Genomic DNA, 57,671 nt, shown 5'->3' on the forward strand with positions numbered 1-57,671 from the left:
GCACCGTGAATTTCAATCGTATCAAAACCTAATCTTTTTGCATCAACAGCAGCTTTTCCAAAAGCAATAATAGTATCTTCAATATCTTTTTCAGACATGGTATTTCCATTATTAAAGTCTGGTCGGTTTAATCCTGACGGACCTTCAAACGGAACCGGCGGAACCCATCCTGAATGGTGATTGTCCATAATTCCCATATGCCAGATTTGTGGTCCCATAGAACCTCCGGCAGCGTGAACTTCTTCAATCACTTTTTTCCATCCTTTTAAAGATTGATCTCCGTAAAAATGCGGCACATTTCCATCGTTTGATGATGATGGTCTGTCAATAACAGTTCCTTCAGATAATATTAAACCAACTTCACCTTCAGCTCTTTTTTGATAATAAGCGGCTACTTCATCAGTTGGAACTCCGTTTGGAGAAAATGAGCGCGTCATTGGCGCCATTACAATTCGGTTTTTAAGATTTAACGATTTCAAGTTAAATGGCGAAAACAGGTTGTTTGTACTCATAGTAATTTACAAATTAGTTTGAATTAATTTACTGAGTGCTTCAAAGGCACCTTCGTTACGTTTATAGTATGTCCATTGCCCAACGCGTGTGGCTTCGATAAAACCGGCTCGTTGTAAAATCGACAAATATTCAGAAACTGTCGATTGTGTAAGTCCCGCTTTGGCTTGTATTTGCCCAACACAAACTCCGTGTTCAAATCCAGCATGCTGAAGTTGTTCAGGAAAGTTTATTTCAGGTTCTTTTAACCATTCCAGCATTTGTAATCTGGATTTGTTCGAGAGTGCCTTAAAGATTTCTATATGTTCCATGACGCAAATATATCGACTTTTCCCGATATACCAATTTAAAGAAAATTTTTTAGGATAATTTTAAGAAGGAGGAGGGGATTTATGAAGAAGTATTTATATTTGTCTAATCTCGCAAAGTCGTGAAGACGCAAAGTTTATGCGCAATATTGTCATTTCGACGTGAGGAGAAGTCACACTATCCCGAAGCTTCGGGACGCAAAGAAAATCGTCAATCTTTGTCGATCAACTGGTGTGATTTCTCCTCACGTCGAAATGACAAAAAACTTTGTTAAACAAGCCCCAACTAATTAAACTTAATCAAACTATGAAAAAAACATTACTTATTTTAGGATTCTTATGTTGTTTAATAACAAGTTCAAAAGCTCAGGTTGTTGGAACTGACGTTGGAGATATTGCTCCCGAAATTGATCTTCCGGATACAAAAGGAAACAATGTGGTACTTTCGTCTTTAAGAGGAGATTTGGTTTTAGTTGACTTTTGGGCATCGTGGTGCGGACCTTGTATTAAAGAACAGCCGGAATTATTAAAATTGTACAATACTTATCCGGGTAAATTTTTGATTTACAGTGTTTCTATGGATACTAAAAAACCGCTTTGGCTGGCAGCAATTGCCAAACAAAAATTACCGTGGATACAAGTAAGCGACTTAAAATACTGGACTTCGCCGGTTGTAGGCGATTATTTGCTGCAATCTGTGCCGTTAAACTTTTTAGTTGACAAAAACGGAATTATCGTTGCCAAAAACATTCACGGAAATGCGTTGAATGAAATGGTAAAGAATATGCTTGGGGAATAAATTTTGTTTCAGGTTTATTTTTTTTGTTTCAGGTTTCACGTTTATTTTTGTTTCAAGTTTTATACTTTGTGATTTCTCGTTCCTCAAAATGACAAAACGGATGAAACCCGACAGGTTTTTAAAACCTGTCGGGTTTTGCGTTAAGTTTGTATAAACTTTAGTTTATAGACAAAGTTGAGAAACATGAAACATGAAACCTGAAACCTGAAACAAACCTAAAACAAATTAAAAAAGATATTTCAATGCAATCAAAACTTAGTTTGTCTGAATTCCGTGCAAGGTTACAAAGCAACACCCAAATTGGTTCACCAAAACTAAAGTTACGCACATTTGCTATTTTGACTGTATTTGATGGATCTTCAAAAACATTTTACGGTCTTTTTGATGATAAAAGTTTTCATTTAACAATAAATTCAGTAAGATCGCAAACACCTTTTATCATAAAAGGAAAATACAAGAATGTTAATAATACACTCAAAGTAGAATACGTTATTGAACCCAACAGTAAATTTCAGCAGATTTGGGCAAAATATTCTCCAATAATTCTTATTGTGGCCATTAATATATTTTTTCTCTTTTTTGCGCGAGGACTTAGGCGAGCGTCTACAATTGTTAATTTGTTTTTACTTTTTATGGCTTTCTATTCAAGATGGAATGAAGAGAGAAAGAGAAAAAAATTAGAACAAAAGTTCATCAGGATTTTTGAAATAAAATAAATTATGCCAAGAATAATAATAAAATTTCTTTTGAAAACGAGTGCCCTAGCCCTGATGGAAACGGCATCCTTTTGTGTCCGCCGCGGCGAACACAAAAGATATAGTGTACAGCAGGAAACAGCTCCTTAAAATTTTGATATTGTAATGCGCGTTTCGCTCAACGTGACAAACCTGAAACCTGAAACCTCAAACTTGAAACAAAACAAAACAAAACCTGAAACAAAAAATTTAATTTAAATCATCAATAATAGTTCTAACGCCGCCAAAGTTGGTTTTTAGTAATTCTCTTACCTGAAATTGGGTTTTGTTGCGGGTAACGCTGTCCCATTCTTTAAAATCATAAACATGAATATTTTTCGCATACGGATTGGTTACGAAAGAAAGTCTTGCGATTGAATATTTAAAATATTTTAATTCATGTGAAATATGTCGGTTTGGCACAACAATAAGAATGGTCTCAAAATCCAGAAAATTCTTGGGCACATCGTCTCTTTCGGTCAGGCCGAGATGCTCAAAAAAAGCAATTATTTTTTGATCATTAAGTTTGTCAATTTCATGGTCTATACGCTTAATAGTGCTAAGAAGCGTATCTTCATCTTTAATAACACTCATGGTACTACTATTTTTGTTGAATTTGTATATAAAATTACACCAAAAGAATAATATCTGCCAAAGAACGGTTAGTAGAATGATTCTAAATTTTTAAAGCCTAATTTTCAGGCTTCATTTTAAACGAAACAAATCATATTTTGATAAAATACTATTATTTTAATCAAATTAAAAACAATATTTTTATCGCTATTTTACAAACTATTTCCGTTAACGACGTTTTTATGAGAACTATTTTTCCAAAAGGAATGCTGCTTTATTTTATTTTTTTGATTTCCAATTGTATTTCGGCACAAAATAAATCAGAAAGAGATTTGATTTTAATCGATAAAGACTGGCGTTTTTCATTTGGACATTTATTTGATACTGATAAAGATTTTGGTCATGCAACGGGATATTTTTCTTATTTAACCAAAACGGGATTTGGTGACGGTCCGGCTGCAGTAAATTTTGATGACAGAGCGTGGAGAAAATTAGATCTTCCGCACGATTGGGCAGTGGAACAGGCGTTTAGCGAAAAAGCCAGTTTTAGCCACGGATTTAAAACTGCCGGAAAAGGTTTTCCTGAAAAAAGTATTGGCTGGTACCGAAAAAAAATCAATATTCCGGAAAGTGATAAAGGCAAAATTATTTCGCTAAAATTTGACGGTGTTTTCAGGAATTCGAAAGTATTTTTTAACGGTTATTTCCTTGGAACTGAAGAAAGCGGTTACAATGGTTTTGAATATGATGTAACAGCATATGCAAATTATGGCGGTGAAAATACAATTGTTGTGCGCGTTGATGCTTCGATGGAAGAAGGCTGGTTTTATGAAGGCGCGGGAATTTACAGACATGTGTATCTGCAAAAAACAAACCCGATTCATGTTGCTGAAAACGGAACTTATATTACATCAGAAATAAAAGATAATAGTGCCGAAGTTACAGCAGAAGTTTCTATTGAAAATAAAGGAAATTATAAAGGTGCAATCGAAATTATTCAGACGATTTTAGATGCTCAGGGAAAACAAATTGCAACTGTTTCTGAAAACGGAACTGCGCCGGGATTTTATAAAACAACAAATTTTACTTCGAAATTAACGGTAAATAATCCGTTATTATGGGATATTGAAAATCCGAATTTATATCGTTTGGTAACTGAAATTAAGAAAGACGGAAAAGTTATTGATCGTTATGAATCTTCTTTCGGAATAAGAACCATAAAGTTTGATGCTGAAAAAGGTTTTTTCCTTAACGGAAAATCGGTAAAACTAAAAGGCACAAACAATCATCAGGATCATGCGGGAATTGGAACGGCTTTGCCGGATGATTTACAATATTTCAGAATTAAAAAACTGAAAGAAATGGGCTCGAATGCCTATCGCTGTTCGCATCATCCGCCAACGCCTGAATTGCTTGATGCCTGCGATAAACTGGGAATGCTGGTTATTGATGAAACGCGTTTAATGGGAATTAACGAGTATCATTTGAATGATTTGGAACGAATGATAAAACGCGATCGCAATCATCCGAGTATTTTTTGCTGGTCTGTTGGAAATGAAGAATGGAATATTGAGGGTAATATTGTTGGGGAACGTATTACAAATGTGATGCAGGATTTTAGTAAAAGCATTGATCCTACAAGACCTGTAACGGTTGGAATTAGCAGTGGTTTTAAAAGCGGAATTTCGTCTGTGGTAGAAATTGTGGGTTATAATTATCTTGGAAACGGGGATATCGATGCACATAGAAATGAGTTTAAACAACAACCGGGAATGGGAACGGAGGAAGGTTCAACTTTTGCAACGCGCGGTGTTTATTTTACAGATGATGCCAAACATTACCAAAGTGCTTACGACAGAAAACCGCGCCCAAGTTTTTATAGTATTGAAGAAGGCTGGAAATTTTATGCAGAACGTCCGTATTTAGCAGGAATGTTTATCTGGACGGGTTTTGATTATCGCGGAGAACCAACGCCTTATGGCTGGCCATCGGTTACGTCTTATTTTGGAATGATGGATGTTTGCGGTTTCCCGAAAGACAATGTTTTCTATTTGAAATCGTGGTGGGGAAATGAACCTGTTTTGCATATTATACCGCATTGGAACTGGAGTACGGGCAAAGAAATCGATGTTTGGGTACATTCGAATTGTGATGAAGTAGAACTTTTTCTGAACAAGGAAAGTCTGGGTAAAAAGAAAATGGAGCAATACGGACATTTAGAATGGAAGGTAAAATATGTGCCGGGAACTTTGGAAGCGGTTGGTTATAAAAACGGAAAAAAAGTACTTTCAGAAATTCAGAAAACAACAGAAAATGCTCAAAACATCAAATTATCTGTTGATAAAGAGAATCTTTCTAATGCAAATGTTGTGGTTATTACGGCTGAAACTACAGATGAAAAAGGCGCACATGTACCCACTGCAAATCATGAATTGACGTTTTCTATTAAGGGCGGAAAAATTCTTGGCGTAGGAAATGGCAACCCAACATCTTTAGAGAGAGATAAATTTATTGATAACATCGAGCTTGTTGCTATAACTAATTTTGAGGAGAAGAAATTAGCTTCGACAAATCTTCCCAATCAAATAACGGCTGAAACTGATAACAACTGGAAAGAAGCTTTTAAAGACAGAGATTATAAAAATCAGGCTCCGGCGTATGTATATCGCGGTAAATTTGATTTAAAGGATAATCTGAAAACAAATACGGTTACTTTTTTCTATAAAAAAATTGGTGTAAATGCAGTCGTTTTTGTCAACGGAAATAAAATTCCCGCAAGTGCAGAAGATGATCAAAAATATATTCTAAATGCTACTATTTTAAAACAGGGTTTAAACACGATTCAGATTATTGCGCCGCCTTTGCAAAAAAATAAAGATTGGGATGTTATGAATACTGATCCCGGAATTATTCAGGTTATTACTCCGGCAGAATCCTGGAAAAGAAAACTTTTTAACGGATATGCTCAAGTCATTATCGAAAAAGACCAAAATGCAGGCGAGGTAAATATATCGGCTACAGCCAAAGGATTAAAAGCGGGATCAATTATTGTAAAATAGGTCTTTAAGCATAATTTTTTAACACATAGAAACATAGTTTGTATGCTCAAAAAAGGCGTTTCATTTATTTAAATGCACAAAGTTACTATATGAAAGAAACGAGTTTCTTTTGAATAATCTTTTTCTAAGTAAATAAAACTTATGTTTCTATGTGTTTAGATAAATCTCAAAAAATTAAAAAGTTTGAGATTTATTTTTCTGTGAAATATTTCTTATCTTGATATTCAAAAGATTATATGTTATATTTTTTGCCACTCTTAAATAATACACTCCAATGTTAAATGATCTCGCGTTTTATTTAGGTATTGTTATTGTCATCCTTTTGCTGATTATGGTAAGTAACAAGATAAAAGTTGCTTATCCGGTTTTGCTGGTTTTGGCGGGATTGTTAATTAGTTTTATTCCCGGAATTCCATTATTACGTATCGATCCGGAATTGATCTTTTTTATTTTTCTTCCACCTTTATTGTATGAGGCTTCGTGGAAAATATCTTGGAAAGAACTCTGGAAATGGCGACGTATTATAACGAGTTTTGCTTTTTTAGTGGTTTTTTTTACGGCACTTTCGGTTGCACTTGTTTCTAATTATTTTATTCCCGGATTTTCATTGGCACTCGGTTTTTTACTTGGCGGAATTGTTTCACCGCCAGATGCCGTAAGTGTTGGCGCGATTATGAAATTTGTAAAAGTGCCTCGTCGAATGTCATCAATTTTAGAAGGCGAAAGTCTTTTAAATGATGCGTCTTCGCTAATCATATTTCGATTTGCTTTAATAACAGCCGGAACAGGGCAATTTGTGTGGTATAATGCCGTAACAAGTTTTGGATGGATGGTACTTGCAGGAGTTGGAATAGGTTTGGCAATTGGTTTTATCTTTATGAAACTGCACAAATATTTACCTACAGATGCTAATATAGATATTGTATTGTCTTTGGTAACGCCTTATATTATTTATCTGGTTGCCGAAGAAGCGCATAGTTCAGGAGTTCTTGCCGTTGTAAGCGGCGGTTTGCTATTATCAAACAACAGGCTTTCTTTTTTAAGCAGTACATCACGATTGCGGGGCGTGAATGTTTGGGAAAGTTTCTGTTTTATACTCAACGGATTAATTTTTATGTTTATTGGTCTCGATTTACCTGAAATTACGCAGGGACTTGGTTCTGTTAGTATTCCGTCGGCGATAGGGTATGGTATTCTTGTTACGTTTGTTTTGATTGTTGCAAGAATAATTTCAGCATATGCAGCAGTAATTGTAACCTTGATTGCCAGAAATTTTATAACGGTTGCAGATACAAGACATCCCGGATATAAAGGAATTTTAATTATTAGCTGGTCTGGTATGCGGGGCGTTGTATCGTTGGCAGCCGCATTATCAATACCCGTTTATGCACAAGGCGGAACTCCGTTTCCGCAAAGGAACCTGATACTTTTTATCACATTTGTTGTTATACTTACCACTTTATTATTGCAGGGACTTACGCTGCCTTGGCTTATTAAAAAAATAAATATGCCTGATCCTGATTATATTATGCCTGATGATGAAATGTATAATAAATTAAGACGATTACTTTCTCAACAAGCTTTAGAGCATTTGAAAACCAATTACAGCCAACATCTTGAAAATGAAAAAGTGTTGCAGCAACTCGCCAGTAAATGGGAAGATGCAAGCGTTTCTAATAATGAAGATATTCTCATGACCGACGAAGCCAAAAAAGTCTACAGAGAAATACTCGATCTGCAAAGAAAATGGCTTACTGACAAAAACAAAGACGAAAGAATTGATGAAGAAATTGTTCGTAAACACATTTTACATCTTGATCTTGAAGAAGAAAAATTGCATTTTTTGTAGAAGGGAAAAAATAAAGTTTCAGGTTTAATGTTTCAAGTTTCAGGTTTTTTTTGTTTCAGGTTTAAAGGCTTGTTTAGCGATGTGTAATAAACCCGACAGGTTTTAAAAACCTGTCGGGTTTTGTTTTGCATTCAGTTTGTCATTTCGAGGAAACGAGAAATCACACAAGAAACTCCGTAAAGCATATCTCCAATCTTTGTCGAGTTACGTGTGTGATTTCTCGTTTCCTCGAAATGACAAAGCTTTGCGTAAACTTTAGTTTATAGACAAAGTTTAAACCTGAAACCTGAAACCTGAAACCTGAAACAAAGAAAACTTAAAACAAAAAACCTATAAAACCTCTTTCTTATAAACAATCTTCCAAATTCCTTTTTCTTTAGAATAAGTTTCGGTTACGGAGACATTTTTAGACTCTTTTCCTTCCAGCTTTATTGCTTCTATATAGGTTAATACGGCTGCATTTTCATCTGAAGAAACAATTCTGAAATCTTCGGCAGTTAAAGATTCTATTTTAGTTTTAGAATAAACCTCAGGAAATTGAAATTTTGAATATTCTTTATTGTCAGGAGTTTTTAAAACAAAACGATCTGACAAATAATTTTGAAAATCAAATTTACCTTTTAAAATGTCGTTTAAAATAGCATCATTTTGTTTTGATAAAAGTCGCAATAAAGGTTCTTCTTTAATGTATTTTGTTAATTCATAAGTAGCAACAGGACCATTGTGTGTAGGATAAATGGTTTTGACTTTATTGTTAAGCGCAATTTTCTCAATATTTTTTAAATTTTGATCAGCCAGTTGTTTATTCTCATGATAAAAATGTTCTCTTACATGATGACCATCGGGAACTAATCCTCCGCCCTGAGCTTTAAAAGTACCCACAAAAGTGTCTCCAACAAAAAGATTTTCGCCAATAAGTATCAATAAATCTCCGGGAGTATGTCCGCCTTTAATTGGAATTATTTTTCCATCAAAACCATATTTTTGAAGATCAATATTGGTACTTTCAACCATAATATCGGGTGTAAAAGCGGGATAATCCAAATCACAATAAGCGCGAAGTCGGTTTCCCCAAATACTTACATCTTCAGATTTTGATAATTCGGTTTTCCCCGAAGTAAATTTGCCTAAATCAGCTTTGCTTCCTGCAATTTTAGTTTTGTATGTTTGCTGAAGAAATCTCGCATTTCCTGCATGATCGCCGTGCCCGTGCGTAACAATTGCCAAAGTGATATTTTCAGGTTTAAAGCCTAATTTTTTAATAGCACTTACCAAACTATCCTGATAACCGGCAACAGGAACTCCGGTATCAATTAATAGTAATTTTTCAGAATTGCCTTTTACAAGATAAGCCTCTGTAAAATAATTTTGAATATGAAAAATTTGTACTTTTTTGCCATCACTTTTATTTTGTGCTGTAACGCTGAAATTGAAAATGGTGCATAAAAAGAACAGTAATAAAGAAAATATTCCTGTATTTGAATAAATTGACTTTTTCATTTTTATTGAATTAAATTATTTTGTCGATATTGACTATGCAAATTTGAGACAGAATAAAAGAAATAAAAATGAACTGGTTTAGGAAATAAGGTTGAACTGGTTTAACTTTTTGAAGTTTTTCGGTTTCTGATTTTACTTAGATATTCTGTACTAAAACCAAGATAAGAAGCCAAAGCATATTGAGGAACGCGCTTTGCAATTGCCGAATATTTGCTCATGAATTCGTCATATCGTTCTTCGGCGGTTTTAGTAAAATTAGATAAAAGTCTTTTTTGATGAAAAGCCAGTGAACGCTGGGTAATAATACGTTCGAATTTTTCGAGTTTGGGAATTTCCTCCAGAAACTTCTGCTCGTCTTCATATTCAATCTGAATGAGAATAGAATCTTCCAAAGCTTCAACAAACAAGGTCGCAGGTTCCTGATAAATTAAACTGCTGTAATCAGATATCCACCAATCTTCTATGGCAAATGATAAGGTATGTTCTTTGCCTTCATTATCGACCAGATAACCTCTAAAAGCGCCTTTTACAACATAACTTTTGCGTTTGCATACAAAACCCGGCTGCACGATAAATTGTCTTTTTTTGACTTTGGTAATCTTCAAAAAAGTAGCCAGATGTTTTTTTTCATCATCCGTCAAATCAACATATCTTGATACATAGTCTATAACCGGTAGTAGATCTTTCATAAAACAAAGATAAAGATTTTAAGTTTCAGGTTTGAGGTTTCATGTTTCAGTTTTTTTTTTGTTTCAGGTTTCAGGTTTCTTTTGTTTCAGGTTTCAAACTTTGTCTGAGTTTTGCGTATTAAACCCGACAGGTTTTTAAAACCTGTCGGGTTTTGTTTTGCGTTTAGTTTGTCATTTCGAGAAAACGAGAAATCACATCAGAAGCTTCGTGTAGCATGTCGCCAATCTTTGTAGAGTTACGCGTGTGATTTCTCGTTTTCTCAAAATGACAATACTTTGTGTAAACTTTAGTTTATAGACAAAGTTTAAACCTGAAACCTGAAACAAAACAAACCCTAAAACAAAATTCCCCAACTTTTATTTGATTTTCATAACTTTGCAAAATGAAAGAGCAAATAGAATGTCAGGCAACAGAACTTGGTATAAACGATTTAAAGCTAAAAGGTTTTAAAGTATACGAAGTAAATGGTGATGTAAGCAAAATTCCAACCTATAACCGCAGGGATTATTACAAGATTTGTATAAATACCAGCAAAAGCCTTATTCATTATGCAGATCGCGGTATAGAAACTGACGGAACTATTTTGTTTTTTGGAAATCCGCATATTCCATATTCATGGGATATTATTTCTCCCGTTTATCATGGATATGCCTGTGTTTTTACCGAAGATTTCTTAAAGGTAAACGATCGTTCTGAAAGTCTTCATGAATCGCCTTTGTTTAAAATAGGCGGAACTCCAATTTTCTCATTATCAGATCAACAGAAAGTTTTTGTAGATTCGTTATTTCAAAAAATGATCGAAGAACAAGAAACAGATTATGTTTTTAAAGATGATTTAATGCGCAATTATATTAATTTGATTTTGCATGAATCGATGAAAATGCAGCCATCAGAAAATTTCTTTAAACATAAAAATGCATCTTCCCGAATAACTTCATTATTTTTGGAATTATTAGAAAGACAGTTTCCGGTTGAAACTAAAGATCAGCCGCTTATTTTAAAAACACCGCAAGATTATGCTCAAAGCCTTGCCGTACATGTAAATCACCTAAATCGATCGGTTAAGGAAGTGACCGGAAAGCCTACTACAGCGCATATTACAGAAAGAATTATTGGCGAAGCAAAAGCACTGTTGCAACATACAGATTGGAGTATTGCTGATATTGGTTACTCACTTGGATTTGAATATCCAAGCTACTTTAATAATTACTTTAAAAGACTTACCGGAACAATTCCGAAATCGTTAAGAATGTAAAATTGTTTCATATTCTTAATTTTTTGTTTGATTATCGTTATCTGAGATCGTATTTACTAAAGTAATTTTGCGTCGAAATAATTAGTATTAATCCTTTATCGGTTTCTACGAACTAAATATAACTTCTAAAAGCGCATTCTTGCTTTGCTTATTTAGTTTTCCGATAGTAAAAACAAATAATTATGAAAACTTCAGAAAATCAATTAAACGAAATTTTCCCTAAAGGCGATTTGGCTTCGGCAGATTACTTTACAGGAAAAGCCTGGGTTAAAATGCTGGTGCCAAACGACCCAATTCTAAATACTGCAGTTGGTAATGTCGTTTTCGAACCTGGCGCAAGAAACAATTGGCACACACATCCCGGCGGACAAATTTTGATTGTTACGCACGGAACAGGATATTATCAGGAAGTTGGAAAACCAATTCAGCTGCTTCAGGTTGGTGATGTAATTAATATTCCGCCACTACTTAAACACTGGCACGGAGCTTCTCACAACAGCGAATTTACCCACATTGCCATCAGTACCAATACACAAACCGGAATTGTAGATTGGCTCGAACCTGTTACCGATGAGCAATACAATAGCTTTCAATAAACTAACTTAAAAAAACTATTTATGTCAACAACCTACACTACCGTTATCGAAGAAGGGAAAGTTCCTAACACTTATATGACTGGCGAAGTTTCGTATAAAAAACAAACCAGCAATATTCACCCAGAAAATACTGTTATAAAAGAAGTAGCTTTTGAACCTGGTGCAAGATGCAACTGGCATATTAATCCGAGTTTGCAATTGCTTATTGCGACAAATGGTATTGGTTATTTTCAGGAAAAAGGACAAGCGATAAGATTGCTTCATAAAGATGAAGTGGTTACCATTTTACCGGGCGTTGAACATTGGTATGGCGCAACACCTTTTAGCAAATTTTCATACATCGCCATAATTACAGAAGTTGATAAAGGCGCAGGAAGCTGGTTAGCAAGCGTTACTGATGAGGAATATTTTAGTTATGGGAGGTAAAGGAATTATTTGTCGATTAGATAATTAGATAATTCTGAACTTACTTCACTACGATTTTGTCATTCTTCGAAATGACAAAACTTTATGTAAACTTTAGTCTACACACAAAGTTGAACCTGAAACCTGAAACTTGAAACAAAGAAAACCTGAAACTTGAAACAAAGAAAACCTGAAACCAAAGAAAACCTGAAACCAAAGAAAACCTGAAACAAAAAAACTTAAAACAAACAAAAAACTAAAAAATATGGAAGCAAAAAACGTAAAAGCCTTTGGTACGGAAGCTGCTGAAGCGCCATTAAAAACATTAGATATAAAACGCAGAGGTGTATTGGCACACGACGTAGAGATTGAAATTTTGTATTGCGGAATTTGCCATTCTGATTTGCATTCTGCCCGTAATGAATGGCATGGAACTATTTATCCAATTGTTCCCGGACATGAAATTGTAGGCAGAATAACAAAAGTAGGCGATCACGTAAAAAACTTTAAAGTTGGTGATTTAGCAGGAGTAGGGTGTATGGTCGATTCTTGCCGAGAATGTGAACATTGCAAAAAAGGTTTAGAGCAATTTTGCGAGCCGGGAAATACGCTAACATTCAACTCTCCGGATGTTCATTTGGGCGGGCAAACTTTTGGAGGTTATTCTGAGAGTATTGTTGTCGATGAAAATTATGTATTGCATATTTCAGACAAATTAGATCTTGCCGGAGTTGCTCCTTTACTTTGTGCAGGAATTACAACTTATTCTCCGTTAAAACACTGGAATGTTGGTCCGGGACAAAAAGTAGGCGTTGTGGGTATTGGCGGTTTAGGACATATGGGAATCAAATTAGCGAAAGCTATGGGCGCTCATGTAGTGGTTTTTACCACTTCGTTATCTAAAACCGAAGATGCAAAACGTTTGGGCGCAGATGAAGTTGTTTTGTCTACAGATCCTGAACAAATGGCAAAATTTGCTAAAAGTTTACACTTTATTTTAGATTGCGTATCGGCACAGCATAATATAGATGAATATCTAAATTTACTAAAAGTCGACGGAAATATGGTTTTGGTTGGCGCTCCAATGGAACCGCTTCCTGTAACATCATTCAGCCTTTTAATGGGAAGAAGAAGTTTCGCCGGATCAAACATTGGCGGAATTGCTGAAACTCAGGAAATGCTTGACTTTTGTGCAGAACACAATATTATTGCAGATATTGAAGTAATTGGCGTAAACGACGTAAATAACGCTTACGAAAGATTACTAAAAGGTGATATCAAATATCGCTTTGTGATTGATATGGCTTCTTTGAAATAGGTGAAAAAATAGGTTCAAAGAGGCAAAGGTTCAAAGTAGCAAAGGTTCAAAGTGGCAAAGGTTCAAAGTAGCAAAGGTTCAAAGTGGCAAAGGCTCAAAGTAGCAAAGGTTTTAAAATTTGTAGAAAATTGACAAAGAAACTAAACCTTTGAACCTTTGTAACTCTGAACCTTTGTACCTTAAAAAAAAACAAGCCTTTGTACCTTTAAAAAAAAACAAACCCTTTAAGCAATTCAACTCTTAAAGGGTTTCTCAAAAAAAAATACCAGTACCAATTTTTATTTTTTGTCCAGATTTTGTTTTAGCATTTTGGCATGTTCTAAATGTGCTGTTAAACCAGCAATATTATTAGAAGCCCATTGTCTAATGTCTGGATCTTTTGCGTCTTCCGAAGCTTTTTTAAGTTTATCAATTGCTTTTTCATGACCATCGATCATCATGTCAGCAAATTTTTTGTCAAAATCAACACCTGATTTTTCGTTTAGTTTTTTGTATTCTTCCTGACCTTCTTCAGTTAGAGAAGTTGGTAGAGTGAAGTTTTTAGTTTTTGCTAATGCACTTACTTCAGAAGCCGATTTTGTATGTTCATCAACAAGCATTTGACCAAATTTTTTCACTTCAGTATTTGCACTTTTAGTTTGTGCCAGTTTTCCAATTTCGATTTCCGCCAAATTAATTTCAGCTTGATCTACCAAAAATTCAGAATCATCTTCTTTACTGTCAATAGAGTCAAATTTAGCTTCATTAGCATCTTCAGCAACCTCTTTTGGATCTTCTTGTTTAGTTTCGTTTTTGCAAGAATTCAAGAATATAATGATTAGTCCGGCGCCTAAAATAACTTTTCCTGCTAATAGTAACTTTTTCATGATTTTATGGTTTAAATGTTATGATGTAAAATTATTCAGGAAGCGGCGGGAATGTCTTACAGTATTTTTATATAATGTTACAGGATTTAAAGATTTGGTTCAATCGTATTCAAATCATCTTATTAAAAAATAAATAAGCTATAATTAATTCAGCCAGAATTAATGTCTTATAATGTTACATTCTAGGCTTTTAGTGGCTTTAGAGTGTTTTTTTGTGTTCTAGTTTAGTCAAATCAAAAAGTAAGAGATTTTTTGATTTAACTATTAAAACCAAAAAAATGAACCAGAAATTTAAAAATTTAGGAAAATTAGTGTTGATTCTATGCGTTACGCTGTTATCAACAAATTGTTCAAATGATGAACTTTCAATAAGTCAGTCACAAAGTAATATTCAGACAGTAACTATTGATGAAGCAAAATCTTTTTTAACAAATTCAAACGTAAGCCCCTTGGCTAAATCATCGAACAAAAAATCAGATGATCTTCAATATGATCAAATTGTGCAGGAAAAAATAAATGGAAGCGATCAGTTATTAACTATAATCCCTTTTGAAACGAATAACAATCTTGAAAATGATAGGATTTTGCTGCTAAAAATTGATAATGAAATTAAAAGCGTTATTTTTAGTATGTATCCTGACGAGAATTCTATTAGAGGAAGCTTTTCAGGAAAGATATTTATTTATTCTCTTGAAGGATTTTTTTTAAATGGCTACAGAGCTGAGAATGGGATTATTGTAAGCCAATTTGTAAGGAATAATACAAAAGCATCCGCAACTTCAAAACAAGACGCTGAAGCATTGAAAGAAGTAATTGTCAAAAGTAATACTCATGGTATAAAATATGTTAATTATTTGGATTTTGAAGCTATATGGGGAAGCGGTGGTTCCAGCAATGCAGGAGGTGGCCAAGGAATGTCTTGGGATGCTGGAATGGGAGACGGAGGATATGGTAATACCACATCAAAACCTGTACAAATTATTGATGAATTAACAGGGAAAGCAAAATGCTTAAATGCATTATTAAATAAAAACGGGAATTCTTTTGTGCAAAAATTATTGGCTAATTTTACTGGAACATCAAAATTTGATATTAATATAATATCATTAGATAAAGTAACTAATAAGGATGAAAATGGTATTCTGAGAGAAGTTAATGGGAAAACGACACATAAACTTCTTAGTACCAGAATGACAATAGAAATAAGTACTTCAAGGACAAATACAAATGCAGGTTTGGAGGCAGCAAGAACTATTTTACACGAATATATACATGCTGATATGTATAGAAAAATAACTCTGATGAACGAAAAAGATAAAAGTCAAGAAGTTTTAGATTTTAAAAACACCTATGAAGCTTATGAAAATAGTCAACATAGTACGATGGCAGTATTGTATCTAAATAGTATGAAAGAAGCCTTAATGGAATTTCATAAAACAGTTCTGATAGATGATTATAGGAAATATACAAATTACTATGGAGAAGCTCCTACTGATGCTTTTTACGAAGCAATGGCTTGGGGAGGTTTAAGAGATAATAAAATAAAGGCGTGGGCAAATTTGCCGTCAGATAAAAAAGTTTCTATTGAAGCACTTGCAAACAGAGTAAACTTATTAAGTAAAACAGTGCCTTGTCCAAATTAAAATTTAAATTATGAAAAAATACATGGTAATCATATTCTCTTTCTTTTTCCTGAGTTTTTTAACCGGTCAGGAAAAAGAAAAAGACACACTTTTTTTTAAATATGACAAGAAATATATTAAAACATATGTTGAAATTCCAAAACACTATTATTTAGATGAAATAAGTGATGCTAACAATGGAACTTTTTTCTTCAATGAGGTTCGTATTGCTAATGAGGTGAAAGCTAAAAAAATGCTATGCCTTAAAAAATTTGTTCGTAATTCAAAATTTTATAATAAAAAACAAAAGTTGGATGATTACCAACTAGGAGTTTTTTTAAATCAGTATATCCTTTATTTAGTGCGAAAAAATGGTGATTATAATGAATATATTCAAGTAGAAGCAGCGGTTGAAATCGAATAATCAGCTAAAGAATTTTATTTGAATTTCCACTAGCTAGAGCGTCCCGCTCGTGCCCGTTCCAAATTTAAACTTTATATACTTTGCGTTCACGAGCGGGACTCTCGCGCTAGCTCAATATTGTAACTCTTAATTTATTCTATCAAAAATACTAAACCTAAACAAAAATCCCAATTCTTTCGAATTGGGATTTTTGTTTTTAAAGCATTTGACCTATAGTTAATTATGAAAACATATTCAGGAATTATATAACGTAATCGCTGCTGTTTTAAGAGAACTTTGACATAACAATTCAATCAAATTAGTAACCTAAATTTTATTGTCATGCCAGATCCAAGAATTAAAAACGAGGAGCAATATCAAGCACTTTTAAAGAAAGGATATAGTCAGGAAAAAGCAGCCCGAATTGCTAACACTCCAAATTCAGGAGTAAAAGGAGGTAAAGCAAAACCTTATGAAGAATGGACAAAGGAACAATTATACCAGCAAGCTCAAAAAGCAGGTATTCCGGGTCGTTCTTATATGAACAAAAACAATCTTATTAAATCATTACGTACTAATTAATTAGAACGATAATGCAACTCTCTGCAAATATTATGAATGCCAAAATTAAACAGGAAAAACTAATGGAGCAATTGATAAAAGAGCCCCAAATGGTTTTAGAAAAACTAGATTTAGTTTACGTAAGCGACCACACGCTTACCATACAACGCTGTAGAGAAGGCGAAGGTTTTATCTATAAAAAAAACGGAAGATGTGTAAAACAAAAAAGCGAATTAAAACGCTTTAGCAGTCTGGTGCTTCCGCCGGCGTGGGAAAATGTGCGAATTGCAGATTTGTCAAACGGTCATCTTCAGGCTGTTGGAACCGATGTTAAAAACAGAAAACAATATCGTTATCATCCCAAATGGAATTTAATTCGAAACCAGACCAAGTTTTATAAAATAGCCGAATTCGGAAAATACCTGCCTAAAATAAGAGAACAGGTCGATCAGGATTTAGAGCAAAAAGAATGGTGTAAAAACAAGGTAACAGCGCTTGTAATCCGATTAATGGAGGAAACCCATATTAGAATTGGAAATGAAAAATATGCCAAAGACAATAAATCATACGGACTTTCTACGCTGAGAAAACGACATATCAACATTAATAAAAACACGCTGCGTTTTGAATTTGTTGGTAAAAAAGGCGTAAAACATACCATAACAACCAGAAATAAACAATTGGTTAAACTGGTAAGTCGATGCGAAGAAATTCCGGGTATGGAAGTTTTTAAATACTTTAATGAAAATGGCGAACGCAAAGTTCTCGATAGCCATATGGTTAACCAGTATCTGCACGAAATTACAGGAGAATATTTTAGTGCCAAAGATTTTAGAACCTGGGCAGCATCGTTGATATTTTTTGAAACCTTAGCAGAAATCGGAACGACAACCGAAGAAAAAGAAATCAAAAAAAATATTGTCGACGCTTTTGAAGCTACGGCCCAGGCTCTGGGAAATACCAAAAATGTGTGTAAAAATTATTATGTGCATCCGCTTATTGTGGCGAGCTACGAAGACGGTTCTATTCAGCAATATTTTGACAGGGCAAGAAAATGCCGAAGCAATCAGCCGCATTTTTCGCATTCAGAAATTGCTTTTTCAGAATTAATAAGCAATTTTCAACCAGAATTTTCATAAATAATAACGGATTGAGCTAATAATTATACGTTTTGAGTTAACGGTTTCTCATTTTATGTTGCAACTTTGAGATATATAAAAGGGATTCAAGTTGGGGACAAAACGACACATTTACCACATGGTAAGTGTGTCGTTTTAATTTACAATAAAAATTAATCATAAATAATTATGGGAACAAAGAGCGGTACCTATCAGGATGTTTATATCAAAAGAGACGATGTAATGGTAAGTTTAAAAAATGATGTATCAGATTTTTGTGAAAAATACATCAAACCTGTTCATCCGGAAAATTGGGATTGGTCGACAAGAGATTTTGAAAATCCTGAAAATGATCCAACTATAGAAGAGGCGAGAGCTATTGCGGCTATTGTTTATAAAGATTTACATGAAAATGATACCGATGTTGATCTTTCGACAATGGATAATGTTGAGGCAATTAAAGCGTATTTAAATCCGGGAAGTAAACATGAAAGGTTTAATATGGAAGAATTTGCATTTGCTTTAAAAGTAGAATTAGAACACGGCAAAGTAAGAGATGTAAATGTAACCAACAATCATCCGTTTTTGACAGCAATGATTGTTTTGGCACATTTAACAGAAAGCTTAACTTATTATAAAAGACTTGCCGTGATGGAAGCGCAAGGTGAAATTTTTGAAATTATGCGTAAAATCGAAAATTCTGAAACAGGAAAAGAAGAATGGTACAAAGAATTAGGCAAAGCCGAGTTAGAATTAAATGAAGCCAGAATGGGGCTTGCAGAACGTCTCGAAAAAATGGACGATATACCAACTCTGGATAAAATAGGAGATTAAATTTTCATGATGCTACAGGCAAAAAAAAGCCGTTACTAAATTATAGTAACGGCTTTTTTTTATGTTCAGAAATTAGAATTTTCTTGGGTCATTATCAGGATAAGTATCTCCTGAATCTTCTTCTTCGATTTCTCCCGGTTCAAGATCATCTTCTAAATCATCATCATCAGGATCTAATTCCTGTAAATCTTCGTCAGATTCAGTTAATTCTTCAGAGTCAGATGGGTTGTCGATTTCATCGTTAAGGTTATCCGCATCTTCATCATAAAGTAAATCTCCCGTTGTATGTGTATGATCGTCAAGTTCTTCTTCTTCCTCTTCTTCTTCGTCATCTTCAAAATCCTCTTCTTCCTCATCGTCAAATTCATCTGCCGAATTTGTAAAATCATCATTTACATTATCAGAAGGATTATCAAATTCATCATTTAAATTATCAGCATCATCGGCATCATCTTCAAGATCATCGGCGGCATGAAAATCATCATCCAAATCGTCTAAATCATCTTCATTAGTAATTCGTTCCTGATCCGGAATGGCTTTATTAGGATTATATCCATCTCTGATTGTATAACCATAATTTTCAATATTTTCCTGGCGATTTGCCTTTCTAATTTCATCGTTGGCATACAATTTTTCGTTTAGAACTGTATTTTGTCTGTTTAAATTTTGATTACGCGGATCTCTATTTCCTACAGCGCTATTTCTTTTATCAGTAGTTTCCATGATAAGCAGTTTAATTGTTCATAATATACAAATCTATGGAAGAAGTAATGTGAGTTTATTATAGAATTCAATTTGCTAATTCTATAATTTACAGATGATTATGTTGTAATATCTGCATAAAATGCTATAACAAATTGCTGTATATCAAAAGTACTTTTACAATATTAATAACAAATAAATCATTCATTATGGAAACTAAAAATAAGAAACCAACTACAGCAAACAAAACTGCACCAAAAAAAACCGCTAAGGCAGGTGTAATAAAAGCAAAATCAAGCGCCGCATCTGGTTTAACCGAACTTTTTGAAGACGGATTAAAAGATATTTACTGGGCAGAAAAAGCGTTAACAAATGCGCTTCCGCTAATGGCAAAAAATGCAACATCGCCGGAGTTAATTGATGCAATTACAAACCATTTAACCGAAACGGAAGAACATGTAACAAGATTGGAACAGGTTTTTGACATTATTGGTAAAAAAGCAACTGCTAAAAAATGTGATGCAATGGAGGGCTTGATCGAAGAAGGCAAGAGTATCCTTGAAGAAACTGAAGTTGGCGTTGTTCGTGATGCAGGAATTATTGCTGCCAGCCAGAAAATTGAACATTACGAAATTGCCACTTATGGAACTTTAAGACAATTTGCTGAAACACTTGGTCTTACAGAAGCCGCTGCGATTTTAGAATTAACGCTGGACGAAGAAAAAGGAGCAGATAAAACTTTAACAGAAGTTGCAGTAAACGCAATTAATGTAGAAGCTGCCGAAGAAGACGAAGAATAAACCTTAAACACGACAACAAAGTGCGGTGTAAAAGCTGCACTTTTTTCATTTTTATTTATTTCATAAACTTTTCAAAATATAAACAGCATGCCCGAAGGTCCGTCAATCGTAATACTTAAAGAAGAAACCGAACAATTTGCGGGACAAAAAGTAATTTCTGTTTCCGGAAACAGCGCTATAGATTTACAGCGAATGAAAGGTAAAATAATACAGGCAATTAAAACCTGGGGAAAACATTATTTAATTTGTTTTGATGACTTTACCATAAAAATTCATTTGCTAATGTTTGGTACATACCGCATTAACGAAAGAAAAGAAACAGCGCCAAGATTAAGTCTCGTTTTTTCAAACGGCGAACTTAATTTTTACACCTGTTCTGTTAAAATTCTCGAAGGCGATCTTGATTTACATTATGATTGGGAAGAAGATGTAATGAACATAAAATGGAATCCCGAAAAAGCAAAGCAAAGTCTGGAGAAAATTCCTAATCAAATGATTTGCGATGCGGTTCTTGACCAGAATATATTTTCGGGCGTTGGTAATATCATTAAAAATGAAATTTTATACCGCTGCGAAATTCATCCGGAATCATTAACAGGGAAAATTCCAACAGATAAAATAGAAGAAATAATTGACGAATGTTCTATTTATAGCTTCGAATTTCTGGAATGGAAAAAGAAATTTGAATTAAAAAAACACTGGCTCGCCCATACCAAAAAGATTTGTTTGCGATGCAATCTTCCATTTATAAAAAAACATACCGGTGTAAAAAAGCGCCGTAGTTTTTTCTGTACAAACTGTCAACAATTACACATATGAAAAAAGAAGTACTAATAGGATGTTCAAGTTATAATAATCGTTTTTGGAAAGGTATTTTTTATCCCGAAGATTTACCAACCGTAAAATGGTTCAATTTTTATTGCCGGCATTTTAATACTTACGAAATGAATGGTACTTTCTATAAATTTCCAACACTTAGAATCATGGAAAACTGGTATAAAAAAGCGCCCGATAATTTTATTTTTTCTGTAAAAGCACCAAAAGAACTCACACACATAAAAAAGTTTGTAGACTGTAAAGAACAAATTGCAGAGTTCTACAATGTTTGCGATGATGGTTTAGAAGAAAAATTGGGCTGTATACTATTTCAGTTTCCACCAAGTTATGATTATAGCGAAGAAAAACTTCAGAATATCATTAAAACCTTAGATAAAAGTTTTAAAAATGTAGTCGAATTTCGGCATAAAAGCTGGTGGAATCAAGAAGTTTGGAATGCCTTTAAGGAAAATAATATAACATTTTGCAGCGTAAGTTATCCCGGATTACCCGAAGATATTCTTACCTCATTTCCTGTAACTTATATTCGCATGCATGGAAATAAAAAACTGTTTTATTCCAGCTATACAACAGAAGAATTAGAACACATTAAAAAAGCAATCGCTCACAAAAAAGGTTTTATTTATTTTAATAATACCGCAAGCGAAGCAGGAATTTTAAATGCTTTAGAGTTTAAGAAATTATAATTTTGTAAGTTGGTATTTTAACATACTATTTCCCGATGTTTGTCATTTCGACGGAGGAGAAAAAATAAAATGCTAAACCCACAATTAGGTTTTCATTCTTACTACGTTTACATCATAACAAATAAATATCGATCGACATTTTATATTGGTGTAACACATAATCTAAAATCGAGATTAATACAGCATAAAGAAAATATTGAACTACATACTAAAACATTTGCATCAAAATATGAAATTCAATTTTTAGTTTATTATGAAAAGTTTGTTTGGATAAAAGAAGCTATAGGAAGAGAAAAAGAACTAAAAAAATGGAATAGAGATAAAAAATTGAAATTAATCAAGGATCAAAATCCAGCATTTGAATTTCTTAATTATTATTTTGAATAGGATTATTTATTATCGATGAATCTGGTATTCGTCATAGTATTTGTCATTTCGACGAAAGGAGAAATCGCACTGGAAATTCCGCAAAGTATGTCGCCAATCTTTGTAGAGTTACGTGTGCGATTTCTCCTTTCGTCGAAATGACAAAAATAAAAAACTACAGTTTCAAACTGCCTTCAATACCATCATCCATTGTTTTTCCTGTAACAAAAGCGGCGGTCATTTTGGCAATTGCCACCATTTTTCCGTTTTTATTGTTCCAGTAATAACCATCTTCAGGAATTACTTTGATAACGCTCAAATTTGGATCATCTTCACCGCCCGGCATCCAGACTTTAACGATTGGATCGTATAATTCTTTGATTATTTCCGGATTGTACAAAATACTTGCCGTTCCGTGTAAGGTTAAAAACTTATCATGTGGCTCAGAAAAAAAGATTTCAACTGTTGAATTCTGAGTAATTTCGGCGTTTTGCCCGCTGTTTCTGTCAGATAAAAACCAAAGCTGTCCCAATTCATCAATTTTTTGAACAGACATTGGTCGCGATTGCAGTCTGTTTTTAATATTATAGGTACAAAACATACATGTTTTTATGTTTTCTGCAAGATCTTTTATTTTATCTACAGCAAATTCGTTTGTAAGGTCTTTATGATCTCCCATGGCTTTATATTTTTAAGTTATTGCTAATTTTTTCTTAGATACTGATTTGCTTATTATTGCAGCAGTATTTTATCTAAAAGTTACCAATTGTAAAGTTGCTGTTTTTTAGATTTTTAGCTCTTATAGAATTAAAATCAGAAGTTATGAGATTTCTATCAAAAGCTTTTTTGTGTGAAATTAAATTCAATTGTAATATCTATATATTTGGTATATCTTTGTTTAAAATAATATCACTATATACCTATGACAGATTTAACCGTATTCTACACAGATGATGATGAAGATGATTTGAGCATTTTCGCTGATGCTGTTGAATCATTGCCAAAAAATATAGAGCTCCTGACGTATAATGGTGGAGAAAAGCTGTTAACAGCTATTTATAATCCGCCGCCAACACCACATATCGTTTTTTTAGATTTAAATATGCCGGGCAAAAACGGTTTTGATGTATTGGAAGAGCTTAGAAATTCTGAAGAAAAAAGACATATTCCAATTGTTATTTTTTCTACTTCAAATGAGCCTGGTATTATCGAAAAATGCCGTAATCTTGGCGCTAATCTTTTTATTACGAAACCCGTTTTAATGAAAGATATTATAAGATCTATAGATCATGCTTTAGAAATAGACTGGAAAAAATTTGTTCCCGGACCTCAAAATTTCGTTTACAAATCATAAACAGTAATTACAGAACATAAAAAAACACCAAATTCTAAAAGAGTTTGGTGTTTTTTATTTTATTCCGGCAGGTAAATTTCAAATGTTGCGCCTTTGCCTTTTTCGCTGTGAGCGCGAATAATTCCCTTATGGTTTTCGACAATTTTTTTAACAATAGCCAGACCAATTCCGGTGCCGGAGAATTCACTTTCGGTATTTAAACGTTGAAAAACCTCAAAAATTCGTTCCTTATATTCATCATTAAAACCAATTCCGTTGTCAGCTATAGTAAGATGATAATACATTTTATCAGGATAATCAACCGGAATTTTTATTTCGTAACCTCTAATTCTTTTTGCTTTAATTTCTACATACGGATTTTCATCTTTCTTATGAAACTTCAAAGCATTTCCAATTAAATTATGCAGTAATTGCCTAAACTGAAATGGTATTACCGTTGCTTCGCCCAACAAATTAAGATTAATAACAGCATTAGTTTCTTCAATACGTTCAGAAAAATCACTTATTACTTCATCGGCAATTTCATCCAGATTTACCTTTACAAAAACCCTGTCGGCAGAGTTTGTTCTGGAATAGGTGAGGAGATCCTGAATTAAAGTCTGCATTCTTTTCGCCGAAACTTCTATTCGATTTAAATACGTTTTGGCTTTCGCCGAAATATTCTGCTCATCCAAATCAGACAAACGGCTTGCAAAAGTTTGAATTTTTCGCAAAGGTTCCTGCAAATCATGGCTTGATATATAAGCGAAAGATTGCAGTTCAATATTCATATTGATTAAATCCTTGTTTTTCAGCTCTAATTCTGCGGTACGTTCGTAGACTTCCAGTTCAAGTTTATCAGTAAAATTTTTCTGATCCTGAATATCCGTACTTGTTCCCACCCACATTTGTATATTTCCGTCAGCATCTTTTTGCGGTATTGCGCGGCTTAATTGCCATCTGTATTCGCCATCGTGACGACGAAAACGATGCTCAAACAAAAAGTCATTTCCGGTTATTATAGCATCAACCCAAGCCTTAATATTGGCGTCGCGATCATCAGGATGAACAATTTGAAGCCAGCCATTTTGTTCAATTTCATCAATTGGAAGCCCTGAATACGAATAAACAGATTGATTAAAATAATTAATATTTCCTAAAGCATCACTTATCCAGATATGCTGAGGCATAGAATTTGCCAGCAATCTGAATTTTGCCTCATTTTTCATTAAAACTTCCTGATTGTTTTTCTCATCCGTAATATCCATGATGGTTCCAATCATTTTTATCGGATTATTATTTTCATCAAAAAATATTTTTCCGTGCGCTTTTATCCAACTAATCGAATTATCTGGTTTAATAATTCGCGATTCATATTTATAAATACTGGTTGTAAGTGCAACTTCGTATGCTTTTTCCAGAATTGCTTTATCATCAGGATGAATCTGTTCGACAATTTCGGCTCTTGTAACTTTTATATTTTTCGGACGTCCAAAAACGACAGGTAAATTCTCAGAATAAATTAATTCCTGAGTGGCAATATTTAAATCCCAGGTTACAATTTCGGCAATTTTGGCGGCTAATCGGGCTCTTTCTTCTGCATCTTCAACCTTTTTTCGGGCTTCAACTTTATCCGTAACATCATTAACCGTAATCATCACGCCAGATTTTGAACCTTCTTTTTCAAATAAAGGAGTGTATTGATAATCAAGATAAAATTTCTCAAGTTTTCCCCGAATATCAACATACGCAACAGATTCTGTTTCGCTAACCACTTTTCCGTTATTAACCACTTCATCCAGTAATTCAGGATATTTTTGCTCGACCAATTCAGGAAACACATCAATAATAGGTCTGCCAATAGTTTCTTCTTCGGTTTTTTGCCAAATTTTCATCATCGCGGTATTAGCCATTTCGATAATGTGGTTTTTACCTCTGAAAATTGACATTGCAATAGGCGAATGCATGATTATTTTTCTAAAAGCTTCTTCACTTTCTTTTAAAAGATGCCTTGCTTTTACAGCTTCCGTAACTTCATAAGCGACAATAATAACGCTCGAAATCGTATTGTTTTCTTCTTTTAAAGGATGAAAAACCAAATTGAAATAACCCGAATCCTGTTTTTCATAACGATTTAAAGTAATTCGAAGTTCATCTGTATAATAAGGATTTCCACTTTCTAAAACCTTGACAATTAAAGGATAAATAGTTTCTTTTGCTTCCGGAAACGAATCGAATAACGGTTTATCTAAAAGATCAATTTCTTCCTTATCTACAATTTGCAGATAACCTGGATTCGCCATTTCTACAACGAGGTCTTTTCCTTTTAGTATTACAATCCCCAGCGGCACTTGTTTTACAATATTTTTAAATCTTTTTTCGCTTTCTTCAATCGTATTTCTCGCCATAACCTGAGCCGTAACATCATTGGCAAGCGCTACAATACCTGAGATTTTTCCGTCCGGTTCTTTTAAGGCTTCATATACAAAATTGATATATACATCTTCGATTTTATCTTTTCGCGGTAGCTTAACCAAACGTTCATGCGCTTCAAACTTTTCGCCCGTTCTGTAAACATTTTCAAGAACAACTTCTAAACCCTGATCTTTAGCCTCAGGAAGTCCTTCAAAAATGGGTTTGTTCAGCACTTCATCTACTTTCCTGTCCCATAATTCCAGCATCAATTCATTAGCAATTTCTACAACAAAATCGGGACCTCTAAATATGCACATCGCGCTTGGCGTCTGCAAAATATTATTGAGATATCGAGTATTACTGTCTTCCAGTTTTTTAACCAATTGAACATTTTCGGTAGTTTCATTGCAAATTACCAAAACGCCCGCAGGTTTTCCGGACTCGTTATTTACGGGACTATAACTAAATGTCCAGTAAACATCTTCGATTTTACCGTTACGATATATAGGTAAATATTGGTCTTCGTGCCAGGTTGCTTCGCCTTCTGTAAGTACCTGATCGATAAGCGGTTTTATAAAATACCAGATTTCCGGCCATGAATCAGCACCTTTTTGTCCTAAAATAGACGGATGTTTACCATCGTTACCAAGACTTGGTCGATAAGCGTCGTTATAAAAACAAATAAGCTCCGGACCCCAAAATAAAAACATTGGAAACTTTGAATTTAGTAAAATACCCAAAGTTGTTCGTAAACTCTGCGGCCATGTTTCGACAGAACCCACAACGGTTTTACTCCAATCTTTAGCACGGGTTAAAGCACCCATTTCGCCTCCCTTAGAAAGGAAATCCTGATTCATATCCATCATGAAAATTTGTTTTCTTTTATAGTAAAGCGAATAAAGCTATTAATTATATCCAATAAATATACTAATTTATAAAGAAAAGTATATAAATCCTTAATCAGATAGTATAAATGTCAACTAAAGTTTAATTTTTTAATTGAGGTAAAATTAATTTCTATAGAGTTAAGCTTATTTTTTTTTAATGATGAAATTTGAAGTAACGGATTACTAAAGATTTTAACTAAAAATATCAGATCATGAAAAAAGAAATGTCAAAACACGAAACAGACTACATAAAAAAGTATGTGGCTGAAGGATATACGAGCAATTTTTTGTTTACTAATAATACTTTAATTGATTCAGAAACAAAAGAGGAATATAAACCTCAGGATATACATATAGTAGCGCATCACCGATATGAAGGAATGAGCGATCCTGATGATATGTCGATTTTATACGTTATCGAAACAAAAGATAATGTAAAAGGAACGCATTTAATTGGGTACGGACCAACCGCAGATCTTGATGAAGCAGAATTCTTTAAGGATATTCCGGAAGAAAACTACGCTCAAAACTCAGATATAAACGAATTGACTTAGACACGTTGGACTATTTATTTTGCAGGAAGACAGTTATTCCGGTTCATACCGGAGTAGCTGTTTTTTTTGTTCTTTGCGGTAAAATCACAATTCAGGTTAAAAAATCACATTTTATACAACATTTTAATATTGAAATATGACTTTTGAATAGTAAGATATTAATTATGAAAAATCTGGCTGAAATTGTATAATAAATTGAGTGACAAGATGTACGAAATTTGAATATTATAAAAAGGAAACAAAACTAAATTCAAAACTTGTACGTAAAGAAGTACTGACCAGTTTATTAAACCAGACATAAAATGAAAAAACTATACTTAAATACAGGAGAATTCAATACCATATTTAACGATCTTAAAGATAGCTTCAGTGGTGATTTAACAACTACAAATAATGACTACAATTTAGCTATCAAATCAAAATGGGCAAAAGGAAAAATTACCGGAACTCATTTTGAAAAAGAAGTATCCTACATGCATTTTGATCTTATGTTTCATAATGATGTAAGTCTAAGCATAGAATCTTTTCAGTCTGCGCCAATATTTTTTGCTTATTGCGAAGAAGGAAGTTTAACCCATAGTTTTGGTGCAAACGGTGATAAAAAGATCCTTAAAAAACAGCAAACAGGTATTTTAAACAATACATCAGCCATAAATACAGTATTATATTTTGAAAGCTTTAAACGCATTCAGTTTTCTTTGATTGTAATGCCAATAACGGTTTCTGCAAAAGAGGAAAGTTTTGAACTAATTTCTCAATTAAAAAGAATGTTTACAAACGAGTCCGGAAACTACATTTATATCGGACATCAAAATCCGAAAATTACAGAGAAACTTCAGGAGCTTAAAACTATTCCGCAAAAAGGAACTGTTAGAAATTTGCTTCAAAAAAGCATTATGAGCTCTATTCTAGAACTAGAGATAGCGCAGCATAGTTACAATTACGCAACAATAATTGCTCCTTTTATAGGATTAGCCAATAAACAATTTGATGAACTGAAAAGAATTTCAGGAATGAATTTCTCTGAAGTCGTGCATTCAATTGGTTTTTTCCCAAGATTATTTAAGGAAAGATATCACATTTTAAACAAACATTATCCTGAAAATTCGCTAGCTAAAACAGCCTAATATACCTTTAACTTGTAAGATCAAAAAACAGCTTTTATATGAGCTGTTTTTTTATTTATATTATTTTTCCTTTTCATAATAAATAATAAAATAAACCATCACCAAATTCAGCAATAGCGAAACACTGTTGGTGATAATAATAGGCAAATCATCTTTAAGAATTCCGTAAACAATCCAAATGGCGATGCCAAAAGTCAGGACGCTAAACGTTAACAGCGAAATTTCTTTAACCTTTTTGGTTTTCCAAACTTTTACAATTTGCGGCACAACAGATATGGTAACGCAAATGCCGGCAAAAAGCCCAATGATATCCGTTAAATTCATGATTTCTGGTTTGTTTTAGATAGTTGTTTCTAAGAATTTCAACTTTAAATTCTATTTAGTATAAATATAAATCACTCTCTTTTTTAAGCTTAACTTCAACGCATAAAAGAGTAGCGCAATAAATCAGGATTTTTATTTATTTGAATGAAAAAAGCCACTTAAACAAGCTAAGTTACTAATTTGTAGGACAAATACGTTGCATTCTAGATCATTACGAAATGGAAATTCTGAAACAAAACATGGGAATTATGAAACTTATTTCAATCCTGATAAAAGAGTAGGCTTTTATTTTTTTTATAAATTTGAAAGTTTGACGAATGTTTTTAAAAGAATAATCAATTTTTAAAAAAGAATAATCAATATTAATCCGAATTAATTAAAGTTTAATTCATAACGTTTTACTCCCCAAATAAAATGATATTAATTGTAGATGATATTCGGGCTAACATAATTGCCTTACAAAAAACACTTGAACTGCATGATATTGAGGTCGACACGGCGGAATCTGGTGAAGAAGCTTTAAAGAAAATTTTAAAAACCAATTATTCCTTAATAATAATGGATGTTCAAATGCCGGGACTCGATGGTTTTGAAGTCGTTAAAATTCTTTCGGGAAACAAGCGAACCAAAGAAATTCCGGTTATTTTTCTATCAGCAATAAACATCGAAAAGAAATACATTTTTAAAGGTTACGAAACGGGAGCAGTCGATTATATTACAAAACCTGTTGATACTGATTTACTTATCTTAAAAGTAAAAACATTCCTTAAAATTTACGATCAGCAGAATCAGTTGAAAATAATGAAAGACTTACTTTCAAAAGAAATCAAAATTCGTAAAGAAGCGCAGGATAATTTAGAAGTTAAAATCGTTGAAAGAACCAAAGAACTGGTTTCTAAAAACGAAGAACTGGAAATGAAAAATCACGAATTGCAACAGTTTGCCTGGGTAGTTTCGCATGATTTGAACGAGCCAATTCGGAAAATCCAGATCTTCATAAAAATAATCAAAGAGCTTTATCTCACAAAAGATGAAAAAGCAGTCGATTATGTAGATCGTACCGTAAAAGCGGCAGAAAGAATGCAAACCCTGATTACAGATTTACTCGCTTACTCGAGATTATCCTCTAAAGTCCAGCCTGAAAAAACAGATTTAAATATTGTACTGCAGGAAGTTCTCTCTGATTTTGATTATTTGATTGAACGCAAAAATGCCATTATCAAAACCAGTGAACTCCCTACAATAGACAGTATACCGAGTCAGTTGCGACAAGTATTTCAAAATTTGATTGGAAACGCACTTAAATTTTCCGGAAACAATGGAGATCCCGTTATAGAAATTACTTCAGAATTAATAACAACAAAAGATTTTGACGGAGAGGTTTCTCCCGATGGAAAATTTTGCCGAATTACGGTTACGGATAACGGAATTGGTTTTGACGAAATTTACCTGGACCGTATTTTTATAATCTTTCAAAGTTTAAATGATCGTCAGACTTATGAAGGCACGGGAATTGGCTTAGCTATTGCCAAAAAAATTGTCGATAAACACAACGGATTAATCACCGCAAAAAGTCAGTTAGGCAAAGGCGCCAGCTTTATTATGGTCTTGCCATTACAATATGAAAACTAAATCACAACCAAATTCAAATCAACCAAAATCAAATCAATCGGATTAAAACCTATGAAAAACAACTTTAAAAGAAATTTACTAATTAGCTCGCTGGTTTCGCTGCTGGTGTTAATGATCAGTTCTACGGCATCATTTATTAGTATAAAAAATTTATTGAAAAGTAACTTTTGGGTCAATCATACTCAGGAAGTTATTTACAATTTAAACCAGGGCTCATCATCGCTCACAGATGCGCAAACCAGTATGCGCGGGTATTTAATAACCGGCGACGAGCAATTTGTGGTTCGTTATAATACGTATGAAAGTGAATCGAATGCGTATTTTGAAAAACTTGAGGAGCTTACCATTGATAATCCGGCACAGCAAAAAGCGTTAATTCATCTAAAAACGCTTCGATCCAGTTTTTTTAAATACTTAAACAACCAAATTGTAAAAAAACGTTTAGGAAAAGATAACACCACATTCGACCTCAATGAAGGCCGTGCGATGATGGACGAGTTAAAAATTTATTTTAAACGAATTGAAAACACAGAACAAGGACTTTTAAAAGAACGAAATGAAACATCAGAACGTTACGGAACGTACAGTACTGTTTTAATAATTGTCGCTTTTATTATTGCATTTTTAATTTCGATTGTGTTTTTATTCAGGATTTTAAAAGATTATAACGAGCGATCTTTACTTCAAAAAGAACTGGAACAAAAAGATATAGAAACCGCACAAAGAATTGAGGTAATAAGCAATATTGCATCTAATATATCGAGTGGCAATTATGATATTCGAGTAGACGATACTAAAGCAGATGCGCTGGGAAGTGTGGGAGAATCACTAAATAATATGAGTGGCGCTTTAAAACAATCTTTTGGTCTATTATCAGAAAAAGAGTGGATACAAAGTGGTATTGCAGGACTTAATAATGTAATGCTGGGCGATAAATCATTGCAGGAACTGTCTAAAGATGTGATTGAATATTTATGCCATTATACCAATAGCAGCGCCGGTGTTTTTTATGTTCTTGAAATCGACGAACTGGCTTTTTCGGCAGGATACAGTTATATCCCGACAAAAAACAGAGAAACAATTCAAAAAGGCGATGGTTTGCTGGGGCAATGTATTGTTTCGGGTGAACTTTTAGAATTAAAATCGCTTGCATCAGATTTTATTCAGATAAATTATGCTTTGGGCGAAATAAAACCAACGCATATTGTAGCAGTTCCGTTGCTTGATAACAGGGTAGAAGGCGCTTTGGAATTGGCTAGTATTTACGGATTTTCAAAATTGCATGTAGAATTTTTGAGAATGGTTTCGAATAATATCGGAATTGCCATAAAATCGACTCAAAACCGCAAACGTGTTATGGAATTACTGGAAGAAACCCAGGCACAATCAGAAGAATTGCGTATGCAGCACAGCGAATTAGAATCTATTAATGCTGAACTTGAAGCGCAGACAGAAAAATTGCAGGCATCAGAAGAAGAACTTCGCGTACAGCAGGAAGAACTGGAGCAAACCAACGAAGAACTTTCGGAAAGAAGTGTTTTATTAGAAGAAAGAAACAACGAAATTCAAAAGAAATCAGAAGCTTTAGAACTTACAACACGATATAAATCAGAGTTTTTGGCGAATATGTCGCACGAATTAAGAACGCCTCTGAATTCTATTTTGCTTTTAAGCCGATTGTTATCTGAGAATAACAGCAAAAGCATGAATAATGAAGAAATTGAGTTTGCAAAAGTAATTCAGAGTTCAGGAAACAGTTTGCTTGGTTTAATTGATGAAATTCTGGATTTATCTAAAATCGAAGCCGGAAAAATGGAGCTTGAGTTTTTAGATGTTTCCACCAAAGAAATTACAGATACATTATCGAGTTTGTTTTCGCAAGTTGCCAAAGAAAAAGGAATTAAGTTTGATATTCTTTCAAAAGATGCTCCAATTGTCATTAAAACAGACAAAATGAGATTAGAGCAAATTCTGAAAAATTTAATTTCTAATGCAATTAAATTTACAGACAAAGGTTCTGTAAGTGTTGAAATAAAAATAAATGACGACGACGATAAAATAATCTGCTTTATTGTAAAAGATACCGGAATTGGAATTCCGCTAGAAAAACAACCGTTAATTTTTGAAGCTTTTCAACAAGCCGACGGTTCTACAAAACGTAAATATGGCGGTACAGGTTTAGGATTGTCTATTAGTAGAGAATTAGCAAAATTACTTCGAGGCGAAATTATTTTGCATAGTACCGAAGGAAAAGGAAGCAGTTTTACGTTATGCCTGCCGGTTTATGGAACAATGAACAAAAAAATAATTGTAGACAAAACGCCGCCAATCGATATTACGCACGAAGAAGTAAATGAATTAAAAGAGATTAAAAACAAGTATTTATCAACCGTAATTCCTGCTGAAATTGAAGACGACAGAGATATAATTGACGAAGGCGACAAAGTAATTTTAATTGTAGAAGACGATATTAATTTTGCAAAATCGCTGCTTGCCTTTAGCCGAAAAAATGGTTACAAAGTTGTAGTTGCCGTAAGAGGCGATTATGCTTTAAACTTTGCTTTGATGTATAAACCAATTGGAATTTTACTGGATATTGAACTTCCGATAAAAAGCGGCTGGGAAGTTTTGGAAGAACTAAAAAACAACAATCAAACCAAACATATTCCCGTACATATTATGTCATCGCATAAATTAAAACAGGAAAGTTTATTAAAAGGAGCCGTAGATTTCTTAGATAAACCGGTTGCTTTCGACAAAATTCCGGAAGTTTTTACGCGTATAGAACATATTATTACCAAAGAATCTCAAAAGGTTTTAATTATCGAAGACAACCCAAAACACGCCAAAGCACTGGCTTATTTCTTAGAAACCTATAATATTAACTCAGAAATAAAAAGCGAGGTTGCAGATGGTTTAGAAGCCTTAAACAAAAGCGAAGTCGATTGTGTAATTCTCGATATGGGAATTCCGGATAAACATGCGTATCAAATTTTAGACAGCGTTAAAAAAAGCCCGGGATTAGAAAATCTTCCCGTAATTGTATTTACAGGAAAAAGTTTATCGCTTAAAGAAGAAGTAAAAATTAAAAAATACGCCGATTCTATTATTGTAAAAACTGCCCACTCTTACCAAAGAATGCTCGACGAAGTATCCTTATTTTTACATTTAGTCGAAGAAAATAAAGGAGCAAAAGGCAAAGGAGATGCCTACAAAAAACTGAATTTGCTAAACAATATTTTACACGATAAAAAAGTATTGATTGTAGATGATGATGTTCGAAATATTTATTCGCTGACAAAAGCGCTTGAAGTTTTTAAAATGAATGTAATTACGGCATTCGACGGTAAAGACGCCATAAAAGTATTAGAAGAACATCCGGATACCGATATTGTTTTACTCGATATGATGATGCCAAATATGGATGGTTATGAAACAGCCGAAAAAATAAGAACAATCCCTAAGTTTTTAACGCTGCCATTAATCGCCGTAACAGCAAAAGCAATGACAGGCGACAGAGAAAAATGCATCAAAGCCGGAGCTTCAGATTATATTACAAAACCGGTAGATATAGACCAGTTACTTTCATTATTGCGAGTGTGGTTATATGATAAAATTTAATGTTAATGGAAGATATGGAGAAAAAACGACTCTTGATTATTGATGACGATTCAAGAAATATTTTTGCTTTGGTAAACACATTACGCGCAAAATCATTTGATTGCCTGTCGTGTTTAAGTGCTGAAGAAGCAATACGATTATTAAAAACAAATGAACCTATCGATGCGATTTTGATCGATATGATGATGCCGGAAATGGATGGTTACGAAGCAATTCCGATAATAAAAAACATTCCGTCCCGCAAAGATGCATTGGTTGTTGCCGTTACGGCGCAAGCCATGACAGGCGATAAAGAAAAATGTCTCGAAGCAGGCGCAGATGATTACGTATCAAAACCGATAGATGTAGATAAATTGCTGCACGTTTTAAGTAAAATTTAAATTTGTTATGATAGAAGACATTGAGTTAGAAACCCTTATAAATGATATTTACGAATATTATGGTTTTGACTTTGGAAGTTATTCTAGAGCATCCTTAAAAAGACGTGTCAATAGAATTTACCATTTAGATGGATTTAAAAATTTTTACGAGTTTTTATCAAAAGTTAAATACGATCCTGATTATTATAAAAGAATGATCGACGAAATAACAGTAAATGTTACTGAAATGTTTCGTGATCCCACTTTTTATAAAATAGTCAGAACCGAAATATTGCCGTTGCTTGCCACAAAACCTTTTATACGTTTGTGGCACGCCGGCTGTTCAACCGGAGAAGAAGTATATTCGATGGCAATAATGCTCAAAGAAGCCGGATTATTGCATAAATCATTACTATACGCCACTGATATTAATTCTAAAGTGTTGGAAACAGCCAAAAAAGGAATATTTCCGTTGCGAATGATGAAAGAATATTCAGAAAATTACAGAGATTCCGGAGGTCAGGAAGATTTTTCGACTTATTATATTGCCAATTACGGCATTGCAAAATTCAACGAAGAACTGTCTGAAAAAATGGTATTTTCACAACATAATCTTGTTTCAGACAATTCGTTTAATGAATTCGATTTTATATTATGCCGCAATGTTTTGATTTATTTCGATAACGATTTGCAAAAAAGAGTCATCAATTTATTTGATGAAAGCCTGTCAGTTCTTGGTTTTCTGGCACTTGGAACAAAAGAAACTATTAAATATTCTATTTCTATGAGTAAGTACAAACAATTGGAAAAAGAAAAAATATGGAGGAAAGTAAAATAATATTAAATCGCAGAGTAGTTATTGTTGGAGGATCAGCGGGGAGTTTGAATGCGTTACTAGAAATTTTACCTGATGTAACCGTATTTCAGTCTTTTGCGCTTGTAATTGTATTACATCGCAGAGGAACAGACGATTTAACACTCGAAGAATTAATAAAACTAAAAGCCCAGGCACCCGTTAAAATTATTGAAGATAAAGTGCCAATAGACCCGGGATTTATTTACGTTGCACCTTCAAACTATCATTTATTATTCGAAAAGAACAATTTATTTGCGCTCGATACTTCTGAGAAAGTAAATTACAGCAGACCCAGCATTGATGTTTCATTCGAATCGGCAGCAGAAGTTTATGGTTCAAATTTAATCGGAATTTTGTTTTCAGGCTCCAATACAGACGGAACAGAAGGATTAAAAGCCATTCAAAATGCAGGTGGCGTCACTATAATTCAAGACCCAAAATCGGCAGAAATGCCGTATATGCCATCGAACGCCATTTTAAATATGACTCCCGATTATATTTTAAAAAATGAAGAGATTTTAAAATTTATTCTTTCAATTGATAAGTAGGCTTATTAAACCCTACAGGTTTTTAAAACCTGTAGGGTTTGGTATTCATTACAATTTGTCATTTCGAGGCACGAGAAATCACACACGTAACTCCGCAAACAAAATCGCCAATCTTTATAGAGTTTCTGGTGTGATTTCTCGTGCCTCGAAATGACAAAACTTTGATTAAACTTTAGTTTATAGAGAAAGTTTAACAACCATTAAACCCTACAGGTTTAAAAACCTGTAGGGTTTGGTATTCAATAGAATGACAAAGATTATCATTCCGTAACAATATCGTAAACCAACTTTGGGTTTTAATCGATAAAATTGCAGATGTTTTATAAGATGTCCCAAACATTTTATTAAAATACACATTTGTAAAAAGTAACTTATGTTTATAAAAAATACCTACTATAAAAAATATACCTCGTCATTATTTATTCTGTTTTTAATTCTATGTAATGGTACAATTTCGGCACAAAAACAAACCAAACTCGATGGAGTTCAGGTAGCTTTTTTATCTGATGTGCATTTGCAGGATTTGTTCGGAAAATTTTCAGACAATGATTATCGAGGCGTTTTAAATCCCAAAACAGGAAAATATACTTTATTGAGAACGATGGCTTCTCAATTGCATTCGACCCGAATTTTTAACGAAAATTATTTTGCTTTTATCGCAGCTTTAGATGATATCGCAAAGCGAAAGATAAAGTTTGTAGCACTTCCGGGCGATTATACAGATGACGGACAGCCAATACATGTGCGCGGATTAGAAGAAATTCTCGATCAATACCGAAAAAAATATGGGATTGAATTTTTCATTACTACCGGAAATCACGATCCCGTAGGACCATTTGCACAGGAATCCGGCAAAGAAGATTTTTTAGGAAAAGAAGGTAAAAGCCAACCCATTTATAGCAAAGAAGGCATGTATAAGCCAAATTTGAATATTGAACAGCCAGTTATTGTAACAGCCGATATTGCTAAAATGGGTTATTTAGGAATAACCGAAGGACTGAAAAATTTTGGTTTTTATCCAGATCAAAAATATAAATACTGGGCAACACCTTTTTCGACTTATAACAGTGAAAATTATAGTTTTGAAAAAGCGACCGAAGTTTCAAAATTAACAAACAGAGTTTATGAAGTGGCGCCGGGTTATGAAGTTCCCGATGTAAGTTATGTCGTTGAACCGATTGACGGACTTTGGCTGATGGCGATTGATGGCAATGTGTATATACGCAAGAAAAATGCCACTGCAGACCCTAAAGATCCTGCAAATTATTCAGAAGCAAGTACGGGTTATAACAATGTGCTTTCGAATAAAAAACACCTGATAAAATGGGTCGAACAAATTTCGGCAGAAGCCAAAAAACAAGGTAAAACTTTAGTTGCTTTTAGTCATTTCCCCATGATTGATTTTAATGACGACGCTTCCGCGGAAATAAAAGAATTACTTGGTCCAAACAAATGGCAATTAAACCGTGTTCCCGTTGAAGAAGTGGCGCAGACGTTTGCTGATGCAGGCTTAAAAATTCATTTTGGCGGACACATGCATATCAACGATACCGGAATTCGCACCACCGCAAAGGGAAATACGCTGGTCAATATTCAAACGCCATCTTTGGCGGCGTATATTCCTGCTTATAAACTATTGACTATTAAAAAAGATAATCTTGTAGATATTCAAACCATTACGATTGATAAAGTAAAAGGATATAATGAACTTTTTGACTTGTATAAAATGGAATATCAGTTTTTAGAATCGCAAAAAACAAAAGATATTTGGAACAAAGCCATTTTAGAAACCAAAAACTACCACGATTTCACAGATTTTCACCTGAAAGAATTAGTGCGCCTGCGTTTTCTTTCTGACGATTGGCCTTCAGATTTCAAGAACTTTTTTCTCAATATTTCTGCTCAGGAATTATTGGTTCTGGCAAATATTCAATCGGATAAAGACTTTGATTTTATTCTGAAAAACAAAGAAAGTTCCCAAAAAGAATGGGCAGAAGCCGAGCAGAAAACAAACAAAATCTTAGCGCAAAACAATTTCAAAAAAACAGATTTTAACTGGACAGGTTATGATTTTCTGGTAGATTTTTACCGTTTTCGCAGTGCAGATGAACTGGCTTTGGTTGATGTTGGCGAAAAAAGAGCCGCACAATACAAAGTTTTATCACAAATGTTTTTCGAAAATCATAAAGACGATACTTCAAAAGAAAAACCTTTTCAAAATCAATTGCGTCTTTTTCTGGTGATCTTCAATAAATTTATGCACGAAGTTCCTGCAGATCATTTTAGTGTAGATTTGAAAACGGGAGAAATTAAAAGATTGAATTGAGAAATGGTACGCTGATGACGCGGATTCGCTAAAGCGAAAACACGGATTTTTACGGATTTTATTCTTTTTGTCATTGCGAGGAACGAAGCAATCCCACTTGCTAAATCCACACCAGTAACCCCGACAGGTTTTTAAAACCTGTCGGGGTTTGTTGTTATTTTAATTTTTATAATAAGGAACGGAGATTCTTAATTGATATTGCAAGTGAGATTGCTTCGTTCCTCGCAATGACCGCGCTTTATAAATAAAATCATTGCGGTTAAATTATACTCATTTCACTGAAAACTAAAAACCAAGACTGCAAACTGAGACTGAGACTGAGACTGAGACTGAAAACCGAGACTGAAAACTTATTCCCGCCCGTTAACAGGATCAACCCTTACATAAGTTCCGTCATCGTATTTTATCTGATAAGGCGAATCGAAAAACGTACTTGGCAAATAATAATCAGTAGTAATAACTTGTGCTCCAGAGGCTTTTGCGGCATTAAAATGCGAGTAATCATTTTTGCGTGCTTCTTTAGTATCAGAATCTGCTCTGGTGCGAATGATGTATCCTTTTTTAACTAAATCTGCAATTTGAGGATCTTCAGAATTATTACGGAATAAGGTTGCGGCTTCGGGTTTTCCGGGATCGGCGTTGATGAAAATGGCACGACCTTTTAACGACGGATGATTTTGAGCATATAAATCTCTTTTTGCACCGTTGTTATCCAAAATAAACAAAAATTTTCCTTTTGCTTTTTTAAGCGTTGGCCAATTATGGTTTAAAACGGCTTCTTCAAGTGTTTTGTATTTTCCGCGCACCATATCAGGCGTGATTAATTTATTGCCTAAACCTTTTCGAAGTTCTTTATCTAAGGCATCAAATAATTCAGGTGTATATTCCTCAGATTTTGTTCCAAAGTAACTCTCATCATCTTTTGGTTCTAAAGTAATAAAAACGGGAACGTGATCAGGATTTGCATCAGACCATTTTTTTAATTCTGCAAGACAGCTTTGAAGTGTATAACACGATGTTCTAAAATCAATATCGACCATGTGAAAAACTTTAAAACCCGGTTTTTTCATTTCTCCATTCGGGTCGTAAGCTTCTTCAGATTTTGCAATATCCAAACCTTTTGGATGTGCAAATTTTCCGCCTTTTGCATCGCCGTGAACATCAATTTCAAGGCTTCTTAAACCTTTATTTAATTGATCTGTAAGGCTAATGTGCGTGTATTGCAAACCTTTTAATGAACGGGAAGTATCTTTTGCCTGAATAATATTGTACAAATCAGTTTCGATGGCGTGTCTGTAACTATTGTGCGAACCAATAACCTGCAATTGGTTAATTTTTAAATCGTCACTTTGCGCGTTTGAACTGTAACTTACAGCTATAGTAAATAATAATGTAAACAGAATATGTTTCATAGATTGAAATAATAGGAATTAATAAAAAAAGAGTGGAGACGAGACAGGTGAACTTTGTCAATTTTTGAGATTACTAAAGTATAATTAGGATTTGGTTCTGATGTTAGATTAAAAAAAACAAATCGCAATGTGATTATGATTTTTCGTATCAAAAAGTAGTATTAATAAAACAAACGAATCGATTTATTAATTTAAAGATAACGTTCAGGAAAAAAACAATGGTATTTCATTTTATTATTTTACATGATATAATACTACCCAAATAAGCAATGAAAAACCCTGAGATTTTTGAAGAAACGTATACGCAATACTGGAAAAAGCTGACTGCTTTTTCGTATACGATGACTCAGGATAATGACTTGGCGCAGAATATTGTTCAGGATGTTTTTGTGGATTTATGGGAAAGAAGAAATGATGTCGAAATAAACGCCATCGAACCTTATTTGTTCAGGGCGGTAAAAAATCAGGTTTTCAAACATTATCAAAATAATAAATTCGACAAAACGATTCTTGAAGATAAATTTGAAGATTATGTAATTGATCATTTTGCGACAATCGATCCTGAATTAATGGATTTACTTTATTCCTTATTAGATAAACTTCCTGAAAAACGCAAAGAGGTTTTATTAATGTATAAAATGCAGGATATGACGATTGATCAAATTGCTGATGAATTGGGAATCTCAAAACAAACTGTTAAAAATCAAATTTCTTCGGGACTAAAACAATTGCGTGAAGGCTTGAAAGACCTTGCCTGGCTTGCTCCATTTATCATTTTACAACAAAAGCTTTAAGATAACTTTGTGTTAATGGTTTCGTAATATTTCAGGATAGTACGATTTAATGATTCTTGTACTTATAGGTAATAATAAGTATTATGATAAAAAGAATCAAACATAGTTTAGAATATCTAATTGATAAAAGCTCCCGAAACAGAACATCTGAAGCAGAAGAAAATTTACTTAATGATTTTGCTTTAAGCGAATATCAAAATTCAAAATGGGATGAAAATTCGATGGGAAATTCTAATACAGTTTCTCAAAATATATATGAAGGAATTCAACTTCGAATTGTGAAGAAGAAAACGTTCAATCCATATTTCAAATACATGGCCGCTGCCAGTATTCTTTTTCTTGTTGGTTTAGGGTTTTTCTTTAAACCGGGCTTTTCAGCCGAAAAGCAATTAACATTTAAAACATCAGATGTCCCCAAATCTATCAAATTAAGTGATGGTTCGAAAATTTATCTGGCAGCAAACTCATCATTTCAGTATCCTGAAAAATTTAACGAAGGCGAAAGGAAGGTTTCTTTATTAAAAGGAAGCGCTTTTTTTGAAGTTGCCAAAGACAAAAAACATCCTTTTATTATCACATCGCGCGATATTAAAACGAGAGTTGTGGGAACTTCTTTCCATATTCAGTTATCCAAAACAAAATGTGAAGTAATTGTTGTAACCGGAAAAGTAAATGTTTCTTCAAAAGGTCAAAGTGTCGATTTAGTTCCATATGAAGAAGCATTGTTTTCTGGTGAAAAACTAGCCAAACTTCCTGTTAATAAAGAATTAGCAGTGAATTGGTACACCACCGATATTTCCTTAAATGAAGCAACTCTTGAACATGTAATTACCGTTTTACAATATAAATACGGAGTAACATTTGAATGCGAAAACAAAGCCGTTTTAAATATTCCGGTTACCGTATTCATCGAAAAGAATGCTTCGCTTGAAAGCGTATTAAAACAAATAAATTATATCACAAACCTAAAATTTAATGTTTATGACGAAACAGTAAAAGTGAACTAAAATCAAAAAAAAAGCAGTTGCTGAGAACAACTGCGATTAATAATTAAGTATCGAAAAACCAATAACTTAAATCATGTATTTTAAACTTCAAAAATTAAATCTTCTAAAGGGAATTTTCTTTTTAGTTCTGGCGTCGCTGTCCGTACAAACCGGTTACAGTACAACTGTCATTAAAAAATCAAAAATAGAAAATAAAATAGAAAAAGCAACATTAGTTTCTATTTTTTCAAAATTGAGCAAACAAACGGACTATAAATTTAGTTACGGACAAGCTATTATTGCTGACAATACAACCTATACAGTAAATTATAATAATGAATCTGTGGCGGTAATTTTAAGTGATCTTTCTAAAAAAGCTAATTTCAATTATAACATTAATGGCAAATTAGTTTTAATTCAGAAAACAGTTGTAAAATCGACATCAGAAGTAGAGAAAATTAAAGTTAAAGGAAAAGTTATCGACGAAAACGGCGTGCCAATGCCGGGCGTAACGGTTTTAGAAACCGGTACAAAAAACGCTACTGTTTCTAATTTTGACGGTGAATTTGAACTTTCGGTTACTGAAGGTAAAACAATCGAAGTTTCATATTTAGGATATACAACTAAAACGGTTGGTGTACAAAGTAATTTCATGACCATTCAGTTAGCGCCAAATACTTCTGAACTGACAGAAGTTGTGGTTGTAGGTTATGGTAAACAAGCTAAAAAAGATGTTACAGGAGCTGTAACTCAACTTGAGGCGGCAAATTTTAAACAAGGAGTTAACATTTCTGTAGATAATTTGATTCAGGGAAAAGTTGCCGGTGTTCGTGTTGTTAGTACAAGCGGTGAGCCGGGAGCTGGTGTAAATGTTACAATTCGCGGTGTTGGATCTATCAGAAGCGGAAGTACGCCTTTGTTTGTTGTTGATGGTATGCCTTTGTCTAATGATGACGTGAGTCCGTCGGGAAGTAATGTTGGTTTTGGAGCATCATCTGCAAAAAATCCATTAAACTTTTTGAATACAAGTGATATCGAATCGATTACGGTTTTAAAAGATGCTTCTGCAGCTGCTATTTACGGAGCAAGAGGTTCTAACGGAGTTGTTTTGGTTACGACTAAAAAAGGATCAAAAGGGGAGGGAACTTTAACTTTTGACTCTTATATGGGAGTTTCGACAGTGGCTCATAAATTAGATGTTTTAAGTGCAGACGAATACAGAAAAGCGATTAAAGATCCTGCTTTTGATCATGGTGGAAACACAGACTGGCAAGATGTGATTTTTAGAAAAGCAGTTACTACAAACAATGCTTTGTCTTTTGCAAAACAAACAGAATCAGGAAATTATTACGCATCTGTTGCACAAATGGATCAGGAAGGAATTATTCATAACAGTAATTTCAAACGTATTTCGGGTAGAATTAATGCTGCTGAATCATTTTTAGACAACAAACGTTTAAAATTAAAAGTAAACCTTACGGCGAGTCAAACTACAGATGATGGAGTTCCTACAAGTGATGACGGTGGTTCTAACGGACAATTGATCGTGCATACTTTGATGGCAAACCCAACAAGATCAGTATTTGATGCAAACGGTGTGTATACAAACTTTAATATGAATGCGCATTATAATCCTGCTTATTTATTGAGTATTTATGAGGACCAAACACGTACATTGAGGGTTTTAGGAAATTTTGAAGCTTCTTTTAGAATCATCGACGGATTAGAATATAAGTTAAACGTTGGTGTAGATCGTTCTACGGCGGAAAGAAATACGACTATTTATCAAAACTTAACAGATTTAAATCCAAAAGGAACAAGCGATGCAAATGGTAGATATGTTCAAAATAATTTAGATTCTGAAAATTCTTTGATTGAACATTATCTGACTTATAATTTGTTGTTGAATAAACATAAATTTGAAGTTTTAGGTGGTTTCTCTTATCAAAAATTTGAAAATTCAGGTACTAGTTTCAGCCTTACCGGAATTGCGAATAAAGGAGTTGGTATAAAACCATCAATTAATCCCGGTTCTGCAGGAATTCAGTCAGGAACTTTAGGATTTGCTCAGGAAAACGAATTGCAATCTTATTTTGGAAGATTAAATTATACTTTCAATGATAAATATTTGCTAACAGCTTCTATGAGAGCTGACGGTTCTACTCGTTTTGGTGATAATAACAAATACGGATACTTTCCTTCATTTGCTTTGGGATGGAATATATCTAAAGAAAGTTTCTTAGAAAATGTAACGGCTGTAAGCAACTTAAAACTTAGAGCGAGCTGGGGACAAACCGGAAATCAGGAAGTTCAGAATAAAATTACGCAGCCAAGTTATTCTTTATCTGGTCCGGACGGTTATTATTTATATGATGATTTGAATTTGGTAAACGGAGTTTCTGTAGTAAGAACACCAAATCCTGATTTAAAATGGGAAGTTGTTACACAATACAATTTAGGTTTAGATTTTAGTTTATGGAATGATAAATTCTACGGAACTCTTGATTATTTCAACAAAACAACTACAGATGCGATCTTAAACATTCCTTCGCCACCATTAAGCCCAACACCAACAGTTTGGACAAATATTAGTCAGGGAAAAATTATCAACAAAGGTTTTGAGTTTATGTTAGGTTCAAAATTAATTGACACTAAAAATTTTAAATGGAATGTTGATGTAAACGGAGCAACATTAAATAATAAAATTGAAGATTTACCGGTTTCAGAAATCTTAACAGGAACTATTTCAGGACCTGGACAATCCGGAGTAAACGCGAACATTTACAGAAGCGGTTATTCAGCTGGTTCATTTTATTTGTTAGAGCATATTGGGTTTGATAGTAAAGGTGCAAATATTTTTAAAGATCAAAACAATGATGGTAAAATTGATAATAGTGACAGAATTATTATCGAAGGCGCTTTGCCAACTTTTTACTACGGAATTAATAGTGATATGACGTATAAAAACTTTAGTTTTTCATTCTCAATCATTGGTCAAACAGGAGGTTATTTGTTGAATAACACAGGATTAAATGCGTTAAACATCAACAATCTTGCATCTGACAGAAACGTTGCTACAGATTATTACGAGTCTGGTGCAAACCCGGCAAATTCGCCAATTGTATCAACACTTTTCTTAGAGAAATCTGATTTTATCAGATTAAATACAGCTCGTTTGGGTTACAATTTTGATTTGAAAAACGTGGGCTGGTTAAACGGATTAACGCTTTATATAACAGGAAATAACCTGGTTACCATTACTCATTATTCAGGATTTGACCCATTAATCAACAGTCCAAAATCTAACGGAGGAAACCAATCTATTGGTATTGATTATGCTGCTTATCCAACTTCCAGAACGTTCAGTTTCGGAGCAACTTTAAAATTATAAATCATGAAGACAAAGACATTTTTTAGCATAAAAATTTTAACAATATTCTCTTTTATTTTTCTATTAAACAGCTGTACTGATTTAAATGAAGTTCTTTTAGATGAACAATCAGGAAATAGCGTTTCAGATCCTGCGGGTTCGCTTGCAGCTGCTTATGACAGACTTGGAGACGGAACTTTTACAGATCACGGTGCTGTTTTTGCCATGCAGGAATATACGACAGATGAAGCTATTTTACCAACGCGCGGAAGTGACTGGGGAGATGGTGGAAAATGGAGAGATATGCACGAATTTACATGGACTTCAAGTAATGCTATTATTGTGAGTAACTGGGATTTATTGACAAACGGAATTACTCGTTCTTTGACTGCAATTAAGGCAGCTGAAGAAAATACTTTTCCTGAAAAAACATTGTTTTTAGCAGAAGCAAAAGCACTTTTAGCGTATTATACTTATACAACGTTAGATCTTTACGGACAAGCGCCTTACAGAGATCCAATGAACACGGCTGCACCTTTGCAAATTTTAAAAGCAGATACACAAATTGACAAATTAATCACTGACGTTGAAGCTTTAATTCCTGATTTGGCTGACATTAATACACAAAGAACGTATCACGGACGTTTTACAAAACAAGCTGCTTATGCTTTTTTAGCGAACATGTATTTGAATCGTGCGGTATTTAAAGACCGTTACAATGCAGCATCGGCTTTTAATTTTAATGAACCGGCAGTAACAGGAAGTACAGGAACAGATATGGACCGTGTTATTTATTATACCTCTTTACTAATCGATTCAGGAAAATTTAGTTTAGAAAGTGATTTTTTCAAAAACTTTGCAAGAGATAACAATAATGGTAAAGAACTTATTTTTGCGATTTCTCAAAAGATAGATTATATCCGTAACGGTTCTAATAGTTTTGCTTATGTTTCTATGGAGCGTAACCAAAGAACATCTGCTGCAAACAGAGGAACAAATGCAGCATGTACAACTCCGGAATTCTACGCTTCCTGGGATGGTAATCATGATGATCCAAGATTTGAACAACATTACCAATATACTGATGGTACATGGTTTATGAATGATGGTACAGATGTAAGCGTTCCTGCAACAGATATCGTACCTAAAAGTGCCAGCTTACCTTGGTTCCATTTTAATAGAGGAATTCAGGCAGGACTTCAATATGGTCCAATATTATTGCCTTCAGGATCTTTAGAAATGGTAGGTAATCGTATTAAAGTTTCTCCATTATATATGGAAAAAAGCACAACAACAAGAATGAATTTTACACCATCGTTGACATTTTCAAAACCTGGTGAATCTGTTTTTGCTCAAAACGAAATCAATCAGGGAGCTCGTGTTTTTAAATATGAATTTGATCCTGAAGGAGGAAACGGTAACAGTAATGTTGATATTCCGTTGTTCCGTTTAGGAGGAGTTTATGCGATGAGAGCCGAAGCTTATTTTAGAAAAGGAAGTGCAGGTTTAGCATTAGATGATATAAACAAATTGCGTACAAGCAGAACCAGAGAAGCTTTATTTGCAAATGCTCCAGGAAAAGCGCTTACAACGGCTTTAGATGCAGAGCAATTATATAAAGAATTAGGTTTCGAATTATACTGGGAATTACAAAGAAGACCGGAAAGCATCCGTTTTGGAAAATATGATTTAGCCGGAACTGCAAAAGCAGCTTCTCAACCATCCAAAAGAGTATTTCCAATTCCACAAACAGTTATAGATCAAAAATTATTCAAACAAAATCAAGGTTATAATTAAGTTTTTTGTGTTAGTTTATTTTTAGTAAAAAGCCTGTTCATTAATTTGAGCAGGTTTTTTCTATTTAATATTCGCTGAGTTTAATTTTTAAACACATAGAAACATAGATTTTTTAAATTTGAAAAAAGGCGTTTCACTTCAAACAATTCACATAGCTATGTGCATTTTAGAAAGTGAAACGCCTTTTTTTTTAGACTTTGTAAACTATGTTTCTATGTGTTAAAAAAAATAAATTCTATTTCTCATCCTCAGGAAGAATAACCTTATTCATTTCAGCTTCTTTTTCAGCTCGTTTTTGAGCCGCTTTTCCCTTTCCAATAGGTATTCCGGTTGTGACATACAAAGAACGATTGTACTGGTTTGGGCCATCGCCTTTCATTACAGGAACCAATCCGTAATAATACTGAACCGTAATATTTAAGCCATTTCCCACTTTCATGTGATAACCTGCACCAAGCGCAATTCCGGCATCAATAACATGAATCTGATCGCGAATATTGTGTTTGTAAACCACATCATCCTTGTCATATTCATTATGAAACTTATCAAAAGCTTTCGCCAAAAGACCTAATTGCGGTCCCGTTTTCAGATAAATATTATTCTTAAACTGATATTTAATTAAAATTGGAACATTAAAATACCGAATTTCCCTGTCGACACTTCCTCCCGCAAAAGTATTATCCAAATTGGCATTGTTTAACGAATACACCGGCATTCCGTGAGCACCCATTGGCGATTTTACAATAACTCCTGTATTAATCATCCACGATGGATTTTTTTTAGACCGAATATCAAAATAAAAACCCAGATTAAAACCCACTTCCGTTCCTGAGGTTTCCATATTTGAAATCGTCGAAAAATTAAGTCCTCCATCCAAACCAAATTCCAGAAAAGGCGAATTTAGTTTATCTCCAAAAATCAGGGAAATTAAAACTTGTGCCTGCGCAGAAGAAAAACAAAAGAAAGCGATAAGTAATAATAAACCTTTTTTCATAAGAAGAATAGATTAAAGTCCAAAACGATATTGAAGACCGCCCAAAAATTGCGTACGACTTCCTAAAAAGCCAGCCTCAAACCTAAACATAATATGCTTATTATATTGATATTGAGTTCCTACAATAAAATTCCACATATCTTTTGGTCTTTTTTGAAGCGAATATTGCACCGTTGAAGAATCTGCTGTGCTTAAAGCACCGTCAATAGTCGTTAAAAAATTTCCCGCAGTTTCCAGCGCCCTGTTAGCCGTATTGTGTTTGGCAGCATTAACCGGATTAGCTTGTTGCGCAGGCGTTAAAGCATTCCACCAGTTATCGACTTTAGTCTGGTTTTCGGCAACTTTTTCAAAACCATTATCCACTTTTGCCTGAGCGCCGTCTAATTCCAAAACATCAGATAAATTTATATTTCCATCTGTATCGCCCGCAATATGCACTCTAAAACCACCAACCCAAACGGCAATATTTTCATCCGTCTTATTTAATTTAAAAGTTTTACCCAGTCGGGGACCAAAAACATACGAAAAAGCAGGTTTGTCTAAAGCACTAACATCGCTCCAGGACATATTCATATCAAGAGCAAGCCAGCCGCCGCCAATACCAATAGTAGGCGTTAATCCAATACCAAAAGTAGTGATGTCAAAATTTGCTTTTGTATTAAAACTCGCTATTTGCGACCAGTTATTATCAGCATCAGGAATCCAGATTCCCGCATTAATCTTGGTTGTGGATGTACCTCTGCCTAAAATTCCATAAACATTTAAAAAAGGAAGCAGCCAGACATCAGGTCTGATCGTAAGCGCTCCCGCCTCAACAGTAGATTTATCAAATCGTACAATTTCATCTAAATTAAATTGGGGACCATTATTAAAACCAACTTCTAAACCATTAATTTCAATCTCAGATTCCTGCCAGAAGTAATTAACAGAAAGCCCGGCAGAGTAGGGAAGTTTGTATCCTTTTTGAGCTACTTTTTCGCCCCAAATAGGTAAAGCATACGGATATTTCTCTACTTTAAGACTGTCTTTAAGCTGTTCGTTTTTTTTACCAACTATTTTTTCGGTGTAAACCTGACCAAAAATCTGAATGCTAAAAAGTAAAAAAGAGGCAAATATGAGTGTATTATATTTCATTGACCAACTATTTATATGTTATTAATAGAACTGCGTAAAATGATAGGTACTAATGTAATCTTGAAAAATGGCTGTAATCTTAATATGAAATAATTAGGTTTAGTTTAGAATATTCTTAGATTCTAATAGCAGAATTATGCGTTAATTATTGTTAAAGTTAAATAAATTTTCTTTTCAGTTTCAATATTTTTTCAATAATATTAAATTTAAAGTTTAAATAACTGCTTAATAAATAATAAGATACATAAGTATTAGAATGCAAAAAGGACAAAAAAATGGTTTTTTGTCCTTTTTAAATGAATATCAAAATTAAATACTAAAAAGTTTAATCTTCCCAGCCGCATAAAGTTAATCCATAACCTTGAGCCTGAGAAAGAGGTACCAGCGTTAATTCATGTCGGCAGGCAGTTAAACCACGGCAATGTTCTTTATAATGGTATTTTTTTGCGCCTGTTGGACCACAGATATAAACCTTAGTTTCAACACGACAAAATGAACTCAAAACAATTAGTAGGAGGATTATAAAATATTTCATTTAGAGTAATTTGGGGTTAAGGCAATTATTCAACTTTTAAGTAATATTCATTTCCATTTTTGTCAACAGCTTTAAGTTTTCCGTGATCAATCCATTCCGCTTTAATTTCAATGTCATCAATAGAATCAAACATTAAAATTCCGGCGCCGTATTTCCCTTCAATATTAATGTTTCCAGAAACGGAATCTCCTTTAATATTCACGCCTTTAATATCATAATTATATTCATAACGACCGGATGTTCCCGTTCGATATTCGTATTTATTATCGGTATTAACGTGATAGGTTTTTGCTTCTTCGGGCGTAATAACTTTCCGGTCATCAGCAGTAATTACCTCTTTGTAAAATGTGTTTATTTTGGGAGGCGGAGTTGCTTTTTGACAACTTAAACAGGAAAGCACAATAGCTAATATTGTAATTTTAGATTTCACGGGCATTTTTTGATAAATGTAATTAGAACAAAAATTTCACGAAAGAGTAATTATACCCGACTTTTATAGAATTTAAAAACCATTATTATATTTCACATTAAATGCATGATCAGACATAAATAATAATCCAAAAAACTGAAAAAATGCTAATATTGCCGGAATAAAAGTCCAACAAAATAAAAGATAAAATATACCTTGAATTGATTGTCCAAGATAGAATTTATGAATTCCAATTCCTCCTAAAAAGAATGTCAAAAAGGCTGCTGTTGTTTTACTTTTCATAATTTACATTTTAGATAATATTTCTGTTTTTTTAGTGTCAAATTCTGTTTGCGAAATGATTTCGCTATCCAATAACTTTTTAAGTTTTTGTAATGTTTCCAAAGGATCTTCTTTTTGCTCAACATTTTGAGGAATTGGCACACTTGCGTTTACTGTAATTCCTCCACCGGCAATGGCTCTTTTGTTTTCAAGATCGTGTTCACGTCGGAAAACAATCATTTCTTCTTCTTTCTGCTGTGCAAATTGATATAGTTTTCTGGCTTGGGCTTTTGGCAAATAATCAAGCATGTTCATATTCCCTTTAATTGTTTTCATCGAGAAAGTAGCGCCCATTATGCCTTCTTTCATATGACAATCTAATATATCTTTCCAGGAGTAATCCTGAAAATCCATTGATAACCCTAAGTTTTTAGGTCTGCAAAAGATTATTCTTTTGTTAGTTAAGGCGATACAATCCGGAGATAGATTTACAGGTTTTTTTTGTACAGCAATGTATTCTACTTGTTCTCCTGAAGTTAATAATCCTGTTACTTTTGCCAATAACTTTTCAACAGCTTTTGGATCTTGTTCTTCGTTTAAGAATCTTTTTAAATCGTTTATCATAGTATTTAGGTTTTATTTAGTTTCATAAATTACGGGTGCTAGTACAAGCTTCCAGTACATGAACGTATTGAGAAGTAAATTTTCATTGAAATGGGCAAGAGCGGGATGCTCGCACTAGCAAAGGGGGCATCAGTATAGATATTAATGCATTTAATATTATTTTTTAATGGCATCATCTATTTGCGAGGTTAGAAAAACATTTCCTAAAATCCCTATACCAATAATTTTTGTTTTTCCCTCCCAGGTAACGTTTGTTGTTGAAAAAAGAATGTAGTTAGATGAACTAATAGCATTATCAATGACCATATTAATCATTGATTTTGCCAATATCATACCCATTGATTTTCCAGCTTGAGAAAACTGATTAGTTGCAGTATTATCTTCTTTTGCCATTTCCGTTTCATAAAATTCAGTCAGTTTTATTCTGACTTTCTCTTTATGTATTTCCTGAGCAGGATTTGTTAATGCTAAAATCGCAATGAATAGAGTAATTCCTAAAATAACATAATGTTTTGTTTTCATAATATTTGGTTTTGATGGATTCTTAAATAGACTTGTTTATAGTTTGTAAAAAAATCACCATTTTAAATCTATTGTATTAAATTCGAGGATTTGATTTCCATCGTGATATACAGGTAATGCGATGAGTACCTTCTTGGATTTTTTTAACTTTGATAAAAATTTTGCTTCACTATTGATGAAAATTATATTACTACTTCCGTCTTGGGGTTCAGTGTAGCTAAATTTTATTGCTTTCTCATCGTCAAAACGAACTGTAATAAAATTATTATCGTAACCTCCGCTTATTTGACCTTTATCAATACTTAAATATATATTTAAACCATCCTTATTTCTTAATGTTAATTCCCCATAATTAACTCCTTCATACGGAAATTCCAGATGCAAGCTTTCGTTAGATCTTATTTGTGCAAATTTGGTTGTTTTTGATGTCATTTTATCAATCGATTGACGATATTCCCAATTGTTATTTGCTTTTGGTTCAATTGAATCAATAGCTACAGCTACTGTATCTACAGCTACTTCTGTAACTGATTCTGTAGTTCTTTTACAAGAAAATAGTATTATAATACTAGATAATGCGATAATTTGTAAGATTGGTTTCTTCATTTTTTAATTAATTTGATTTTTAATTATTCAAATGTATACCCATTAAAAACCAGTATTTTACGGAAAACCATAATGCTTAAAATTTTTACATTTCACAAATAAAAAAAGCCCCCGAAGGAGCTTAAAATGATTGATTAGAATAATGAGATTTTTAAATAATCCCCATATCTTTTGTAATCGAAACCAAATGAATCGTATTATTCGCTTTAAAAAAATCTTTAAGCTTGGCAATTCTTTTTTCAATAGTACTTTTGCTGTTTGGTGTAATACCCAATTTTTTAAAAATCTTTGGAATATCGTCTTGCAGAATACCTAAAGAAAGTTGTTTTAGAATATTGATATCCAGGTCATCTATTTCGTAATTGTTTTTTTCCTGTAAGGCAGAAGCAACTTCCGGAGAGATAAATGTTTCATCTGAAGTATATAATAAATGGATTGCTTTTTTTAGATCTTCAATACTATTTAAACCTTTCAAAACAAAAGCGTCAACTCCCGCATTATCAAAAAGTGATTTTATACGATAACTTTTATCTTCTACAGAGTAGGCTATAATTTTAATATTGGGCTGTAATTCGCGAACTTTTTGCACCAGTTCATCGCCATTCGCAATTTTTACTTCACGATGATCTGTTTTAAATGAAAGATCACTAATTAATAAATCATACGGTTCATTATCCTGAATTGCTTTTCGGACTTTTAATAAAGCTTCATCGCAGTATTTCGAATGTTGAAAATTTTCAATATTTAAATCTTTTAATACTTGTTGAATTCCTAAATTCATTGCATCAAGATCTTCGGCTATAATCACTTTTTTAAACATAGGCTTTTATTTAGGCAGCGTTATTTTTACTTTAAAACCCTTATCAGGTTCAGTGTCAAAAGTAATCGATCCTTTTATGGCGTGAATACGGTTTTCCATATTCTGCAGACCATTTTTAATAATTTTACTTTTTTCAGCGCCTTTTCCTTTATCAGCATAGTCAATAAATACCGTTTTTCCGTTGCTGTCAAACTTTAAAGCTACTAACGGCGCACCACTATGTTTTTTCATGTTTACCATAAGTTCCTGTAGAACTCTGTGAATAGCCACCTTTTTAAGATCATCAATTGCATTCCAGTTTACTTTTTCAATTCCATTTATAATAACGTTTGTTGTAGGGCTATTATAGGTAGAAAGCATTTCTTTTAAATTTTCCGAATAATCGGCTCCCGTATGAATATCATTGTTTTCTCTTGAAATTCCGCGCACGCGAGCATAAATATGATCCAGTTTTTGAAGTAAAGTTTCTTTTATATCCTCTTTCGTTAAAAATTGTGTTTGAGTAAAAGTAATCGCATGAAAAACATCATTGGCTAATTCATCGTGAATATCTTTGGCAATTCTGGTTTCAGTCTCATAAGAAGCTTCCAGTTTTTCAATTCTATTTTTGTTTCTATAAAATCGAATTAAAACCACAATTCCGATACACAGAAAAACAAAGATAATTAAACCCACTATTTTTTGGAATTGAGCTTTTTGAAGCGCCAGTAAATTTTCTGCACGTTCTAATTTTAGTTTCTGATTTTCGTCTTTTTCCTTTTTAGAATCGTATTTAATCTTAGCAAATTTATTCTTGAAATTGTTTCTGATTTTAATAATACTGTCATTAAGCGAAATATATTTTTGGGCATATTCCGTACTTCTGTAATTGTTTGAAATTAGAAAAGACAACGCTTTTAAACGTTCATCGACACTATGAAATTTTGTAGCAATTTGATACGCTTTTTGAGCATTTTCATTTGATTTTTTGGAATCAGTTTTTGTGTAAAATTCTGCTAAATGAAGATGGCTTTCAATGCTTCCGTAAAAGTCTTCGGCATTGTTTCGTAACTGCAGACTTTCATTCATAAATTGAAGCCCTTTATTAGAATTTCCGTTTTTGAAATAGGCAAAACCCAGATTATCAATAACCCGAGCTTTATTTTTTACGAATTTAGGGTCATTTAAATTTCCCGATTTAAGAATCGATTCTAATATTTCGATTGCCTTATCGTATTTTTTTTGTTTGATATAAACAACAGCAATATTATTTAAAGGAGATTGTTTTAAAACATCATCTTTAACATCATTTATAGCCTTATTGTAGTAATAGATAGCATCATCATAAATAGAAAGTTCTTTATCAGCTATTCCAAAAAGATTATTAATTGCAGGACCATAATCATTATTTTTATTAGTAAAAGGCAACGCTTCTGTTAAGGTTTCTTTGCTGCCATAATAATCCCCATTTATTTGCTGAATATTGGCCATTTGAATCAAATTGAAAACAATATTGGCGCTATCTTTTGAAGTCTCGAATGCTATTTTCGATTTGTTGAAATAGTAAAAAGCACTATTAAAATTGCTTTTTTGAAAATTAGTCATGCCTTTTTCCTGTAGAAACTTAGCTTCTTTTTTATGTGAATCTGGTTGAATTTCTACGGTTTTATCCTCTTTGCAAGAAAGTAAAAAGAGAAAAAGTAGAAAACAAAAAAAGGGGGATCGTAGCATGATAGTTACTTTCCCCCGAAATTAATAATTAATTGTTGATTATAAGATTTTATCCACTATTTTTTTGGTGGAGTAATTGGCATCGGATCATCTCCAGGTCCGTCAGGTTCGCTGGCTTGTATGCTATCATTAGGAATTGAATCCTTTTTTATCTCAGTTTTTGTCTCGGCTGTTTCGAATTCGTCAGCTGTACAAGAAAATAAAGTTGTGCTCAAAAGAGCGAATGCGCTTAATATAATGAAATGTCTCATAATAATATTTTTAAGAATTAAGCATAGGTATGGCTGTCCGGAACCGCTCCGAATCTTGTTTAGGCACAATACCTATGCGTGTTTTTGGTTGGGAAGTGAAGTGAGTAGAACAGTAAAATTTTATTTATACTTCCCGAGATAGATTCTGCCTTACGGTTTTCCTCACTTGTTAATTGAACTAGTTTTGTACATTTGTTTTTATTCGATATCGAACAAGAACCAGTTTCAATCTGAGTACAAAGGAAATACGTTTATAAGCCTGTGTTGATACGGAATTCCGGGAATTCCCATTAAGTATTTTGAAATCCGAACATGCCCTAATAAGTACCAGAAAATCCTAAAAAATCCGACAAGCTTATGCCTAACAATACTCGAGAACATTATAAAGAAGCGATTAGAATTAAATTTGAAAAAGAAAAAAATGGGGTAAATTCTAATTATTTTAACCCTACATCACAAGCAAATTTGAGAGATTTGTGCTGGAAGATTTTTAAATCTAATCCTAGTACAGACGATTTGAATGTTTATAGAGATTTTGTTGGATCTGAATTTAATCCAAGTAACGAGGATACTTCTATTGGTTACACTGATAAATTCAGAAAAGTTGGTTCTTTCCTGAAACGAAAAAAAGAACCATTAAAATTCGATACTGTAAATTTTGCTGCAATTTTGGTTGATTTTGAATTAAGACCTTATCAAAAATTTTATGCACTAGTAGACTCTCAAAAACCTGAGGAAGCGATTAATAATTTTTTAGATTTAGAAAAAGTTAATGAAGATGAAGATATAGAAGTTGAAACTCCTGTTGAAAAAGAAAATCTTCCTTCAGATAATGAAGGAAATAAAAGCACTGAACAAGAAAAACCATCTCGCAAAACCAAGTTTTTTGAAAAATTATTAAGACTATTTAAAAAATCAAAACAGACTATAATAATTGTTGCTATTGTTTTTGGTGTGATAGGAATTGGAACAGCAATCTACTTGGCATTCTTTAATAAAGGTTGCATGCAATGGTCCGAAGATCATTATGAAGTTGTAGATTGTAAAGAAGGAATAGAAGGAAACCCAAATGAAATAATTGTATATGATTCTCATTTGTTAGATTTTAAAAAGATTCCCGTTTGCGATACAACGACTTGGTATGCAAATGGACAATCTATTATATGGTATGGAAAAACCAATAATCAAGTTGATTTTTTTAATTCATGTGGAAACGGAAGACATCCCGAAACAAAAAAAACACTACGACCACTTACAGATTATATTAAAGGAAAATACCAAAGCAAAAACTGCACATCAAAATAAAAAAAGTTCTTGCTTAACGTTACGTCCTAAACCCGACAGGTTTTTAAAACCTGTCGGGTTTGTCGCAAACAAAAAAAGCGGATATACTAAACTAAGTATATCCGCTTTTTTTAAATAAAGTAATTCGGGAAAATTCGAGAAATTCGGCAAACTTTTCATTCAGTTACCCCACAATTTCGCCGCCATTAATATGTATAAATTGCCCTGTAATATAACTGCTGTCTTCGCAGGCAAGAAAAACATAAGCAGGCGCAACTTCTGATGGCTGTCCGGCTCTTTCCATCGGATTATCTTTTCCGAAGTCGGAAAGTTTATCGAAACTCGCCACGATCAAAGGAGTCCATATTGGACCCGGAGCAACACCGTTAACGCGTATTTTCTTTTTGGCTAGCATTGTCGACAATGATCTTGTAAAACTGACAATTGCACCTTTTGTACTCGCGTAATCTAACAAATGTTCGCTGCCGCGATATGCCGTTACAGAGCTTGTGTTGATAATTGTATCGCCTTCCTGCAAAAATGGCAACGCCGCTTTTGTAATATAGAAATACGGATAAATATTGGTTTCGAATGTTTTTTGAAGTTGTACCGACGTGATTTTTTCCATTTCGGTTTGAGGAAATTGTACCGCGGCATTATTCACTATAATATTTAATTTTTTAAAAGTAGTATGGCATTTTTTTACAGCCGATTTACAGAATTTCTCATCTTTTAAATCCCCGCTGATAATCAAACATTGCTGACCTTCTTTTTCGATTAACGCTTTGGTTTCAAGAGCATCTTTATCTTCTTTTAAATAAACGATCGCAATATTAGCGCCTTCTCTGGCAAAATGTACCGCCACACTTCGGCCAATACCGCTGTCGCCTCCGGTTATAAAAGCTACTTTTCCAAAAAGTTTTCCGCTTCCTGTATAATTCTCCCGAATAATTTCCGGCTTTGGATGCATTTCATGTTCGTTGCCCGGAAGATTTTGTTTTTGTTCGGGAAATTTTTTTGGTTTTTCTTTTTCCATGGTCATCATTTTTTCAATCATTAATAGAGCGACTAAATTAGGCTGATTTTCAAAAAAAAGTTAACTGGAAAAAATCAAAATTTAGCGCTATAGATTCTGTTAAAGTGTTGATAAATAGAGATTTTGTAAGATTTAATAGAGATAATATAAGAGAGAAAACCGTTGTGTGAATTATTTTTGAGATCGTGATAAAAACACTCGTTTTTTAATCGGGAATGAGTGTAACAAAAAGAAGAATAAAAATAATAAACCATTTAATTAAGATAAAAATGATACATCAAATTGATACAACAGATAATATTGTTGCTTTTAGAGCATTGGCAGAAGTAACCAAAGATGATTTTCAAAGTGTGGTAGTTCCGGCAGTCGAAAAATTAGTTAAACAACTCAACGAAATCAATTTTTTATTGGTTTTAGATACAGATCTGGAAAACTTTACTGCCGGCGCGTGGCTTCAGGATGCGATGATTGGACTTAAACATTTAGGAAAATGGAACAGAGCAGCGATCGTTTCAGATTCTGAAGATATTATTTCGTTTACAAACGGATTCAGTTATATCGTTCCGGGAGAATTTAAAGGCTTTAAAAAATTAGAATTTAATAAAGCACTAAATTGGGTTGAAGGAAATATATAGATTTTTAGATTTCAGATTTATGATTTTAGATTTTAGATTTTAGATTGTTGAACTGTTGACTTTTGATTCTAAAATAAAATTCTATCCTGCAAGGTTT

55 protein-coding genes (1 of these 55 cut by a window edge) are annotated in these 57,671 nt (G+C 33.4%); 32 read left to right on the forward strand and 23 right to left on the reverse strand.

From position 1 onward, the window contains the following. Both OLM54_RS03685 and OLM54_RS03690 read right to left on the reverse strand, forming a co-directional pair. Positions 1-512, reverse strand: the beginning of a protein-coding gene (locus tag OLM54_RS03685) for an NADH:flavin oxidoreductase (RefSeq protein WP_264537250.1). The gene continues 595 nt to the left of window position 1, outside the view; 512 of the gene's 1,107 nt are visible here — the first part of the coding sequence; its start codon is at positions 510-512; its stop codon lies beyond the left edge, outside the window. A gap of 6 nt (positions 513-518) precedes the next feature. Continuing rightward, on the reverse strand, positions 519-821 hold the full coding sequence (locus OLM54_RS03690; RefSeq protein WP_264537251.1) for an ArsR/SmtB family transcription factor: 303 nt from the start codon (positions 819-821) through the stop codon (positions 519-521). A 304-nt stretch (positions 822-1,125) separates the two neighbouring features. On the opposite strand from OLM54_RS03690, the gene OLM54_RS03695 reads away from it, so the two are divergent. Next, a complete protein-coding gene (locus tag OLM54_RS03695; RefSeq protein WP_264537252.1) occupies positions 1,126-1,617 on the forward strand; it encodes a TlpA family protein disulfide reductase in 492 nt (163 codons plus the stop codon). A 242-nt stretch (positions 1,618-1,859) separates the two neighbouring features. Continuing rightward, on the forward strand, positions 1,860-2,333 hold the full coding sequence (locus OLM54_RS03700) for a hypothetical protein (protein WP_264537253.1): 474 nt from the start codon (positions 1,860-1,862) through the stop codon (positions 2,331-2,333). A gap of 228 nt (positions 2,334-2,561) precedes the next feature. Here OLM54_RS03700 and OLM54_RS03705 read toward each other — a convergent pair whose 3' ends face one another. Further along, the gene (locus OLM54_RS03705; protein WP_264537254.1) at positions 2,562-2,945 is read right to left on the reverse strand and encodes a hypothetical protein; all 384 of its coding nucleotides are present in this window, start codon (positions 2,943-2,945) and stop codon (positions 2,562-2,564) included. Between the two features lie 221 nt (positions 2,946-3,166). Between OLM54_RS03705 and galA the strand changes: the two genes are divergently transcribed. After that, the gene (galA, locus tag OLM54_RS03710; RefSeq protein WP_264537255.1) at positions 3,167-5,983 is read left to right on the forward strand and encodes a beta-galactosidase GalA; all 2,817 of its coding nucleotides are present in this window, start codon (positions 3,167-3,169) and stop codon (positions 5,981-5,983) included. A 274-nt stretch (positions 5,984-6,257) separates the two neighbouring features. Then, entirely contained in the window at positions 6,258-7,832 is a 1,575-nt protein-coding gene (locus OLM54_RS03715; RefSeq protein WP_264537256.1) for a Na+/H+ antiporter, read from the forward strand. Between the two features lie 330 nt (positions 7,833-8,162). On the opposite strand, the gene OLM54_RS03720 is transcribed toward OLM54_RS03715, so the two are convergent. After that, positions 8,163-9,332, reverse strand: coding sequence for an MBL fold metallo-hydrolase (locus OLM54_RS03720; protein WP_264537257.1), 1,170 nt, complete (start codon positions 9,330-9,332; stop codon positions 8,163-8,165). 101 nt (positions 9,333-9,433) lie between these two features. After that, positions 9,434-10,021 (reverse strand): Crp/Fnr family transcriptional regulator, encoded by a 588-nt coding sequence (locus OLM54_RS03725; RefSeq protein WP_264537258.1) that lies wholly within the window; start codon positions 10,019-10,021, stop codon positions 9,434-9,436. Positions 10,022-10,404: 383 nt separating this feature from the next. Between OLM54_RS03725 and OLM54_RS03730 the strand changes: the two genes are divergently transcribed. From OLM54_RS03730 to OLM54_RS03745, 4 genes are all read left to right on the forward strand, one after another. Continuing rightward, on the forward strand, positions 10,405-11,277 hold the full coding sequence (locus tag OLM54_RS03730; protein ID WP_264537259.1) for a helix-turn-helix domain-containing protein: 873 nt from the start codon (positions 10,405-10,407) through the stop codon (positions 11,275-11,277). A 182-nt stretch (positions 11,278-11,459) separates the two neighbouring features. Beyond that, a complete protein-coding gene (locus OLM54_RS03735; RefSeq protein ID WP_264537260.1) occupies positions 11,460-11,873 on the forward strand; it encodes a cupin domain-containing protein in 414 nt (137 codons plus the stop codon). Between the two features lie 21 nt (positions 11,874-11,894). Next, complete coding sequence (locus OLM54_RS03740; RefSeq protein ID WP_264537261.1) at positions 11,895-12,299, forward strand: cupin domain-containing protein; 405 nt, start codon at positions 11,895-11,897, stop codon at positions 12,297-12,299. 244 nt (positions 12,300-12,543) lie between these two features. Next, entirely contained in the window at positions 12,544-13,596 is a 1,053-nt protein-coding gene (locus OLM54_RS03745) for an NAD(P)-dependent alcohol dehydrogenase (protein WP_264537262.1), read from the forward strand. Between the two features lie 278 nt (positions 13,597-13,874). Here the strand turns inward: OLM54_RS03745 and OLM54_RS03750 are convergent, their stop codons facing one another. Beyond that, the gene (locus OLM54_RS03750) at positions 13,875-14,462 is read right to left on the reverse strand and encodes a DUF4142 domain-containing protein (protein ID WP_264537263.1); all 588 of its coding nucleotides are present in this window, start codon (positions 14,460-14,462) and stop codon (positions 13,875-13,877) included. 278 nt (positions 14,463-14,740) lie between these two features. On the opposite strand from OLM54_RS03750, the gene OLM54_RS03755 reads away from it, so the two are divergent. The 5 genes from OLM54_RS03755 to OLM54_RS03775 all read left to right on the forward strand — a co-directional run bounded on the left by OLM54_RS03755 (position 14,741) and on the right by OLM54_RS03775 (position 19,000). After that, complete coding sequence (locus OLM54_RS03755; protein ID WP_264537264.1) at positions 14,741-16,105, forward strand: hypothetical protein; 1,365 nt, start codon at positions 14,741-14,743, stop codon at positions 16,103-16,105. Positions 16,106-16,115: 10 nt separating this feature from the next. Further along, on the forward strand, positions 16,116-16,508 hold the full coding sequence (locus OLM54_RS03760; RefSeq protein ID WP_264537265.1) for a hypothetical protein: 393 nt from the start codon (positions 16,116-16,118) through the stop codon (positions 16,506-16,508). Between the two features lie 321 nt (positions 16,509-16,829). Further along, complete coding sequence (locus tag OLM54_RS03765; protein WP_264537266.1) at positions 16,830-17,069, forward strand: Rho termination factor; 240 nt, start codon at positions 16,830-16,832, stop codon at positions 17,067-17,069. A gap of 32 nt (positions 17,070-17,101) precedes the next feature. Further along, positions 17,102-18,187: a DNA topoisomerase IB gene (locus OLM54_RS03770; protein WP_264537267.1), complete on the forward strand. Its 1,086-nt coding sequence runs from the start codon at positions 17,102-17,104 to the stop codon at positions 18,185-18,187. Between the two features lie 168 nt (positions 18,188-18,355). Then, positions 18,356-19,000: a DUF5661 family protein gene (locus OLM54_RS03775; RefSeq protein WP_264537268.1), complete on the forward strand. Its 645-nt coding sequence runs from the start codon at positions 18,356-18,358 to the stop codon at positions 18,998-19,000. Between the two features lie 72 nt (positions 19,001-19,072). On the opposite strand, the gene OLM54_RS03780 is transcribed toward OLM54_RS03775, so the two are convergent. Continuing rightward, positions 19,073-19,723: a hypothetical protein gene (locus tag OLM54_RS03780; RefSeq protein WP_264537269.1), complete on the reverse strand. Its 651-nt coding sequence runs from the start codon at positions 19,721-19,723 to the stop codon at positions 19,073-19,075. 188 nt (positions 19,724-19,911) lie between these two features. Here OLM54_RS03780 and OLM54_RS03785 point away from each other — a divergent pair, with 188 nt between their 5' ends. The 4 genes from OLM54_RS03785 to OLM54_RS03800 all read left to right on the forward strand — a co-directional run bounded on the left by OLM54_RS03785 (position 19,912) and on the right by OLM54_RS03800 (position 22,412). Then, complete coding sequence (locus tag OLM54_RS03785; protein WP_264537270.1) at positions 19,912-20,502, forward strand: ferritin-like domain-containing protein; 591 nt, start codon at positions 19,912-19,914, stop codon at positions 20,500-20,502. A gap of 87 nt (positions 20,503-20,589) precedes the next feature. Next, complete coding sequence (locus tag OLM54_RS03790; protein ID WP_264537271.1) at positions 20,590-21,321, forward strand: DNA-formamidopyrimidine glycosylase family protein; 732 nt, start codon at positions 20,590-20,592, stop codon at positions 21,319-21,321. Continuing rightward, positions 21,318-22,025 (forward strand): DUF72 domain-containing protein, encoded by a 708-nt coding sequence (locus tag OLM54_RS03795; protein WP_264537272.1) that lies wholly within the window; start codon positions 21,318-21,320, stop codon positions 22,023-22,025. Before OLM54_RS03790 ends, OLM54_RS03795 begins: the two co-directional genes overlap by 4 nt. Before the next feature lie 69 nt (positions 22,026-22,094). Further along, positions 22,095-22,412, forward strand: a complete 318-nt coding sequence (locus OLM54_RS03800) for a GIY-YIG nuclease family protein (RefSeq protein WP_264537273.1) — start codon at positions 22,095-22,097, stop codon at positions 22,410-22,412. A 154-nt stretch (positions 22,413-22,566) separates the two neighbouring features. On the opposite strand, the gene OLM54_RS03805 is transcribed toward OLM54_RS03800, so the two are convergent. After that, a complete protein-coding gene (locus OLM54_RS03805) occupies positions 22,567-23,070 on the reverse strand; it encodes a pyridoxamine 5'-phosphate oxidase family protein (protein ID WP_264537274.1) in 504 nt (167 codons plus the stop codon). Positions 23,071-23,313: 243 nt separating this feature from the next. Here OLM54_RS03805 and OLM54_RS03810 point away from each other — a divergent pair, with 243 nt between their 5' ends. Then, the gene (locus tag OLM54_RS03810) at positions 23,314-23,745 is read left to right on the forward strand and encodes a response regulator (RefSeq protein WP_264537275.1); all 432 of its coding nucleotides are present in this window, start codon (positions 23,314-23,316) and stop codon (positions 23,743-23,745) included. 59 nt (positions 23,746-23,804) lie between these two features. On the opposite strand, the gene OLM54_RS03815 is transcribed toward OLM54_RS03810, so the two are convergent. Then, positions 23,805-27,005 (reverse strand): PAS domain-containing protein, encoded by a 3,201-nt coding sequence (locus tag OLM54_RS03815; protein ID WP_264537276.1) that lies wholly within the window; start codon positions 27,003-27,005, stop codon positions 23,805-23,807. A gap of 233 nt (positions 27,006-27,238) precedes the next feature. Here OLM54_RS03815 and OLM54_RS03820 point away from each other — a divergent pair, with 233 nt between their 5' ends. Both OLM54_RS03820 and OLM54_RS03825 read left to right on the forward strand, forming a co-directional pair. Beyond that, on the forward strand, positions 27,239-27,580 hold the full coding sequence (locus OLM54_RS03820; RefSeq protein WP_264537277.1) for a hypothetical protein: 342 nt from the start codon (positions 27,239-27,241) through the stop codon (positions 27,578-27,580). A 302-nt stretch (positions 27,581-27,882) separates the two neighbouring features. Beyond that, positions 27,883-28,707, forward strand: a complete 825-nt coding sequence (locus OLM54_RS03825; RefSeq protein WP_264537278.1) for a hypothetical protein — start codon at positions 27,883-27,885, stop codon at positions 28,705-28,707. Between the two features lie 60 nt (positions 28,708-28,767). Here the strand turns inward: OLM54_RS03825 and OLM54_RS03830 are convergent, their stop codons facing one another. Continuing rightward, on the reverse strand, positions 28,768-29,031 hold the full coding sequence (locus tag OLM54_RS03830) for a SemiSWEET family sugar transporter (RefSeq protein WP_264537279.1): 264 nt from the start codon (positions 29,029-29,031) through the stop codon (positions 28,768-28,770). Positions 29,032-29,445: 414 nt separating this feature from the next. On the opposite strand from OLM54_RS03830, the gene OLM54_RS03835 reads away from it, so the two are divergent. The 6 genes from OLM54_RS03835 (at position 29,446) to OLM54_RS03860 (ending at position 38,373) form a co-directional block, all read left to right on the forward strand. Further along, positions 29,446-30,663, forward strand: coding sequence for a response regulator (locus OLM54_RS03835; protein WP_264537280.1), 1,218 nt, complete (start codon positions 29,446-29,448; stop codon positions 30,661-30,663). Positions 30,664-30,714: 51 nt separating this feature from the next. Further along, positions 30,715-34,284 carry a response regulator gene (locus OLM54_RS03840; protein WP_264537281.1) on the forward strand — a complete coding sequence of 1,190 codons (3,570 nt, stop codon included), beginning with the start codon at positions 30,715-30,717 and terminating at the stop codon, positions 34,282-34,284. Between the two features lie 5 nt (positions 34,285-34,289). Continuing rightward, positions 34,290-34,664 carry a response regulator gene (locus tag OLM54_RS03845; RefSeq protein WP_319802309.1) on the forward strand — a complete coding sequence of 125 codons (375 nt, stop codon included), beginning with the start codon at positions 34,290-34,292 and terminating at the stop codon, positions 34,662-34,664. A 7-nt stretch (positions 34,665-34,671) separates the two neighbouring features. Next, positions 34,672-35,481 carry a CheR family methyltransferase gene (locus tag OLM54_RS03850; RefSeq protein WP_264537282.1) on the forward strand — a complete coding sequence of 270 codons (810 nt, stop codon included), beginning with the start codon at positions 34,672-34,674 and terminating at the stop codon, positions 35,479-35,481. Next, positions 35,463-36,047, forward strand: a complete 585-nt coding sequence (locus OLM54_RS03855; RefSeq protein WP_264537283.1) for a chemotaxis protein CheB — start codon at positions 35,463-35,465, stop codon at positions 36,045-36,047. The genes OLM54_RS03850 and OLM54_RS03855 overlap by 19 nt, the downstream gene beginning before the upstream one ends. Before the next feature lie 373 nt (positions 36,048-36,420). Continuing rightward, positions 36,421-38,373 (forward strand): metallophosphoesterase family protein, encoded by a 1,953-nt coding sequence (locus OLM54_RS03860; protein WP_264537284.1) that lies wholly within the window; start codon positions 36,421-36,423, stop codon positions 38,371-38,373. Between the two features lie 350 nt (positions 38,374-38,723). On the opposite strand, the gene OLM54_RS03865 is transcribed toward OLM54_RS03860, so the two are convergent. Then, a complete protein-coding gene (locus OLM54_RS03865; protein WP_264537285.1) occupies positions 38,724-39,785 on the reverse strand; it encodes a phosphatidylinositol-specific phospholipase C1-like protein in 1,062 nt (353 codons plus the stop codon). A gap of 269 nt (positions 39,786-40,054) precedes the next feature. Here OLM54_RS03865 and OLM54_RS03870 point away from each other — a divergent pair, with 269 nt between their 5' ends. The 4 genes from OLM54_RS03870 (at position 40,055) to OLM54_RS03885 (ending at position 46,732) form a co-directional block, all read left to right on the forward strand. Further along, positions 40,055-40,579, forward strand: coding sequence for an RNA polymerase sigma-70 factor (locus OLM54_RS03870; protein ID WP_264537286.1), 525 nt, complete (start codon positions 40,055-40,057; stop codon positions 40,577-40,579). Between the two features lie 83 nt (positions 40,580-40,662). Further along, entirely contained in the window at positions 40,663-41,586 is a 924-nt protein-coding gene (locus OLM54_RS03875; RefSeq protein WP_264537287.1) for a FecR family protein, read from the forward strand. Positions 41,587-41,659: 73 nt separating this feature from the next. Next, positions 41,660-44,956 (forward strand): SusC/RagA family TonB-linked outer membrane protein, encoded by a 3,297-nt coding sequence (locus tag OLM54_RS03880; RefSeq protein WP_264537288.1) that lies wholly within the window; start codon positions 41,660-41,662, stop codon positions 44,954-44,956. A 3-nt stretch (positions 44,957-44,959) separates the two neighbouring features. Further along, positions 44,960-46,732, forward strand: a complete 1,773-nt coding sequence (locus OLM54_RS03885) for a RagB/SusD family nutrient uptake outer membrane protein (protein ID WP_264537289.1) — start codon at positions 44,960-44,962, stop codon at positions 46,730-46,732. 235 nt (positions 46,733-46,967) lie between these two features. Here OLM54_RS03885 and OLM54_RS03890 read toward each other — a convergent pair whose 3' ends face one another. The 11 genes from OLM54_RS03890 to OLM54_RS03940 all read right to left on the reverse strand — a co-directional run bounded on the left by OLM54_RS03890 (position 46,968) and on the right by OLM54_RS03940 (position 54,619). Then, positions 46,968-47,726: a porin family protein gene (locus OLM54_RS03890; protein WP_264537290.1), complete on the reverse strand. Its 759-nt coding sequence runs from the start codon at positions 47,724-47,726 to the stop codon at positions 46,968-46,970. Between the two features lie 12 nt (positions 47,727-47,738). Further along, positions 47,739-48,860 (reverse strand): hypothetical protein, encoded by a 1,122-nt coding sequence (locus tag OLM54_RS03895; protein ID WP_264537291.1) that lies wholly within the window; start codon positions 48,858-48,860, stop codon positions 47,739-47,741. A gap of 325 nt (positions 48,861-49,185) precedes the next feature. After that, positions 49,186-49,362 (reverse strand): hypothetical protein, encoded by a 177-nt coding sequence (locus OLM54_RS03900; protein ID WP_264537292.1) that lies wholly within the window; start codon positions 49,360-49,362, stop codon positions 49,186-49,188. A gap of 58 nt (positions 49,363-49,420) precedes the next feature. Further along, positions 49,421-49,825 (reverse strand): hypothetical protein, encoded by a 405-nt coding sequence (locus OLM54_RS03905; RefSeq protein WP_264537293.1) that lies wholly within the window; start codon positions 49,823-49,825, stop codon positions 49,421-49,423. Positions 49,826-49,897: 72 nt separating this feature from the next. Continuing rightward, on the reverse strand, positions 49,898-50,107 hold the full coding sequence (locus OLM54_RS03910) for a TM2 domain-containing protein (RefSeq protein ID WP_264537294.1): 210 nt from the start codon (positions 50,105-50,107) through the stop codon (positions 49,898-49,900). Between the two features lie 3 nt (positions 50,108-50,110). Continuing rightward, positions 50,111-50,710, reverse strand: coding sequence for a PH domain-containing protein (locus OLM54_RS03915; RefSeq protein WP_264537295.1), 600 nt, complete (start codon positions 50,708-50,710; stop codon positions 50,111-50,113). Positions 50,711-50,866: 156 nt separating this feature from the next. Next, a complete protein-coding gene (locus OLM54_RS03920) occupies positions 50,867-51,232 on the reverse strand; it encodes a DUF4359 domain-containing protein (protein ID WP_264537296.1) in 366 nt (121 codons plus the stop codon). Positions 51,233-51,286: 54 nt separating this feature from the next. Next, entirely contained in the window at positions 51,287-51,838 is a 552-nt protein-coding gene (locus tag OLM54_RS03925; protein WP_264537297.1) for a hypothetical protein, read from the reverse strand. A gap of 151 nt (positions 51,839-51,989) precedes the next feature. Beyond that, positions 51,990-52,658 (reverse strand): response regulator transcription factor, encoded by a 669-nt coding sequence (locus OLM54_RS03930; RefSeq protein WP_264537298.1) that lies wholly within the window; start codon positions 52,656-52,658, stop codon positions 51,990-51,992. A gap of 6 nt (positions 52,659-52,664) precedes the next feature. Further along, positions 52,665-54,368, reverse strand: coding sequence for an ATP-binding protein (locus OLM54_RS03935; RefSeq protein ID WP_264537299.1), 1,704 nt, complete (start codon positions 54,366-54,368; stop codon positions 52,665-52,667). A gap of 56 nt (positions 54,369-54,424) precedes the next feature. Beyond that, positions 54,425-54,619, reverse strand: coding sequence for a hypothetical protein (locus tag OLM54_RS03940; protein WP_264537300.1), 195 nt, complete (start codon positions 54,617-54,619; stop codon positions 54,425-54,427). A 357-nt stretch (positions 54,620-54,976) separates the two neighbouring features. On the opposite strand from OLM54_RS03940, the gene OLM54_RS03945 reads away from it, so the two are divergent. Continuing rightward, entirely contained in the window at positions 54,977-55,924 is a 948-nt protein-coding gene (locus OLM54_RS03945; RefSeq protein WP_264537301.1) for a hypothetical protein, read from the forward strand. Positions 55,925-56,087: 163 nt separating this feature from the next. Here the strand turns inward: OLM54_RS03945 and OLM54_RS03950 are convergent, their stop codons facing one another. Beyond that, positions 56,088-56,939, reverse strand: a complete 852-nt coding sequence (locus OLM54_RS03950) for an SDR family oxidoreductase (RefSeq protein ID WP_264537302.1) — start codon at positions 56,937-56,939, stop codon at positions 56,088-56,090. 269 nt (positions 56,940-57,208) lie between these two features. Here OLM54_RS03950 and OLM54_RS03955 point away from each other — a divergent pair, with 269 nt between their 5' ends. After that, positions 57,209-57,574 (forward strand): STAS/SEC14 domain-containing protein, encoded by a 366-nt coding sequence (locus OLM54_RS03955; protein ID WP_264537303.1) that lies wholly within the window; start codon positions 57,209-57,211, stop codon positions 57,572-57,574. Positions 57,575-57,671 lie beyond the last annotated feature (97 nt).

Source organism: Flavobacterium sp. N1736 (genome assembly GCF_025947065.1).
Lineage (GTDB): Bacteria > Bacteroidota > Bacteroidia > Flavobacteriales > Flavobacteriaceae > Flavobacterium.

Bases quoted from the DNA above. Each gene is read 5' to 3' on its own strand.
- OLM54_RS03690 (WP_264537251.1), bottom strand. From the start codon at position 821: ATGGAACATATAGAAATCTTTAAGGCACTCTCGAACAAATCCAGATTA.
- OLM54_RS03695 (WP_264537252.1), top strand. From the start codon at position 1,126: ATGAAAAAAACATTACTTATTTTAGGATTCTTATGTTGTTTAATAACA.
- OLM54_RS03700 (WP_264537253.1), top strand. From the start codon at position 1,860: ATGCAATCAAAACTTAGTTTGTCTGAATTCCGTGCAAGGTTACAAAGC.
- OLM54_RS03705 (WP_264537254.1), bottom strand. From the start codon at position 2,945: ATGAGTGTTATTAAAGATGAAGATACGCTTCTTAGCACTATTAAGCGT.
- galA (WP_264537255.1), top strand. From the start codon at position 3,167: ATGAGAACTATTTTTCCAAAAGGAATGCTGCTTTATTTTATTTTTTTG.
- OLM54_RS03715 (WP_264537256.1), top strand. From the start codon at position 6,258: ATGTTAAATGATCTCGCGTTTTATTTAGGTATTGTTATTGTCATCCTT.
- OLM54_RS03720 (WP_264537257.1), bottom strand. From the start codon at position 9,332: ATGAAAAAGTCAATTTATTCAAATACAGGAATATTTTCTTTATTACTG.
- OLM54_RS03725 (WP_264537258.1), bottom strand. From the start codon at position 10,021: ATGAAAGATCTACTACCGGTTATAGACTATGTATCAAGATATGTTGAT.
- OLM54_RS03730 (WP_264537259.1), top strand. From the start codon at position 10,405: ATGAAAGAGCAAATAGAATGTCAGGCAACAGAACTTGGTATAAACGAT.
- OLM54_RS03735 (WP_264537260.1), top strand. From the start codon at position 11,460: ATGAAAACTTCAGAAAATCAATTAAACGAAATTTTCCCTAAAGGCGAT.
- OLM54_RS03740 (WP_264537261.1), top strand. From the start codon at position 11,895: ATGTCAACAACCTACACTACCGTTATCGAAGAAGGGAAAGTTCCTAAC.
- OLM54_RS03745 (WP_264537262.1), top strand. From the start codon at position 12,544: ATGGAAGCAAAAAACGTAAAAGCCTTTGGTACGGAAGCTGCTGAAGCG.
- OLM54_RS03750 (WP_264537263.1), bottom strand. From the start codon at position 14,462: ATGAAAAAGTTACTATTAGCAGGAAAAGTTATTTTAGGCGCCGGACTA.
- OLM54_RS03755 (WP_264537264.1), top strand. From the start codon at position 14,741: ATGAACCAGAAATTTAAAAATTTAGGAAAATTAGTGTTGATTCTATGC.
- OLM54_RS03760 (WP_264537265.1), top strand. From the start codon at position 16,116: ATGAAAAAATACATGGTAATCATATTCTCTTTCTTTTTCCTGAGTTTT.
- OLM54_RS03765 (WP_264537266.1), top strand. From the start codon at position 16,830: ATGCCAGATCCAAGAATTAAAAACGAGGAGCAATATCAAGCACTTTTA.
- OLM54_RS03770 (WP_264537267.1), top strand. From the start codon at position 17,102: ATGAATGCCAAAATTAAACAGGAAAAACTAATGGAGCAATTGATAAAA.
- OLM54_RS03775 (WP_264537268.1), top strand. From the start codon at position 18,356: ATGGGAACAAAGAGCGGTACCTATCAGGATGTTTATATCAAAAGAGAC.
- OLM54_RS03780 (WP_264537269.1), bottom strand. From the start codon at position 19,723: ATGGAAACTACTGATAAAAGAAATAGCGCTGTAGGAAATAGAGATCCG.
- OLM54_RS03785 (WP_264537270.1), top strand. From the start codon at position 19,912: ATGGAAACTAAAAATAAGAAACCAACTACAGCAAACAAAACTGCACCA.
- OLM54_RS03790 (WP_264537271.1), top strand. From the start codon at position 20,590: ATGCCCGAAGGTCCGTCAATCGTAATACTTAAAGAAGAAACCGAACAA.
- OLM54_RS03795 (WP_264537272.1), top strand. From the start codon at position 21,318: ATGAAAAAAGAAGTACTAATAGGATGTTCAAGTTATAATAATCGTTTT.
- OLM54_RS03800 (WP_264537273.1), top strand. From the start codon at position 22,095: ATGCTAAACCCACAATTAGGTTTTCATTCTTACTACGTTTACATCATA.
- OLM54_RS03805 (WP_264537274.1), bottom strand. From the start codon at position 23,070: ATGGGAGATCATAAAGACCTTACAAACGAATTTGCTGTAGATAAAATA.
- OLM54_RS03810 (WP_264537275.1), top strand. From the start codon at position 23,314: ATGACAGATTTAACCGTATTCTACACAGATGATGATGAAGATGATTTG.
- OLM54_RS03815 (WP_264537276.1), bottom strand. From the start codon at position 27,005: ATGATGGATATGAATCAGGATTTCCTTTCTAAGGGAGGCGAAATGGGT.
- OLM54_RS03820 (WP_264537277.1), top strand. From the start codon at position 27,239: ATGAAAAAAGAAATGTCAAAACACGAAACAGACTACATAAAAAAGTAT.
- OLM54_RS03825 (WP_264537278.1), top strand. From the start codon at position 27,883: ATGAAAAAACTATACTTAAATACAGGAGAATTCAATACCATATTTAAC.
- OLM54_RS03830 (WP_264537279.1), bottom strand. From the start codon at position 29,031: ATGAATTTAACGGATATCATTGGGCTTTTTGCCGGCATTTGCGTTACC.
- OLM54_RS03835 (WP_264537280.1), top strand. From the start codon at position 29,446: ATGATATTAATTGTAGATGATATTCGGGCTAACATAATTGCCTTACAA.
- OLM54_RS03840 (WP_264537281.1), top strand. From the start codon at position 30,715: ATGAAAAACAACTTTAAAAGAAATTTACTAATTAGCTCGCTGGTTTCG.
- OLM54_RS03845 (WP_319802309.1), top strand. From the start codon at position 34,290: ATGGAAGATATGGAGAAAAAACGACTCTTGATTATTGATGACGATTCA.
- OLM54_RS03850 (WP_264537282.1), top strand. From the start codon at position 34,672: ATGATAGAAGACATTGAGTTAGAAACCCTTATAAATGATATTTACGAA.
- OLM54_RS03855 (WP_264537283.1), top strand. From the start codon at position 35,463: ATGGAGGAAAGTAAAATAATATTAAATCGCAGAGTAGTTATTGTTGGA.
- OLM54_RS03860 (WP_264537284.1), top strand. From the start codon at position 36,421: ATGTTTATAAAAAATACCTACTATAAAAAATATACCTCGTCATTATTT.
- OLM54_RS03865 (WP_264537285.1), bottom strand. From the start codon at position 39,785: ATGAAACATATTCTGTTTACATTATTATTTACTATAGCTGTAAGTTAC.
- OLM54_RS03870 (WP_264537286.1), top strand. From the start codon at position 40,055: ATGAAAAACCCTGAGATTTTTGAAGAAACGTATACGCAATACTGGAAA.
- OLM54_RS03875 (WP_264537287.1), top strand. From the start codon at position 40,663: ATGATAAAAAGAATCAAACATAGTTTAGAATATCTAATTGATAAAAGC.
- OLM54_RS03880 (WP_264537288.1), top strand. From the start codon at position 41,660: ATGTATTTTAAACTTCAAAAATTAAATCTTCTAAAGGGAATTTTCTTT.
- OLM54_RS03885 (WP_264537289.1), top strand. From the start codon at position 44,960: ATGAAGACAAAGACATTTTTTAGCATAAAAATTTTAACAATATTCTCT.
- OLM54_RS03890 (WP_264537290.1), bottom strand. From the start codon at position 47,726: ATGAAAAAAGGTTTATTATTACTTATCGCTTTCTTTTGTTTTTCTTCT.
- OLM54_RS03895 (WP_264537291.1), bottom strand. From the start codon at position 48,860: ATGAAATATAATACACTCATATTTGCCTCTTTTTTACTTTTTAGCATT.
- OLM54_RS03910 (WP_264537294.1), bottom strand. From the start codon at position 50,107: ATGAAAAGTAAAACAACAGCAGCCTTTTTGACATTCTTTTTAGGAGGA.
- OLM54_RS03915 (WP_264537295.1), bottom strand. From the start codon at position 50,710: ATGATAAACGATTTAAAAAGATTCTTAAACGAAGAACAAGATCCAAAA.
- OLM54_RS03920 (WP_264537296.1), bottom strand. From the start codon at position 51,232: ATGAAAACAAAACATTATGTTATTTTAGGAATTACTCTATTCATTGCG.
- OLM54_RS03925 (WP_264537297.1), bottom strand. From the start codon at position 51,838: ATGAAGAAACCAATCTTACAAATTATCGCATTATCTAGTATTATAATA.
- OLM54_RS03930 (WP_264537298.1), bottom strand. From the start codon at position 52,658: ATGTTTAAAAAAGTGATTATAGCCGAAGATCTTGATGCAATGAATTTA.
- OLM54_RS03935 (WP_264537299.1), bottom strand. From the start codon at position 54,368: ATGCTACGATCCCCCTTTTTTTGTTTTCTACTTTTTCTCTTTTTACTT.
- OLM54_RS03940 (WP_264537300.1), bottom strand. From the start codon at position 54,619: ATGAGACATTTCATTATATTAAGCGCATTCGCTCTTTTGAGCACAACT.
- OLM54_RS03945 (WP_264537301.1), top strand. From the start codon at position 54,977: ATGCCTAACAATACTCGAGAACATTATAAAGAAGCGATTAGAATTAAA.
- OLM54_RS03950 (WP_264537302.1), bottom strand. From the start codon at position 56,939: ATGGAAAAAGAAAAACCAAAAAAATTTCCCGAACAAAAACAAAATCTT.
- OLM54_RS03955 (WP_264537303.1), top strand. From the start codon at position 57,209: ATGATACATCAAATTGATACAACAGATAATATTGTTGCTTTTAGAGCA.